The 57671-nt window shown below is 40.8% G+C and carries 42 protein-coding genes, 1 tRNA gene and 1 riboswitch (1 of these 44 running past the window's edge); of the genes, 29 read left to right on the top strand and 14 right to left on the bottom strand.

Features of this window, described 5'->3' with window-relative positions; translation table 11 throughout:
• The 12 genes from BP74_RS09115 to BP74_RS09060 form a co-directional block, all read left to right on the top strand.
• Positions 1-1562, top strand: partial view of a GDSL-type esterase/lipase family protein gene (locus BP74_RS09115; RefSeq protein ID WP_496373290.1) — the 3' portion only. 625 nt of this gene lie to the left of the window's left edge; 1562 of the gene's 2187 nt are visible here — the last part of the coding sequence; its start codon lies beyond the left edge, outside the window; it ends in the stop codon at positions 1560-1562.
• Positions 1559-2722, top strand: coding sequence for a sialidase family protein (locus tag BP74_RS09110; RefSeq protein ID WP_496373288.1), 1164 nt, complete (start codon positions 1559-1561; stop codon positions 2720-2722). The genes BP74_RS09115 and BP74_RS09110 overlap by 4 nt, the downstream gene beginning before the upstream one ends.
• A gap of 56 nt (positions 2723-2778) precedes the next feature.
• On the top strand, positions 2779-3999 hold the full coding sequence (locus tag BP74_RS09105) for an AGE family epimerase/isomerase (RefSeq protein WP_496373286.1): 1221 nt from the start codon (positions 2779-2781) through the stop codon (positions 3997-3999).
• Positions 3983-4885, top strand: a complete 903-nt coding sequence (locus BP74_RS09100; RefSeq protein WP_496373284.1) for a DMT family transporter — start codon at positions 3983-3985, stop codon at positions 4883-4885. The genes BP74_RS09105 and BP74_RS09100 overlap by 17 nt, the downstream gene beginning before the upstream one ends.
• 201 nt (positions 4886-5086) lie before the next feature.
• Entirely contained in the window at positions 5087-7642 is a 2556-nt protein-coding gene (locus tag BP74_RS09095) for a family 20 glycosylhydrolase (RefSeq protein ID WP_496373282.1), read from the top strand.
• A 77-nt stretch (positions 7643-7719) separates the two neighbouring features.
• Positions 7720-9774 (top strand): glycoside hydrolase family 2 protein, encoded by a 2055-nt coding sequence (locus BP74_RS09090; RefSeq protein WP_496373280.1) that lies wholly within the window; start codon positions 7720-7722, stop codon positions 9772-9774.
• 592 nt (positions 9775-10366) lie between these two features.
• Complete coding sequence (locus BP74_RS09085) at positions 10367-11572, top strand: ROK family protein (protein ID WP_496373278.1); 1206 nt, start codon at positions 10367-10369, stop codon at positions 11570-11572.
• Positions 11573-11629: 57 nt separating this feature from the next.
• Entirely contained in the window at positions 11630-14761 is a 3132-nt protein-coding gene (locus tag BP74_RS09080) for a SusC/RagA family TonB-linked outer membrane protein (RefSeq protein WP_496373276.1), read from the top strand.
• A gap of 26 nt (positions 14762-14787) precedes the next feature.
• Positions 14788-16749: a SusD/RagB family nutrient-binding outer membrane lipoprotein gene (locus BP74_RS09075; protein WP_496373274.1), complete on the top strand. Its 1962-nt coding sequence runs from the start codon at positions 14788-14790 to the stop codon at positions 16747-16749.
• A 201-nt stretch (positions 16750-16950) separates the two neighbouring features.
• A complete protein-coding gene (locus tag BP74_RS09070) occupies positions 16951-19878 on the top strand; it encodes a GH92 family glycosyl hydrolase (RefSeq protein WP_496373272.1) in 2928 nt (975 codons plus the stop codon).
• A 77-nt stretch (positions 19879-19955) separates the two neighbouring features.
• Positions 19956-21284 carry an alpha-L-fucosidase gene (locus BP74_RS09065; protein ID WP_496373270.1) on the top strand — a complete coding sequence of 443 codons (1329 nt, stop codon included), beginning with the start codon at positions 19956-19958 and terminating at the stop codon, positions 21282-21284.
• A 400-nt stretch (positions 21285-21684) separates the two neighbouring features.
• On the top strand, positions 21685-23121 hold the full coding sequence (locus tag BP74_RS09060; RefSeq protein WP_496373268.1) for a pyridoxal phosphate-dependent decarboxylase family protein: 1437 nt from the start codon (positions 21685-21687) through the stop codon (positions 23119-23121).
• 323 nt (positions 23122-23444) lie between these two features.
• Here BP74_RS09060 and BP74_RS09055 read toward each other — a convergent pair.
• From BP74_RS09055 to BP74_RS09040, 4 genes are all read right to left on the bottom strand, one after another.
• Positions 23445-23517, bottom strand: a tRNA-Lys gene (locus tag BP74_RS09055).
• Positions 23518-23585: 68 nt separating this feature from the next.
• Positions 23586-24521: a phosphate acyltransferase PlsX gene (gene plsX / locus BP74_RS09050; RefSeq protein WP_496373266.1), complete on the bottom strand. Its 936-nt coding sequence runs from the start codon at positions 24519-24521 to the stop codon at positions 23586-23588.
• A gap of 71 nt (positions 24522-24592) precedes the next feature.
• The gene (gene rpmF, locus BP74_RS09045) at positions 24593-24787 is read right to left on the bottom strand and encodes a 50S ribosomal protein L32 (protein ID WP_072835336.1); all 195 of its coding nucleotides are present in this window, start codon (positions 24785-24787) and stop codon (positions 24593-24595) included.
• A 177-nt stretch (positions 24788-24964) separates the two neighbouring features.
• Positions 24965-25534, bottom strand: coding sequence for a YceD family protein (locus BP74_RS09040; RefSeq protein ID WP_496373264.1), 570 nt, complete (start codon positions 25532-25534; stop codon positions 24965-24967).
• 123 nt (positions 25535-25657) lie between these two features.
• On the opposite strand from BP74_RS09040, the gene BP74_RS09035 reads away from it, so the two are divergent.
• Together BP74_RS09035 and BP74_RS09030 are read left to right on the top strand one after the other, a co-directional pair.
• Positions 25658-26749 carry a DUF3810 domain-containing protein gene (locus BP74_RS09035; protein ID WP_496373262.1) on the top strand — a complete coding sequence of 364 codons (1092 nt, stop codon included), beginning with the start codon at positions 25658-25660 and terminating at the stop codon, positions 26747-26749.
• Between the two features lie 561 nt (positions 26750-27310).
• The gene (locus BP74_RS09030; RefSeq protein ID WP_496373260.1) at positions 27311-27913 is read left to right on the top strand and encodes a hypothetical protein; all 603 of its coding nucleotides are present in this window, start codon (positions 27311-27313) and stop codon (positions 27911-27913) included.
• 254 nt (positions 27914-28167) lie between these two features.
• Here BP74_RS09030 and dcd read toward each other — a convergent pair whose 3' ends face one another.
• The gene (dcd, locus tag BP74_RS09025; RefSeq protein WP_496373258.1) at positions 28168-28704 is read right to left on the bottom strand and encodes a dCTP deaminase; all 537 of its coding nucleotides are present in this window, start codon (positions 28702-28704) and stop codon (positions 28168-28170) included.
• 70 nt (positions 28705-28774) lie between these two features.
• Here dcd and BP74_RS09020 point away from each other — a divergent pair, with 70 nt between their 5' ends.
• Positions 28775-29401, top strand: a complete 627-nt coding sequence (locus BP74_RS09020) for a 4'-phosphopantetheinyl transferase family protein (RefSeq protein WP_496373256.1) — start codon at positions 28775-28777, stop codon at positions 29399-29401.
• A gap of 56 nt (positions 29402-29457) precedes the next feature.
• Here the strand turns inward: BP74_RS09020 and BP74_RS09015 are convergent, their stop codons facing one another.
• Entirely contained in the window at positions 29458-30756 is a 1299-nt protein-coding gene (locus BP74_RS09015) for a DUF2130 domain-containing protein (RefSeq protein ID WP_496373254.1), read from the bottom strand.
• A 213-nt stretch (positions 30757-30969) separates the two neighbouring features.
• Positions 30970-31106, top strand: a riboswitch (SAM riboswitch).
• A 180-nt stretch (positions 31107-31286) separates the two neighbouring features.
• Between BP74_RS09015 and BP74_RS09010 the strand changes: the two genes are divergently transcribed.
• From BP74_RS09010 to BP74_RS08995, 4 genes are all read left to right on the top strand, one after another.
• Complete coding sequence (locus BP74_RS09010; RefSeq protein WP_496373252.1) at positions 31287-32480, top strand: trans-sulfuration enzyme family protein; 1194 nt, start codon at positions 31287-31289, stop codon at positions 32478-32480.
• A gap of 198 nt (positions 32481-32678) precedes the next feature.
• The gene (locus tag BP74_RS09005; RefSeq protein WP_496373250.1) at positions 32679-33998 is read left to right on the top strand and encodes an O-acetylhomoserine aminocarboxypropyltransferase/cysteine synthase family protein; all 1320 of its coding nucleotides are present in this window, start codon (positions 32679-32681) and stop codon (positions 33996-33998) included.
• 52 nt (positions 33999-34050) lie between these two features.
• The gene (locus tag BP74_RS09000) at positions 34051-35130 is read left to right on the top strand and encodes a homoserine O-acetyltransferase family protein (protein ID WP_496373248.1); all 1080 of its coding nucleotides are present in this window, start codon (positions 34051-34053) and stop codon (positions 35128-35130) included.
• Positions 35117-36379, top strand: a complete 1263-nt coding sequence (locus tag BP74_RS08995; RefSeq protein WP_496373246.1) for a homoserine dehydrogenase — start codon at positions 35117-35119, stop codon at positions 36377-36379. The genes BP74_RS09000 and BP74_RS08995 overlap by 14 nt, the downstream gene beginning before the upstream one ends.
• Before the next feature lie 71 nt (positions 36380-36450).
• On the opposite strand, the gene BP74_RS08990 is transcribed toward BP74_RS08995, so the two are convergent.
• A complete protein-coding gene (locus tag BP74_RS08990) occupies positions 36451-36951 on the bottom strand; it encodes a hypothetical protein (RefSeq protein ID WP_496373244.1) in 501 nt (166 codons plus the stop codon).
• A 361-nt stretch (positions 36952-37312) separates the two neighbouring features.
• The gene (locus tag BP74_RS08985) at positions 37313-37624 is read right to left on the bottom strand and encodes a hypothetical protein (RefSeq protein WP_496373242.1); all 312 of its coding nucleotides are present in this window, start codon (positions 37622-37624) and stop codon (positions 37313-37315) included.
• A 144-nt stretch (positions 37625-37768) separates the two neighbouring features.
• On the opposite strand from BP74_RS08985, the gene BP74_RS08980 reads away from it, so the two are divergent.
• The 3 genes from BP74_RS08980 to BP74_RS08970 all read left to right on the top strand — a co-directional run bounded on the left by BP74_RS08980 (position 37769) and on the right by BP74_RS08970 (position 41016).
• Positions 37769-38797, top strand: coding sequence for a phosphatase PAP2 family protein (locus BP74_RS08980; protein ID WP_496373241.1), 1029 nt, complete (start codon positions 37769-37771; stop codon positions 38795-38797).
• 66 nt (positions 38798-38863) lie between these two features.
• On the top strand, positions 38864-40243 hold the full coding sequence (gene dgt / locus BP74_RS08975) for a dGTP triphosphohydrolase (RefSeq protein ID WP_496373240.1): 1380 nt from the start codon (positions 38864-38866) through the stop codon (positions 40241-40243).
• 557 nt (positions 40244-40800) lie between these two features.
• On the top strand, positions 40801-41016 hold the full coding sequence (locus tag BP74_RS08970; RefSeq protein WP_496373238.1) for a hypothetical protein: 216 nt from the start codon (positions 40801-40803) through the stop codon (positions 41014-41016).
• A gap of 1 nt (position 41017) precedes the next feature.
• On the opposite strand, the gene BP74_RS08965 is transcribed toward BP74_RS08970, so the two are convergent.
• The 6 genes from BP74_RS08965 to BP74_RS08940 all read right to left on the bottom strand — a co-directional run bounded on the left by BP74_RS08965 (position 41018) and on the right by BP74_RS08940 (position 48038).
• Positions 41018-41893, bottom strand: a complete 876-nt coding sequence (locus tag BP74_RS08965) for a sugar phosphate isomerase/epimerase family protein (RefSeq protein WP_496373236.1) — start codon at positions 41891-41893, stop codon at positions 41018-41020.
• 23 nt (positions 41894-41916) lie between these two features.
• Positions 41917-42546 (bottom strand): gluconate 2-dehydrogenase subunit 3 family protein, encoded by a 630-nt coding sequence (locus BP74_RS08960; RefSeq protein WP_496373234.1) that lies wholly within the window; start codon positions 42544-42546, stop codon positions 41917-41919.
• Between the two features lie 57 nt (positions 42547-42603).
• On the bottom strand, positions 42604-44064 hold the full coding sequence (locus BP74_RS08955) for a Gfo/Idh/MocA family protein (RefSeq protein WP_496373232.1): 1461 nt from the start codon (positions 44062-44064) through the stop codon (positions 42604-42606).
• A 67-nt stretch (positions 44065-44131) separates the two neighbouring features.
• Positions 44132-45811, bottom strand: coding sequence for a GMC oxidoreductase (locus BP74_RS08950; protein ID WP_496373230.1), 1680 nt, complete (start codon positions 45809-45811; stop codon positions 44132-44134).
• A 78-nt stretch (positions 45812-45889) separates the two neighbouring features.
• Positions 45890-46783, bottom strand: coding sequence for a hydroxypyruvate isomerase family protein (locus BP74_RS08945; protein WP_496373228.1), 894 nt, complete (start codon positions 46781-46783; stop codon positions 45890-45892).
• A 4-nt stretch (positions 46784-46787) separates the two neighbouring features.
• Positions 46788-48038 (bottom strand): nucleoside permease, encoded by a 1251-nt coding sequence (locus tag BP74_RS08940; RefSeq protein ID WP_496373226.1) that lies wholly within the window; start codon positions 48036-48038, stop codon positions 46788-46790.
• Positions 48039-48362: 324 nt separating this feature from the next.
• Here BP74_RS08940 and BP74_RS08935 point away from each other — a divergent pair, with 324 nt between their 5' ends.
• The 7 genes from BP74_RS08935 to BP74_RS08905 form a co-directional block, all read left to right on the top strand.
• The gene (locus BP74_RS08935; protein WP_496373224.1) at positions 48363-49526 is read left to right on the top strand and encodes a Gfo/Idh/MocA family protein; all 1164 of its coding nucleotides are present in this window, start codon (positions 48363-48365) and stop codon (positions 49524-49526) included.
• A 105-nt stretch (positions 49527-49631) separates the two neighbouring features.
• Positions 49632-50687: a sugar phosphate isomerase/epimerase family protein gene (locus tag BP74_RS08930; RefSeq protein ID WP_496373222.1), complete on the top strand. Its 1056-nt coding sequence runs from the start codon at positions 49632-49634 to the stop codon at positions 50685-50687.
• Between the two features lie 23 nt (positions 50688-50710).
• Complete coding sequence (locus tag BP74_RS08925; protein WP_496373220.1) at positions 50711-51097, top strand: c-type cytochrome; 387 nt, start codon at positions 50711-50713, stop codon at positions 51095-51097.
• Between the two features lie 72 nt (positions 51098-51169).
• Positions 51170-51847 (top strand): 3-keto-disaccharide hydrolase, encoded by a 678-nt coding sequence (locus BP74_RS08920; RefSeq protein ID WP_496373218.1) that lies wholly within the window; start codon positions 51170-51172, stop codon positions 51845-51847.
• 585 nt (positions 51848-52432) lie between these two features.
• Positions 52433-55438, top strand: a complete 3006-nt coding sequence (locus tag BP74_RS08915) for a SusC/RagA family TonB-linked outer membrane protein (RefSeq protein WP_496373216.1) — start codon at positions 52433-52435, stop codon at positions 55436-55438.
• Positions 55439-55465: 27 nt separating this feature from the next.
• Positions 55466-57013: a RagB/SusD family nutrient uptake outer membrane protein gene (locus BP74_RS08910; RefSeq protein WP_496373214.1), complete on the top strand. Its 1548-nt coding sequence runs from the start codon at positions 55466-55468 to the stop codon at positions 57011-57013.
• A 184-nt stretch (positions 57014-57197) separates the two neighbouring features.
• The coding region (locus BP74_RS08905; RefSeq protein WP_496373212.1) for an FG-GAP repeat domain-containing protein at positions 57198-57671 on the top strand (474 nt) is incomplete at its 3' end.

Below are 57671 nucleotides of genomic sequence, written 5' to 3'. Positions count from 1 at the left end.
AAGTCAATAAAACAAGACTAATAGATTTTCACACGCCTTTGTACTCTCGTCCGGAATTATTACCTGACAATTTGCACCCAGATGAAGAAGGGGCTTCCATATTGGCTAAAACAGCATATCAACAACTAACAGGCAACTATGGAGGATTGCAATTACCAACTGTGTTTGCTTCGCATATGGTTCTGCAAAGAAATAAGCCCATTAGGTTTTATGGCACAGCCAATGCCCAGGAAAAGATTGAGGTGGTTTTCAATGGGAAAAAACAAAAAGTAATTGCAGATGAAAATGGCAAATGGGAAACAAACTTCCCTGCAATGGAAGCGGGGTCTTTGTTGAAGGCCACAATATCTTCTTTAAACAAAACCATAGTGCTGGATGATATTTTAATTGGTGAAGTTTGGTTCTGTTCCGGGCAAAGCAACATGGCTTTTCCCTTACGATCTGCCATCAATAAAAAAGATGAAATGCAGCAAGCCCAAAATAATACAACACTTCGTTTTTTGAATATGAAAGTTATTGCAGAAACTGATAACAATGCATGGGAACCTGCAATTCTAGATAGGATAAACAAACTCCAGTATTTTTCCGGCATCTGGGAAAAATGTGATTCAATTTCTGCTAAAAGTTTTTCTGCAGTGGCTTATTATTTTGCGAAAAGCTTACAGCAACAATTACATGTCCCGGTTGGATTGATTGAAGTGGCTGTAGGTGGCTCTGATACAGAATCATGGGTTGACCGCTACACTATGGAACAGGATCCGGAATTAGTGAATGAATTATACAACTGGCGTACATCAGATTTTTACCAGCAATGGGTGCGTGAGCGCGCCGAAATGAATGTAAAGAATGGCACCAATTTAAAGCAAAGGCATCCTTACGAACCTTGTTATAACTATGAAGCAGGTATTTCTCAATTTATAAATTTCCCCATCCAGGGGGTTATCTGGTACCAGGGTGAAAGTAACGCACATAATATTGAAATGCATGAAAAAGTATTTTCTAAACTGGTAGAAAGCTGGAGAAATAAATGGGGTTATGTGTTGCCCTTTTATTATGTGCAGTTGTCATCACTTAATCGCCCCTCCTGGCCTTCTTTTCGTTATAGCCAGTTGCATCTGCTAAATACTATTTCCAACAGTGGTATGGCGGTAACCAGCGATGCTGGTGATTCAATTGATGTACATCCCAGGAATAAAAGGATAGTGGGTGAAAGACTGGGCAGGTTAGCATTGCATTTTACATATAAACAAATGAAAATTGTGCCTTATGGTCCCATGCCAGTAAAAGCGCAAAGACTAAAAGGTGACATCGTGGTGTTATTTAGATACGCGGATCAATTAGGTACAGCAGATGGAAAGTTCTTACGTGGTTTTATGCTGAAGAACGAAAAAGGAGTAGCGATGGATGTAAAGGCTTTTATTCGAAACAATAAAGTTATTATACCGATTGGTAATAATGCAAAACCGGTTTCAGTGTTATATGGCTGGAAACCTTTTACAGATGCAAATCTTGTAAATGGAACACAATTACCTGCCTCCACTTTTAAAATTAATATTCAATGAAAAGATTGTTCGTCACTTTATTTTCTTTTATCCATTTCCTTATAGCTTTCAGCCAGGAAAAGGTTCCTGTTTTTATTTCCGGTACTGAAGGACATAAAAGTTATCGCATTCCCGCTATTGTAGGATTGCCTAATGGAGATCTTTTGGCATTTTGTGAAGGAAGGGTTAACGGCGCCGGCGATTTTGGAGATATTAATATAGTGATGAAAAGTAGTAAGAATGGGGGTAAAACCTGGAACTCCCTTATTACTATTGTAGATGCCGATTCTCTCCAGGCAGGAAACCCGGCCCCGGTTGTTGACCTGGCTGACCCATCTTTCCCCCAGGGTCGGATTTTTTTGTTTTATAATACTGGCAATAACCATGAAGGTGAGGTTCGAAAAGGAAATGGTTTGCGTGAAGTATGGTATAAAACATCAACGGATAATGGTAAAACATGGAGTGCCCCTGTAAATATTACTTTACAGGTTCACCGTCCTATGCAACCACGGGTTTATCCCGGTTACAATTTTGGCGAGGATTGGCGGAGTTATGCTAACACTCCGGGGCACGCCATGCAATTTCAAAATGGCAGGTACAAGGGAAGGATATTTATTCCTGCCAACCATTCTGCAGGTGCTCCAAAGGAACAATTTAGTGACTATGCTGCACATGGATTTTATACGGATGATCATGGCAAAACATTCCATTTGGGAGAAAGTGTTGCAATAGCAGGAAGTAATGAATCTATGGCTACTGAATTAAGCCATGGTCAACTTATGATGAATAGCCGGAATCAGAAAGGAGATGTACGTGCCAGGATAGTTTCCTTAAGCCGGGATGGAGGGATTACCTGGGATACCAGTTATTTTGATCAATCATTGATTGATCCTGTAAACCAGGGAAGTATATTAACTGTCGGAAAGAAAAAAGGGAGAAACATTATAGCTTTTTGCAATGCTGCTGATACTAAACGCAGGGATAATCTAACACTGAGGATCAGCTTCAATGATGGGAAAACCTGGTTACACCGATATGTGATTGATAAAAGCCCCGAAGGCAGTAAAGGAGATTATACAGCTTATTCCGATATGGTAAAAACCGGAAAGAATACCATTGGTGTGTTGTACGAAAAAAATGGATATAAAGAAATCGTTTTTACTAACATCAAATGGAAATAAATTTCAGGTACCTGTGGTAAATACTTAAAATAAGAACTAATAAAAATCTATTTAGAATGAGTTATACCTGGCAAGAACTGGTGGAGTTGCAGGAATTTTATTCCAATCAATTACTAAAAGATACCCTGCCTTTTTGGTTTCCCCGGTCATTTGATAAAGAACATGGTGGTTTTTTATTAATGAGAGATGCAGATGGAACATTAATGGATGACGATAAAGCTGTTTGGATCCAGGGCAGAGCTACCTGGTTATTGGCTACATTATACAATACGGTTGAAAGAAAGCAGGAATGGTTAGATGGTGCGAAGTTGGGTTATGATTTTTTAAACAAACATTGTTTCGACGAGGATGGACAGATGTTTTTTCATGTAACCCGCAATGGAAAGCCGATAAGAAAAAGAAGGTATTTTTTTTCTGAGACTTTTTATGTAATAGCCGCTGCAGCCTATGCCAGAGCCTGTGGTGATGAACAAGCTGCTCAGAATGCGCGAAATATTTTTACTCAATGTATTGCTTATGCCAACGGAGAAAAACAGCTTCCTTCAAAATTTACCCATACGCGTCCATCTAAGGGTATTGGTGTGCCAATGATCATGATCAACACGGCGCAACAGGTTAGGGAAACCATTGGTGATGATCGTTGTGATTCATGGATCAATAGGTGGATATCTGAGATCGAAAGGGATTTTGTCAAAGACGATATTCAATGCGTAATGGAACAGGTAGGGCCGGACGGCAGCATTATTGACCATATTGATGGACGTACGCTAAATCCCGGACATGCTATAGAGGGAGCCTGGTTTATTCTCCAGGAGGCTAAGTATCGAAACAACGACCCACAACTGGTGGCATTGGGTTGCAAAATGCTGGATTATATGTGGGAGAGGGGCTGGGACAAGGAATATGGAGGCATCTTGTATTATAAGGATGTTTTTGACTGGCCAGTTCAGGAATACTGGCAGGATATGAAATTCTGGTGGCCTCAAAATGAGGCGATCATTGCTACACTATTAGCCTTTTTAATGACAGGGAATGAAAAATATGCCAATTGGCATAAATTGATCCATGAATATGCCTATGCCCATTTTCACGACAAGCAAAATGGTGAATGGTTTGGATATTTACATAGGGATGGTAAAGTGGCTCAACCAGCAAAAGGAAATTTATTTAAGGGCCCCTTTCATTTACCCAGGCAGGAATGGATTTGCAGTCAAATTATTAAGGATCACGTGGAACGAAGTAATAATTACGTAAGCGCTGATGTTACACATAAATAAAAATCTCAGTTGGTTTATTGCGGGTATCATCTTCGCTGTGCTCTGGGCATCTGCTTCTACTGCAACTAAATTGGGCCTTACAGTTGCGCAACCTTTGATAATTGCTGAAGTACGTTTTGCATTGGCTTCCATTATTATGTTATTCATTGCTCACGTTATTTTAAGAAAGCGGTTGCCAATAAACGGCGAATGGAAGCAATTGGTGATGTACGGACTTTTGAACATCAGTATTTACCTGGGTCTTTACGTAGTGGCTATGCAAGACATAACAGCCGGGATTGGAGCATTGGCTGTTGCCACTAATCCCGTATTCATAAGTTTTCTTTCAGTTTTCTTTTTAAAAAAGAAATTGCATTATTCCCTCATTCTTGCGATCGTCGTATGTACACTAGGAGTAGTGTGTGCCTCCTGGCCTTTGTTGGGTAATGCTGCGGTAAGCGTAAAGGGGTTATTGATTTTGTTATTAAGCATGCTATCCTATTCTATTGGAGCTATTTATTTTTCGTCAAAGCAATGGAATGGATTGTCTCTGCTAACCATCAATGGATGGCAAACGTTGATCGGAGGATTGTTTTTATTGCCGGTAACATTTTTCTTTTATAACGGTTCTGGTAATCAATTTAACAACAGGTTTTGGTTATCAGTGGCATGGTTGGCCATTCCTGTTTCCATTTTTGCTGTGCAGTTGTGGTTATGGTTATTGCAGTTGAATGCCATACGCGCAGGCCTCTGGTTGTTTCTTTGTCCATTATTTGGCTTTATGATCGCAGCATTAATCATGCACGATTCTATAAATGCTTATACCATTGTTGGCGTTTTATTAGTGATAGTTGGATTGTTTTTATCTAAAATAAAAATTAAGACGAGTGAAGTTTTTCTTGACTGATAATGGCTTTGATCCCAGGACAAATAATTGTTGTTTGATTGTTGTTGTGGGTTAAAATGTTGTATTGTTCTTTTGGTGGGTAAGTAATAGGTGTGAAAGAATGAAAATGGAAAGGATGACAATATTCCCTTTTTATACATTATTGCAGGCATGCATCTTAAGATTGATCAACTGAAAATTTATTAAAAATTACTCCTTGAAATGCATAAATATTTCCTTTTCTTATTAATCCTGCTTGCTGGATTATTTTGTAAGGCACAACAAAAAACGGCCTATATAACCGGACCTTCAGTAACGCCGTATTACCAGCAGCGATACAGTTTGTTCAGTGCTTTGCCACAAACTTCCGGAGATATTATTTTTTTGGGTAACAGCATCACAGATGGAGGTGAATGGAGTGAATTGTTCCATGACCTGAGAATAAAAAACCGGGGTATCAGTGGTGACGTATCTGCAGGCGTATTGAACAGGTTGACTGAGATCGTAAATCGAAAACCAGGAAAGCTATTTGTCATGATAGGGATCAATGATCTTGCGAATGGAATATCAACTGATAGCCTTATTAAAAATATTTTGATCGTTGCAGATCAAATGCGTGAGCAGAGCCCAGGTACCAGGCTTTTTATACAGAGCTTATTGCCTGTAAATGACTTTTATGGCAAATTTGATGGTCACACCAAAAGGGGTAATGATATCCTGCTTGTAAATAAAAGCCTCCAGGAAAGTGCTTCATCGCATAATTATCAATTTATTGACCTGTTTCCTTATTTTAAAAATACCAAAGGAAAACTGGACACAGCTTATACTAATGATGGGTTGCATTTAACTGGTAAAGGCTACCAGTTATGGAAACATTTATTGTTTCCTTATGTATATGATGTGGAAGTTAATCCAGCTTTATTGCCATTGCCACAAAAATTACAATGGAATAAAGGGTTTTTTCCTTTGTATGCAAGCCAGACTATCAAAATCAATGATACAGCTATTTTAAGGCAAGGAGAGTGGTTGAAGGATCAGATTGAAAAATTGGGATATGTTATTCCCCTGAATAATGATGGTGGTAAAAATGTTATTGAATTAAAAATCGGGAAAGTTACGACTCCATTTTTTGAGGAAGAGGCCTATCGATTGAAGGTTATGCCTGAAAAAATTGAGCTGGTAGCTAATACTTCACATGGAATTTTCAATGGCATTCAAACACTGTTACAACTTGCTCGAACAGGAGTTTATCTGAATAGTTGTGAGATCACTGACTGGCCAGCTTTCAGTTGGAGAGGCTATATGATAGATGTTGGACGTAATTATATGTCAATCGATTGGTTGAAAGAGCAAATTGACCAGATGTCCCGCTATAAAATGAATGTATTTCATTTTCACCCGACAGAGGATATTGCCTGGCGTTTGGCTATTGAACAATATCCACAGCTTACAGCCCCTGAAAATATGTTAAGGGATAAGGGCATGTATTATACAGAAAATGAAATAAAAGAGTTGATTCATTACTGTAAGGAGAGATTTATCACCTTCATACCGGAGGTTGACATGCCCGGGCATAGTGCTGCTTTTAAAAGAGCTATGAAAACGGATATGCAAACTGATTCGGGATTAGTTATTGTAAAAAATATCCTTAAGGAGATCTGTGAAAAATATGATGTGCCATATATCCATATAGGTGCTGATGAAGTAAAGATTTCCAATTTAAATTTTATCCCGGAAGTCTCTGCTTACATCGAAAGCCTGGGCAAAAAGGTGATAGGATGGCAGCCTGGAGGAAATTTCACCGGTCAAACTGTTCGACAATTATGGATGGATGATGCAGGAAAGGTTATGGATAATTCAAAGATCCAATATCTTGATAGCAGGCATTTATATCTGAATCACATGGATCCTCTTGAAAGTGTTGTTACCATATATAACCGGCAGATAGCAGGAAAAGATCATGGTACTTCCAATGCCTTAGGTGGTATTATTTGTTTGTGGAATGACAGAGCGGTAGCTACAGGTGACGATATTTTAAAAATGAATCCTGTTTATCCTTCCCTATTGAGTTTTGCAGAAAGGAGTTGGAGAGGGGGTGGTCAGGCAGGATGGATATCAAATGTTAGTGATGGAGATAAAATTGGTTTTGCAGATTTCGAAAACAGGCTTTTGACCCATAAAGAACTTTATTTCAGAAACAAGCCATTTCCCTATGTAAGACAAACTTTATCGAATTGGCAATTGTTAGGTCCGTTTGAAAATAAAGGTAACCTGTCGGCTACCTTTTGGCCTGAAACAGAGATGGGTAAGGATTCGAACAGCCAGGGAATTTCTGTTACCGGGGGAACTATTGTACTGAGACATTGGTGGGCTCCCCTTATAAAAGGTGCAGTAAAAAAACCGAATGAAAATACAACCTGGTATGCGAGTTCCAGGATATGGAATGAAGTAGCAGGTGAAAAGGAGTTTTGGATTGGATTCTATAATCTATCCCGGTCAACAGCAACTGATTCACCACCACTAGGTGAATGGGATAATAAGAAGTCCGCAGTGTGGGTAAATGGAAACCTGGTGCCACCTCCTAAATGGAAGCACGGAGGGCAAAAAGGCAACCTTGAAATTCCTTTGGTGGATGAAGGTTATGATTACCGCGAAGCCACGAAGATCTATTTGGAAAAGGGATGGAATACTATATTGATTAAAGCCCCAATTGGAAGTTTTAAAGGGGAAAACTGGCAAAACCCTGTGAAGTGGATGTTCACTTTTGTTCCACTTTAGCAGAAAGAATAAGCAGGATGAAATCAAAACTTTAATTGTGGAGCCAGCCTGGTTATTTGCTCATAAAATAGTTGTGAATGAATATAAAAATAATGCTGAAACCTTTTTTTGTTCTCAACCTTGCCTTATTGATTGCTTTGGCGGCAATAGGACAGAGAGATACAATTCCTTTAAATAAAAACTGGCAATTTGCCATAGATAGCAATGCCTCTCTACCGGGAAATTTAGATTGGGAGAAAGCCCTTAAACATGTCAGTATAGTCCAACTACCCCATACATGGAATATTGCCCTGAAAACTCAAAATTATTATGGATGGGCATGGTACCAGAAAAAAATCAATATCCCGTCAAACTGGAAGAATAAAAATGTTGTGTTGAAATTTGATGGTGTTAACCACACGTCTATTATTTACATCAATAATAAAAAAGTAGCACAGAATTTAGGTGATGGTTTTAATAAAATTTCTATCCGCCTGGATAGTTCACTGAATTATGGAAAGGAAAATTGGCTCACACTGGCTGTGAATAATGATTATGGTAAGGAAAAAGTACCTTATGGAAGTTCTTTTGATTGGCCAAATGATGGTGGCCTTATTCGCCCTGCACGTTTGATTGTCAGCGATAAACCTGCTGCAACATATATGCATGTCACTCCTGAGTTAAACGTTTCCACCAACCAGGGGCATGTAAAGCTTAAGCTAGGATTCGACGAAAAAAACGATATTAATCTGAACATAGTTATAAGGGAGGAGAATCAACCTACTTCCAAAATTGTCTATAGCAAGGTAGTAAAGCCATTTTGGGTAGGAAAGGAAGCTATGGTTGAATTTTCACTACCTGATGTTCATCCCTGGCATTTTGACTTTCCCAATCTTTATCGTGTAGACGTTACCATAATGAAGGGAAGGGCCCGGGATAAGATCTCCGCTTGTATAGGGTTCAGGGAGTTAAAGTTTGTTGAGGATCAAACATTTCTCAATGGCGAAAGAATCAAGCTAATGGGTGTGGAATGGACAGCCGGATCTAATCCTGATTTTGGATTTGCAGAAACTGATACCCCTATTATCACTGCGATGGGAAAGCTCATGAAGGATGTGAATTGCATATTTAGTCGGCAGCATTTTCAACAAGGAAACGTGTTTTATGATTTTTGTGATCGCAACGGCATATTGGTGCAGCAGGAAGTTCCATTGTGGGGGCCAGAAACACCAGGTGGCGAAGGTATTCGTGATATTGCTACCAGGCAATTGGAAGCCATGATCAATAATTTGTATAATCATCCTTCCATTTTCTCCTGGGGTGTTGGTAATGAGCTGCGCGCCAGGGATGCGGATGTTAAACAAATGATCAGGGATCTCATGACAAAAGCACGAAACCTTGATCCTTCGAGGCATACAGCCTATGTCAACAATACTTTGACCCAGGGGTTTTATAATAGCCCAGGGTTTAGCCCTGATGCTGCTGATGATGGAGATTACCTGATGATGAATGAATATGGCGGAAGCTGGTGGCCAATTTCTGTTGGAAAGATTGGTATGTATCTGGATAGCGTGCATATGAGTTATCCTGAAAAGCCTTTCTTTATTTCCGAATTCGGCTTATGTGAACCCAATTTTAAAGGAGGTGATGAACGGAGAGTGGAAGATCTTATCTATCATATGGCTACCTATGAAAGTAAAACTTATATCGAAGGCGCTATATATTTTGATCTTACTGACTATCGTACGCATTACCCCGGTACACCGGAAAATAATAAATTCAGAAGAAGGGTGCATGGAGTGTATGATATGTATGGTCAGCCAAAACCATCTATGAAGGTATTGCGTGAGCTATCTTCTCCTGTAGAAGTGATGGGAGTTCATAATTCCAAAAAAGGAAAGATTGAAATTTCAGTGCAGGGAAGCATAGGCCTGCCGCAGCATATAGCCAGGGGTTATAAATTATACATTAGTGATAGTGCTGGAAATTATAAGAATACAAGAGCTTATGATATTCCAACCCTTCAACCAGGAGAGACAAAGCTTATTGAAGTTGATGATCTTTTTAACGGGGAAGGCATCGTTACCATCGTGAGACCCACTGGATTTATTGTGAGCCAAAAATCATTTTACCGGACTGCAGATGAGAAATAAGTTCTGCATCATACTATGTTAGAATACAAAATGGGTGATTTACTTTTTCACCTGGGCAAAGGTCAATACTCATTCAATAACAGAAGCAACGAATTGAATAAGGCGGGTAACTTCTTATTGGATTGTTGTTAGCACTTCATACAAAGTGACAATCCCTGACATCATAAAAAGTAAACGGGAGAGACACTGGCGGGAAACTGATTAATAAATGCCTGCTTCACTTGTGTTTACATCGCCAGCTAACTCTATAGATCTTATTAATGTTTCCGAATGGTGGAATTGGATTAAAAGGATAAACTGCAATACTCCGAAGGGCCAGGAAACAATTTAAGGCTTAATAAGCATGAAAAAGACTGCGCACAGAAGCTAAATGAAATATGCTATTAATACTCTTTTGCCTGATAGCCATTCTCGTAAAAAACAGTAGCCTTTTATAAATTTTAATTCTCTTTTGTCAAATCACACGGCTTTTTCCAGAGTCATTTTATCTCTTTCATTCTTTTTAAAATATTTTATAAGTTTTTAAATAATTTATTAAACTTTCCTATCTTCCATTAAATTTTACAATAGTTTTATCAATAATTACCCTGAAGTGACTAAACAAGATTCATATAAAAGAAACATAATCAAGCATTTATATTTTTCTGGACAATTATCATGTGCCGAATTAAGCCAATTAACGGATAAGAGTTTACCCCTGACCACTAAAATCTTAAATGAATTGATTGAGGAGGGTAGTGTTAAGGAATTGGGTTATGCTTTATCTACGGGAGGTCGGCGGCCCCAGATGTATTCTTTAAAGCCAGACCTGATGTATGTGGTGGGGGTTGCAATGGATCAATTAATAACCCGCATGGCCATCGTTGATATGCGAAACAATCTTGTCGGGAAGGTGGAGAAGTTTGAATTAACACTAAACAATAATCCCAATTCCCTGCAGGAGCTGCAGAGGAACATTTTAAACTTCATTAATCATTCAGGTATCCCGGTAAATAAAATAGCGGGCATTGGCATTGGTATGCCGGGTTTTGTAGATGTTAAAAAAGGGATCAACCATTCATTTTTGAAGGCAAATGAAGGAAGTATTGTTAGTTACATTGAATCGCAGGTCGGTCTACCCGTGTTGATAGATAATGATTCCAGCCTGATAGCATTGGCTGAGTTAAGACTGGGGGAAGCGCGCAACAGGCAAAACGTAATGGTGATCAATATCAACTGGGGAGTAGGTTTGGGAATGATCTTAAAAGGAGAACTATTCCGGGGCCATAATGGGTTTGCAGGTGAGTTTAGCCATATACCCTTGTTTACGAATAATAAAATGTGCAGTTGTGGTAAAAGTGGTTGTCTTGAGACCGAAACTTCATTGTTGGTTGTAGCTGAAAAAGCAATTGCAGGACTTAAAAATGGCAAGGTGTCTAGGTTGAAAAACCTGGTAATTGAAAATATTGAAGAAACAGCAGCTGCCATTATGGATGCTGCAGATAAGGGTGACAAATTTGCCGTTGAATTATTTTCTGAAGCTGGATATAATATTGGTCGTGGGGTCGCTATTTTGATCCATTTACTCAACCCGGAGTTAATAGTATTAAGTGGCAGGGGCGCCGGCGTGGGAAAATTATGGCTGGCACCTATCCAACAGGCAATCAATGAACACTGCATACCTAAGATTGCGGAAAACACAGAAATAAAAATTTCATCATTAGGCATCCAGGCTGAACTCATAGGTGCAGCTGCGTTGGTAATGGAAAACTTTGAAGTGCTGGAAACAGCAATAGAAAAAAATCCCGCAATGATGTGATAGCCTGATTCAATAATAAGATGTTCAATACCATAAAAATTTTAAAATCAAACTGCAATGAAAAGAATGACCTCAAAGCTTCTGCTTTGTTTGTTGCTGAATCTTTGTTTTGCTGTGGCAATGGCCCAGCAAAAACGGATTTCAGGAACCGTAAAGGATGGAATCGGTAATCCTATTGCCGGGGCAACCTATCATGTTAGGGGTACCAACATCAGTGGTGCAACGGATGAAAATGGAAATTTTAGTGTTGATGTAAAAGATGTTAACGCTGTAATTGAATTCACCTCCGTAAATTTTGCCAGTAAAGAGGTTACTGTTGGAACAAGCAATACATTAAATGTTGTATTGTCGGATAACAATAACAGTATGAATGAAGTAGTGGTAACAGCACTAGGTATCCGAAAACAGAAAAAATCTTTAGGGTATGCCGTACAGGAGGTAAAAGGGCAAACATTGGTGGAAGCAAGGGAGGTAAACCTGGTAAATGACCTTTCAGGAAAAGTTGCTGGTTTACAGGTGGTACGTTCTGGCAATGGCCCGGGAGGATCATCACAAATCGTTTTGCGTGGAAACAATTCATTAACGGGTACTTCCCAACCCCTTATTGTTGTAGATGGCGTACCTATGGATAATAACACAGGTCGTGTGGGCATTGGTTCTACCAATGATTTCTGGAACCCTTCTCTTGATATGGGTAATGGATTGAGTGATATTAATCCGGATGATATTGCGTCTGTTAGTATATTGAAAGGTCCTGCAGCAGCGGCCCTTTATGGATCGCTGGGTGGTAACGGTGTAATACTCATTACAACCAAAACTGGCAGAAAACAACCAGGCCTTGGTGTGACCGTTTCATCATCTGTAGGATTTGAAAGTATTTTTACCAGGCCTGAAATGCAGAACCTGTATGCACAGGGCAGCAATGGAATTTATGATTCACTTTCCACTGCAAGCTGGGGACCAAAAATAGCAGGCCAAACAGTTAATGATTGGGCAGGCAAACAGGTTATGTTGCAGGCCTATGATAATGCCAATAATTTTTTTAGTAACGGCATTGTTTCTAACCAGAATATTTCGATACAGCAACAGGTGAACAATACCTCTGTTTTTGCTTCTTATAATCGTTTCGATAATAAAAGCATGATTCCCGGCGCTAAACTTACACGTAATAATATTACGGCAAGGGCTGTTACCAAATTTGGGAACAATGATAACTGGACACTGGACACCAAAGTTCAATATATAAATGCTGTAGCTAAAAACAGGTCATTGGAAGGTCAAAACGGGAGCATTTTTGCAACTATATATGGGTTGCCCAGGTCTCTGAATATTCTCAATTTTGAAAATCCGCTTGACAGTAATGGAAATATGTTCTGGTGGCAAAAAGGGGCGGGCATGAACCCATATTGGGCTGCTAAATACAACCTGAATACGGATAACCGCGACCGCTATATTTTATATGCATCTTTAAAACACCAGTTTACCTCATGGTTAACAGGAGAATTGAATGGAGGTGCAGATATGTACACTACAAGTACAGAATCCAAAAGATATGGTGGAAGCCCGGGCAGTCAAAGTGGATCCTATGGTCTAGGCAAACAAACCTATCACCAAACCAATTATAGTGGCATGCTTACGGCCAAGAAGGATAATATTGTTGGCAGATTGGGTGGTTCAGTAATGGTAGGTGGCAACCTGATGGCATGGCAAAACAGCGCTATAGATATTAATGCAGGAACATTACGGGTGCCTAATTTGTTTTCAGTAAACAATTCTGTTGGTAATGCAGGTGTTAGCCAGGCATTTAGCCAGAAAAAAATCAATTCATTGTATGGCGCTGTGGAAGTGAACTATGATGGCTACTTGTTCCTGAATAGTACTTTTCGTAATGACTGGACTTCGGCACTTGCCCCAAAGAACAAATCTTATTTTTATCCATCGGTCAGCCTTTCTTATGTACTTACTGATATGATCAGTAATCATGGAGGCGATCTTCCTTCATGGCTAAGCTATACAAAACTAAGAGCTTCCTATGCTGCTGCAGGTAGCGATCTGGGCCCTTACGAACTTTACAATACGTATAGTGTGGGTACTGATCCAAATGGAAACACTACTGCATCAAGGAACGGTACACTATACGATTCCACCGTTAAAAGTCAACTGATCAAATCTTATGAAGCGGGTGTTGAAATGCGTTTCTTCCATAACAGGGTAGGATTTGATGTTTCAGTTTATAAATCTAATGCGATCCGTCAATTGATCAACCTTCCAATGGATCCGCTGAGTGGCTATAGTTCCATGAAAGTTAATTCCGGCAACGTTCAGAATAAGGGAATTGAAGTAACTGCTGATGCGCGCATTCTGGAAAGCCGGAACTCTTTGAACTGGACCCTGGGTGTCAATTTTTCCCACAACAAAAATACAGTGCCTTCCATTTATCCTAATATTGAACAGTACCAGTTAGGAGGTTTTGACAACATTAAGATCCTGGCCGTTGCCGGCCAGCCTTATGGTGAAATTTACGGAACTAAGCTTTTAAGAGTTACTGATGCTAAAGATCCAAACAATGGTCAACTGATTCTTACTTCAAATGGTCTTCCCAAAGCCACAACAGATATAACAAGGCTTGGTAACCAGCAGGCAGATGCTTTATTGGGAATATCCAACTCATTTTCTTATAAAGGCATAGGCCTTTCAGTATTACTAGATGCCAGGATTGGGGGCAGAATATTCTCTCAAACACTTGATAATATGCAACGCGCTGGTACGGCAGCAGTAACTGTAAATGGCGGAAACAGGGATTCCATGATTGTTCAGGGTGTGATTCCTGACCCGGGTGGTAGCGGGTTCATTGCAAATACAAAGAAAATTTCGACCCAGCAATATTGGGCAGCAATCGCGGGTACAGGAAATACCGGCATTACTGAAACCAATTTATATGATGCTTCCAATCTAAGAATAAGGAACATCCAATTGAGTTATACTTTACCCAAGACGGTGTTACAGAAGACATTTATTCAAAAAGCAATTGTATCTGTATCATGCAATAACGTATGGCTTATTAATAGTCACATGCATGGATTAGATCCCGAATCAGTATTTGCTACCGGGACAACAGCTGTAGGTTTTGAAAATGGAAGTGCACCAACCACCCGTACTTTTTACATCAACCTTTCTTTAGGGTTTTGATCATTAACTCTTTAATTCAAACAGTCATGAAACATATAGTTAGAAAAATAGCCTTACTAATCATACCTGCTCTGGTGTTTTCTTCATGCAAGAAAATAACAGACATCAATACAAACCCTGTAGCGGCCAGTAAAGACCAGGTGCAGGTGGAGTATTTTATTGATAACTCCATTATTCATGCGCAAATGAACCCGGATGCATCCGAACGAACGTTTGTGCTTTACTGGGTTCCGGCAGGCCACCAGATCAGCGATGCGGACGGTGCAACCTTTTCATGGGCCGATTATAACGATGGATGGATCTCAGCGTATTATAATAACCAATCCGGTGCTTTGAACTATATAAACAGCGCCATAGATGTTGCTAAACAGCAAATAGCTGCCGGTACCAATAAAAATTATACAAATAATTTAATGCAGGTTGCCCGGATATGGAGAGGATACCTGCTTAGCGAAATGAGTGATAATTTCGGTCCCATGCCCATCGAGGCATTCCAGGGTGTGAACCCTGAATTTAAGGATGTTAAGAATGTTTATTATTTCATCCTTTCTGAATTAAAAGATGCCACTGCAAAACTGGATCTTTCCATCACCTCTCTTCCCTCAGATGTTACAAAAGAAGATCCTGCCTATGAATTTAATTTTTCCAAATGGCAGGCCTATGGTAATTCTTTGAGGATGAGACTAGCCATGCGTTTATCGGAAGTGGATGCAACAAAAGCCCGGGCTGAATTTGAAGATGCCGCTAAAGGAAATCTGCTTACCAATGCATCACAGATCTTCCAGGTACAGGAGAAATCAGGTTGGGATGATCTTTCAGGAATGTATTCCCGTTGCTGGTATCAGTTACCTGAGGCCGTAACTTTCAATAACCTTGTGGTAAACCTTGGCAGCGTTACATCACAACAGCAAATTCCTACTGTGGTTAAAGACCCGCAGGGACAGGCTGCTGCTGTTGCTAATATTAAACCGGCAGACTATGCAGGTCAATATTATCCGGTACAATTAACCTCCAAAACAAACAATCCATTTGCAGCTTATTGGTTAGATGGCTTACCAAATACTATAGACCCCAGGTCTTACCAGATTTTTTATATGCCAGGAAATAGCAGTGATCCTTCCTTCCCTAATGGTACATGCGGCGCAGTTACTGCTAACACAACCGGTAAGGTAAAAGATGCAAGTGGAACAGTGATAAAAACCATTGACGGTAAATTCACCTGGAATCCTACACCGGATGGTAACTGGGGTATCAAGGGTGACTGGCATAATACACTTTTCCAGGGACAGGATATTGGTGCTTCTACCGGCATGTCTCCCTCGTTGAAAAATCAATTCAGAACGCAAAATGCAAAAAGGGTATTCTTTGGCCCCTGGGAAACGTATTTCCTGTTGGCTGAAGCTGCCGTAAGAGGTTGGACAACTCCTGTCGATGGGCAAACTTCGTATGAAACCGGTATTGCAAAAAGCTTTGAATATTGGGGAGTTTCATCCTACCTGGGTTCTTACATTGCCTCAACAGATTATAACAGGGTGGGTACTTCTGTCAGCTGGACCCATACTGCAGAACCTGGCGATAGCCATGTAATGAATTATGTTGATGGAATAACCGGGGCTCCCGGAACAGCCACCATTGCATATCCTGTAAACAATTTATATAAAAACGGAACAGTTAGAAATGACAAGCTTACAAAAATTATAACTCAAAAGTTTATAGCACAGACGCCCTGGCTGCCATTGGAAACATGGAATGACCATCGGCGCCTTGGGTTACCATTTTTTGAAAATGTGGTGTTGGAAGGTCCTATACAAACACTCCCTAAACTTAACAGCAGTAATTATATGACCAGCCAGGTTCAGTTCTTCCCGCAAAGAATGAAATATCCTTCTGGTTTGAAAAATAGTAATGTAAATGGTTATAACCAGGCGGTAGATGCATTGGGTGGTACAGATGAAGTGCTTACTCCATTATGGTGGGCTCAAAAATAGTAGTCAGTTTCTCATATAGCAGTGCTTGTATTTTCATAGCCCCTATTTCCATAGGGGCTATTTTCAAAATTCCCATATCTTTTTTAGAGCAATTGGATAGGATAATCGGGAAGTTTCCTGGAGGATATAATAGACTTTTAGGGCAGTAATTGAGATATAGTTTTCAATGCTAAATTTTATTAATAGGCAAATTGATTTTATATGATACGGTGTCGACTTTTTATTGTGGTATTTCTCTTATTTGCAACTAATGCCAAATCCCAAAAAAATTATGCTTTATTGGTCAATCCTTTTATTGGTACTGGTGGACATGGGCACACTTATCCGGGTGCAAGCATGCCATTTGGCATGATGCAACTAAGCCCTGATACAAGATTGGAAGGCTGGGATGGATGCAGCGGTTACCATTATTCCGATTCCCTGATCTATGGTTTTTCACATACACATCTGAGCGGCACTGGTATTGCCGATTATTGTGATATCCTGTTAATGCCTTTTGCAGGGGAAGTGAAATGGAAGAATAAGGAATATGCATCTCCGTTCTCTCATAAAACAGAAAAGGCGCATGCCGGTTATTACGAAGTTTTGTTGGAGAAGAACAAGATCAGGGCGGCTTTGACAACTGCTACACGTGCTGGCATCCATGAATACACCTTTCCTGTAGATAGTAAAGAAGGTAAAGTTTTATTGGACCTTCAACACCGTGATGAGGTATTGGAGTCATCAATTGAACTGGTTAACGCTTATGAAGTACGGGGCATGAGGCGAAGCAGGTCATGGGCTGCCGATCAATCTGTGTTCTTTTTTATGAAGTTTGAAAAGCCCGTCAAAGAATATGGCATTGCAGTAAATGATACTTTGCAAAAGGACCTGAAAACCGCAAATGGAAAAAACATCAAAGCTTATTTTGGATTTGACTTGCCTGTTGATAAAAAAATTCATGTGAAGATTGGCATCTCAGGTGTAAGCATGGAAAATGCAAAACTTAACCTCGAGGCTGAAATCATTAACTGGGATTTTCAGCAAATAAAAACTAACGCGGAAAAGGCCTGGAACAAAGAACTGGGGAAAATTGAAATAAAGGACAGGAACACAGATCAGCAAACTATATTTTATACAGCATTATACCATGCCTGTTTAGCACCCAATACTTATACTGATGTTAATGGCCAATACCGCGGCACTGATCAAAAGATCCACCAGGCAAATAATTTTACTAATTACAGTGTATTTTCTCTATGGGATACCCATCGTGCCTTGCACCCACTGATGACCATTATCAACCGCAGGCGCACGAATGACTGGATCAATACTTTTTTAGCACAATACCAGTATGGGGGTATGTTGCCTGTTTGGGAACTGAGTGGTAATGAGACCTTTTGCATGATTGGTTATCATTCAGTGCCTGTAATAGTTGATGCATATCAAAAAGGTATTCGGGATTTTGACCAGCAACTGGCATTAAAAGCAATGACTGATTACGCAGAAAGTAACCGCTTTGGTTTACATGAATACCAGGATTTTGGATTTGTAAGTAATGACAAAGACCATGAAAGTGCATCAAAGACCGTGGAATATGCTTATGATGATTGGTGCATTGCACAATTTGCTAAATGGTTGGGTAATGATTCAGTCTCTAGGAGATATTTATCAAGATCACAGAACTATAAAAATTTATTTGATCCTTCCACAGGTCACATCCGCGGCAAAGTGCAGGGTTTTTGGTATTCACCTTTCAATGCTACTGAGGTAAATAATTTTTATACCGAAGGGAACTCCTGGCATTACTCTTTTACTGCCCAGCAGGATATTGATGGATTGATCCAGCTGCATGGAGGAAGACAGCATTTTGCTGATAAGCTGGATGAATTATTTACCACATCAGAAAATCTTAGTGGTCGTGACCAGGCCGATGTTACAGGATTGATTGGCCAGTATGCCCAGGGCAATGAACCCAGTCACCATATGGCCTATCTTTTTAATTATGAGGGTAAGCCATGGCGCACACAACAGTTGATACACAAGATCTGTACAGAGTTTTACACCAATAGTCCTGATGGTTTAATTGGAAATGAGGACTGTGGCCAAATGAGTGCCTGGTATGTATTAAGTGCAATGGGAATATATGAAGTTACACCTGGCAGCGGTATCTATTCCCTGGGTACCCCATTGTTTGATGAGGTAAATATCCATATGGAAAATGGTAAAACCTTTTCCATAAAAGCAAAGAACAGAACTGCCACTAATTTTTATGTAAAAAATGTTTTGCTGAATGGCAAATCGCATCCTTCCACCTTTATCAATCATTCAGAAATTGCTAAAGGGGGCACCCTGGTTTTTGAAATGAACAACCAGCCAGATACCACAAGAGGAGTGAGGGTGCAGGACATGCCACATTCTTCTGTTAATGCTAAAGGATTTGTAGCTGTTCCCTTTTTCGATATGAGTACTAATAAATTCAAAACAACCCTGACGGTTGCAATGAAGGCATTGGATAAAGACGCCATTATTTATTACCGCATAAAAGATAAAAATATACAGCCAGCCAATTTCGTTCGGTATACAAAGACTTTTACAGTAAGTAATACCTGCAATGTTGATTTCTATGCAGAAAAAGATGGTGTGAGATCAGCTATAGTTACACAAACTTTTTACAAAGTTCCTTCCGATAGGACTGTAAGCGTTGAAAGTCAGGTTAATCCAATGTATACTGCTGGAGGAAAAGAAGCGTTGATTGATGGAATAACCGGGACAAGTAACTGGAAGACCGGTGAATGGCAAAGTTATTTTGCAAAGGATTTCGTAGCAGTCATCGATCTGCAAAAAATAAGACCGGTGAAGCATGTTGGAGTTCATGTCCTGCAGGATGTAAGTCCCTGGATCGTTTTTCCCAAAGAAGTGCAGTTCGAGATCAGTAATGATGGACAAACTTTTCAACCCTTGACAAGGATTGAGAATAAAATTTCTATGGATGAAAAAGGACCGGTGGTACAGGAATTGGGTGGGCCGGTAGATGCCGTAGGTCGCTTTGTAAAAGTAACAGCAAAAAATGGTGGTGTATTACCTTCCTGGCATGAAAGTGCAGGTCAGCCAACACATATATTCATTGATGAAGTGATCATAAAATAATCAATATAAAACTGTACGCCTTGGCTCTTTACAGTCAAACATGCCAATATTTTCATTCAATTTTTAGAAGAACAGTTATGAAGCGATATTTCTTTGTATGTTTCTTTCTCCTGTTATATGCAACTTCATTTTCTCAGGTAAACACTAACCCTGATGCTATTGAAAAGAAAATGCAATGGTTTCAGGATGCCAAACTTGGGATCTTCATTCATTGGGGCATCTATTCCGTAAAAGGTATTGGCGAAAGCTGGAGTTTTTATAATAAAGAGATCAGTTATGATGACTACATGAAACAATTAAAAGGCTTTACTGCAAACCATTATCAACCTGAAGAATGGGCAGCGCTGATCAAAGAAGCCGGGGCCAGGTATGCTGTGATTACTACCAAGCACCATGACGGGGTTGCATTGTGGCCAACAAAGCAAGATCATTTTAATATAGCTGACAATACTCCCGCAAAAAAAGATGTGTTACTGGCTTTTTATAAAGCGCTGGACAAACAGGGAATTAAACGTGGAGCCTACTTTTCATTGATTGACTGGAGCCATCCGGATTATACCGGATTTTTAAAAGATAGTAGTAGATACAAGATCGCTGAAGATCCAAATCGTTGGCATAGATTCAGAAATTTTGTGCAGGCACAGATCAACGAGGTCAATACTTCATTCAGGCCTGACCTGTGGTGGTTTGATGGCGACTGGGAGCACAGTGCTGAAGAATGGGAAAGTGCAAAGCTGCGAAGCAGCATTTTACAACAGAATCCCTCCGCAATCATTAACGGCCGCCTTCAGGGCTATGGTGACTATGAAACACCCGAACAAAATTTCCCGGTAAGTCGTCCAAAATACAGATGGTGGGAACTTTGTATGACCATCAATAATAGCTGGGGATACCAGCCGAAGGATTCAGCATGGAAAACGCCATTTGAAATTATTTCATTGTTCGCAGATGTTGTGAGTAACGGGGGCAATCTTTTATTAGATATAGGCCCAAAGGCCGATGGTACGATACCTGCACAGGAAGTTGCAGTTTTGAAAGAATTAGGAAACTGGAATAAGAAACATGAAGAAGCAATCTTTGGCACTTTGCCAGGGTTACCCCAGGGACATTTTTACGGACCTACTACTTTATCAAAAGATTCCGCCTCTTTGTATCTGTTCTTACCTGGTGGAACTACTGGCAATGTTATGATCAAAGGGCTAAGCAATAAGATTCAACATATCCAGGTGTTGGGCTCAGGGCAAACTCTATCACATAAAGTTGTTGGTAAGATTTCATGGAGTCCCGTGCCGGGCATTGTATTTATTAATGTGCCGGAAAAATATAAAGATCCTTATATGACGGTTCTGAAAATAAAATTGGAAGGACCGGTAAAATTATACAGGGGGCAGGGAGGCTTGAATTAAATATAGAGGAATAATGATAAATACAATTCCAGTTCCTGCATTTAAAAAATATACAATTATTCCCGTATTAGCCATGTCATTTTATTTATTTAAATGATTAGGGCTTGAAAAATTGCTTTTTATATAAGGCACAATATAAATTGCCAGGTAACTTTTATAATCTTAAAGATGATCAATCATTTCTCTACAGTCAGTAGCTGAAAATATCGATAGATGATTAAAATCAATTTGTAAAGATTCATTTATTTATCAAGAGACTTTATTTTCACTTTACATTACCAGGAAAAAGCTTCGGGGTTAAAGATTTACTGTCAATAAAATGAACCGAAAGCTTTTCATTAGATTTCCTGAGCGCCATTTTTTCTAAACTCATTTTTTAACTTTTGACAACCGGACAAGAATGAATTCAAATGAAGATTTGCAGGATGTAATCAGGCTTGAGAAAAATTCGCGCTCATTAGATCCAGAAGAGCAATTTCGCTTGGCAGCATGGAAACAGGCATTTGATTACGCCAATCAATTCCTGAATGAGCTACCGCAACTGCCTGGCTTTGGATATAGTGACTTTCAACGGCTCTCTTCCATAAAGATTGAAGAAAATGCAAAACCTATTGAAACTATCCTGGAGGTTTTACGAACAGAGGTTGATGTCTCAGGCATCTCTAGCGCTTCTGGAAAACATTTAGGCTTTATTCCCGGTGGTGGACTATGGGCCAGTGCACTGGCTGACTTGCTTGGAGACATTGCCAACAAATATTCAGGAATAGCATTCTCCGGCCCGGGATCAGTTAAAATCGAAAACCAGGTAATCCACTGGCTAACCAGCATTATCGGTTATACTGGGCAAGCCTTTGGTCACCTGACCTCAGGCGGTTCCATTGCTAACCTCATTGCAGTCAAAGCAGCCAGGGATTTTCATAATATCAATTCCACCAATGTTAGAACCTCTGTAATCTATTATGGCCAGCAAACACACCACAGCGTGTACAAGGCATTGCATATTACAGGACTCCACGAAGCAGTGCAGCGAATAATTCCACTCACTGATAATTACCGGGTTGACATAGTAAAGCTTGAACAACAACTAGCCAAAGACCAGGAAGCAGGGTTAAAGCCATTCCTGGTGGTAGCATCTGCAGGAACGACCGATACAGGTGCAATTGACCTCCTGGATGCAATGGCTAACCTAAGCGAACAATTTGGGACATGGTTTCATGTTGATGCGGCCTATGGCGGCTTTTTTATGCTGAATGATGAAATTAAGGATAAGCTAAAAGGCATTGAGCGAAGTGACTCAGTAGTGCTTGACCCACATAAAACCTTGTTCCTTCCATTTGGTTCTGGTGCGGTTTTGCTAAAAGATGGTAGCCGGTTGCTGGCATCCAATTCATCGAAGGCATCATATTTAACTGACACAGAAGGTATAGAAGATATAAGTCCTGCGGACACAGGGATTGAATTGACCCGGCCCAATCGCGGGTTACGCATGTGGCTTCCACTTCAGCTTCATGGCCTCGCACCTTTTAAAGCCTGCCTGCAGGAGAAACTACTGCTCATCCGCCATTTCTATACAGAAATTAAAAAGCTGGGATTTGAAACAGGACCATTCCCTGATCTAACGGTTGTCATTTTCCGCTATCCAGGTGACAACGATAACCAGCTTAACCAACGATTGATAGAAGCCATTCATGCAGATGGAAGGGTGTTTCTTTCTTCTACAAGAATTGAGGGGAAACTTTGGTTGCGTTGTGCTGTGGTCAGTCATCGTACACACCTTGAAGAAGTCAGTTTGACATTGCAAATGATCCGGGAAAACATTGAAAAAATTGTTCGTTAATCCGTTTCCCAATTTCTCAATTCTTTTTTTAAGAGCTGTTGTTATTATCTATTCATAAAATTGTATTACCTCACTTTCTATAAAGTTGGGAATAGCTTGCAATTCAAGGGAAGCATTATTGAGAAGGTATGTGCCAATACTTTATTCGCAGTGATAAATAAGGAGACAGTGATGTTAGGTATGCAATTTTAAAAACCTTAATGCTAACCTGGTTGACACTGAGAAATAGAAGATCTTGGTTATTCACCAATACTACTAAAAGCAAAAAAGCCGCTTAAAATTTTCATTCTAAGCGACTCTTTACAGATTTGATCTGTTGTTTGTGATCCCGCTGGGACTCGAACCCAGGGCCCATACATTAAAAGTGTATTGCTCTACCAACTGAGCTACGAGATCATTTCGTAATTGGGAGTGCAAAAATAAGGGGGTTGAGTATTGCTGCCAAAAAATCTTGCTTTTAATTTTTAATTAATTAACTCTGTTTGCAATTTCTGCATCACATCTTTCTCAATCATCTTTTGTGCCACAACGATCATATTTTTAAATGCCTTGCCCTTGCTGATGCCATGACCTATGATCACTGGTTTGGAAATTCCAAGTACAGGGGTGCCACCATAATTTTCAAAATTGAAACGGTCAAAATATTCATGGTGAATTTCCTTGCGACCTGTTATCTCAAATAAACTTTCTGCCAGCTTTAAAATGATATTACCGGAGAAACCATCACATACAATGATATCAGCTTTATCGATCAACACGTCACGCCCTTCCACATTGCCTATGAAATTGATGTGCTTGTTTTCCTTCAGCAGGGGATAGGTAGCCTGTGCCAGTAAATTGCCCTTGCCTTCTTCTTCACCAATATTCAATAATGCTACACGTGGATTTTCTATGCCTAAGATTTGCTGTGCATATACTGAGCCCATTACTGCAAACTGGTTCAGCTGCTCGGGTTTACAGTCGGAGTTTAATCCCACATCCAGCAAAAGGCCAGTGCTGCCATTCTCTTTAGGGATGATTGTAGAGATAGTAGGCCTTAATACACCTTCAATCGGTTTAAGGGAGTATAAGGATCCCACCAGCATGGCACCGGTATTACCTGCACTGATAAAAGCATCCATCTTGCCCGATGCCAGTAAATGAAATCCCACGGCTATGGATGACTGTTGTTTTTCTTTCAATGCCTTGGTAGGATGCTCATGCATACCAATCACCTGTGGTGCATGCACCACAGTATAATTTTTTTCAGGGATTGTATATTCAGTCAGCAGTGGATTGATCTTGTCTTCATCACCAATCAAAACCAGGTGCGCATTGCCTTCCTCTATATAGTATTGAATGCCCTTAATAGCTTCAAGAGGGGCGAAATCGCCACCCATCATGTCAATTCCTATCTTCATTCGTATCCAAAAATAAAAAATCCATGCTCCCGCCAATCAGCGGAAGATGGATTCTGTAAAAAAGATTTCGATTACTTCTTAATAGGGGAGGTTTCTGCAACTACTTGTCCTTTGTAGTACAATTTACCTTCACTTACATGTGCACGGTGACGTACATGTGTTTCGCCGGTAGCTTTATCTGTAGTAAGAGTAGCTGCTACAGCCTTATAATGTGTTCTACGCTTGGCACTTCTTTGCTGCGAATGTCTGCGTTTGGGATTTGGCATAACTAATAATTAAAAGCGTTCAAAAATTTTTTTAATACCAGCTTTTGTACTTTCCTCACAAGTCCTTGTCTCACTCACTTGTACTGCAACAAGTTTATTCAACCATTTGCTCTTTCGATTACTCCAGAGCCAATACTCTTTCATTTTTATCACATCCATCCGGTCACGGCTTCCAGGTCAATTCTCTTTTCCTGTGCCTTCACCTGTGGGTGGCGATTTGAATTTTTCCAATCCTTTCCATAAAGGATTTTCTTTGGGGGCTTCCCTGGGCTTTAGCCCGTTCAGCAGTTCCCTGGCAGCCGGGTTGCAATAAGGACCGTCCATATTCTCATATTCGCAGGTCTTTTGCATCGGTATGCTAAGGTTAATGAATTCATAGATCCAGTCTTTCACATATATATGGCTTTCGCCACGTGAAATGTAATAAACATCAGGATCTTCTTCCTGTTCATTCATCAATTCAGGTTCTTCCACCATTTTCACTGTAACTGTAAACTCATCAAACAACTGTAGCGGAAGCTCGTTGTTACAACGGTCGCAGGTCACATCAGCCTTACCGCCTATATCAAAGCGTAGGATCAAAAAGCTGTTATTCTTTTCCAGCTTTAATTTTACCTGGGCCTTCACCTGTAGGAAATCCTGAACCCCATAATCTTCAAAGAACCTGTCTGAAATTTCATAACTGAATTCATGAATGCCTGGTTTCAAACCCACAAAAGCAATCTCGTATTCCCTCCTGTTACTCATGTTCCAGATTTTATGACCACTCCCGCTAACTGCCGGGATTTATTTCAGGGTCGCAAAGGTAAAGGAAATAGGCTGAAAAGCAGTATTTTGCCCAAAGATTTTAACGAATCTGCCTATAAAAACATGCTGAAAAGTCTACTAAGGGACCGAAAATTACTATTACTTCTCTTTCTGGCCATTGCTATCAAGCTATTTTCTTTAAATGAGGCTTTTGTTGAACAATACTATACTTATGGATTTTATCCCTGGATTTCCCGCATATTAAGAACTGTGTTTGGCTGGATTCCGATAAGTATTGGTGACATACTTTACCTGGTAGCATTTATCTGGCTGGTTTGGAAGGCCTGGAAGTTCATTAGCCTGCTGGCCAAAAGAGAACTGAAAGAATATCTTTCAAGGGTGCTTTTCCGTAAATATGTCAGGCTGGTTTTATGGATCTATATCGTTTTTAATTTGTTCTGGGGTTTGAATTATAACCGGGAAGGCATTGCACACCAGTTAGGATTGCAGGTTCAAACCTATACAGCAAATGATGTTTATGAGCTGGCTGCTGCGTTGCAAACCAGGTTAAATGAGTATGCAGGGCAAGTAGACTCCCTGGAAAGGCTTCAACTGGATAATAATTCCATTTTGTTCAGGGAAGGAGTGGAGGTCTATAAAAAGGTCAGAATACAATATCCCTACTTAAGCTACCAGCCTTCTTCCATAAAAGGTTCACTCTATTCCCATGTAGGACAATTCTTTGGCTTTACAGGTTATTATAATCCTTTTTCCGGTGAAGCACAGGTTAAGACCACGGTGCCGGTATTTGTAAAACCCTTTATTCTTTGTCATGAAATAGCCCACCAATTAGGTTATGCTAAAGAAAATGAAGCCAATATGGTAGCTTTCCTTGCTGGCAGGGAATCAAACAATATTGAATTCCGCTATTCTGCCTATTACGATGTGTACACCTATGCCACCAGGGAACTGGTACGTTTTGACACTACCCGCTTTAAAGAGCTTCGCCTGGCTGTGCATCCTCAATTCAAAAAAGACTACAGGACCTACCTGGAATATATTTATAACAGCCGCAACGTTGTGGAGCCCTTTATGTCAGATTTTTATGATAGCTACCTGAAGATGAATAACCAGCCAAAAGGAAAGGCAACATACAACGAAGTGGTGGCCTGGTTAATCGCTTACATGAAAAAATATGGCAGCCAGGCACTATGATTTCATTCATTATAGCTCAATAACCCTATTTATTCCTCCCTGTTCACCAGATTAGATTTTAATGGGTATTTCCATTGAATATTCCTTGCCTTACTTCGGCTCTCAAATATATCTGCTCCCGGGCTGATGTATAGCTGCCCCCTATCTACTCCCTACCTGCGGTATAGATACTGCGTGGTGATCACGCAGTATCTATACCGTAGCTATACTGCAGCCAGGACGTTGGTATACTGTAGATAGGAAGAAGGGTGGGAATATCGAACAGATGAACAAGGAATAACGAATGATGAAGTGGGGTTAGATTGGAGAGGCATTGTTTATAGCGGTTCTGGCATAGGTTGAAGGAGGAAGAATGCTCAATGAGCAACGCTCAATGCTCAATGTTCAGGGAGGGAAAAAGAAGTAAGGATCAATTGATTAGAGAGGAAAACGGACAAAAACGGTCAATGCGGTCAAAAGCGGACATTACCGGTCAAATCGGTCAAAAACGGCCAAAACGGACATAGGGGTTTTGAACTGAGAGGGATTTTCAAAAACTTGCAGCTATAAAACCAATATCACATGGCAAAGCAAGTCGGATACATTACAGCAACAGGAACCGTGGATGGTGACACGAACTTTTATTATGACCCGGAATGGGGCTTTTTGGCAAGAATGCTTCCGGGTGTAAGCAGTAAGCGCTTCTGGAAGGATCCTGCCTTTGAAGGAAGCCGCAGAAGCGCTGAAAGGTTTGGTACAGGCAATATCATGTCCTCCATCATCTACCGTTTTGTACCGGTTAAAAGAAGGTACAGGCAGTTGTTTAAACAGGTAAGGACCATTGCCATTGTCTGTTTAAAGCAGGGAATGGATAAACCAGGGGTATTCACAGCCCTGCATACCTTCCTTACTGAACAAAAGCGTACTTCCTTAACCAATGAGCAGTTTATCCTTTTGCTCTCTTCCTTTGAACAGGAGCTGGCAGGAAGGCTCAAAGAGCCAAAGCCCCAAAAGGTAAAGAAGATGAAGAACAAGCTGGAGATAACAGTGAAAGCACCCCTGAGTGCAGAAGACACCGAGTACTTACAATTATACATGGATGATTATGACTGGACCATCAGGTTTGAGGGAGATTTTCCTCCCAACTACCAGATACCATTCTTTCTCCTTAAACATGCTGCTTAAGGAAGTTTGTAGTTTGTAATTTGTAGTTTGTAGTTTTTCAGGTCAAACAGAACTATTATTTGCAGTTATACTTGGGTCAAACGACTGGTTAGTTTGCAGGGTGTTATTGGTTGCAGGCTTTACATTCAAAACAAAACGGTCAGGGTTGTAGATTCTCCTTGTCAACTTTTTAACCTGTCAACCCTTTTGCTTGTCAACCTTTCAACTTGTTAACTTGTCAACTATGATTTTACTTTTTCTAATTAAGAATTACTTCAGAACTTATTCTTCCACATCATACTCTCCACGGGTGTATTAGGCTGGCCGCTGTATTTGGCGTTGGCTTTCTGGTTGTAGCTGACCAATATTTCACCATCAACAGGGAAGTAGATCAATTGACCTACAGGCATGCCGCGGTAAACCTTTACGGGTTGCTTTACAGATATCTCCAGTGTCCAGTGTCCACAGAAGCCTACATCGCCTTTACCTGCTGTGGCGTGTATATCGATTCCAAGGCGCCCGGTTGATGATTTGCCTTCCAGGAAGGGTACATGGGCATGTGTCTCTGTATATTCTTCGGTTACGCCCAGGTAAAAAATGTGAGGATATAAAACAAAGCCTTCTTCGGGTATTTCAAAATGCTCGATCTCATTGTGTTTTTTAGCATCTAAAATATGCTCCCTGTAGGTTGCGAGGTAGCGTCCAAGATGTACGTCATAACTGTTGCTGCCCAGGCAATCCCGGTGGTATGGTTCCAGCTTTATAGTTCCTTTTTCTATCTCTTCCAGGATGCGTGAATCAGAAAGGATCATGAATATTTTGAATTTTGGCTATTTATGTTTGAATTTTGGCTCAGGCAAAATACTTGCGATTTTTGAAACGATGCCCATTTTTTTTCAACAGGATATTGATAAATCCACCAGGCTGGCCATTTGGAAGTTAGAAGAACCGGAAGCGTTCTTTTTAAAAGCCGTGCCCCTCCAGCGTGAAATTACCCATCCACATAAGCGCTTGCAGCACCTGGCAGGCAGGTGGTTATTGAAATATTTATTTCCTGCATTTCCCCTGGAATTGATACGCATTGCCGATACCCGGAAACCATTTCTTGAAAATGAGGCCTTTCACTTTTCTATTTCGCATTGCGGAGATTTTGCTGCAGTCATTGTCAGTGAAAATTGCAGGGTAGGAGTTGACATTGAGATCCCTTCCCATAAAGTAGAACGCATCAAGCATAAGTTCCTTCACAGCGAGGAATTGGAATTGTTACAAGCCCAGGATATGGACCATATTATACCCCTGACCCTGATGTGGTCATGCAAAGAGGCAGTTTTTAAATGGTGGTCCTATGGTAATGTTGATTTTAGCGACCAGATCAGGTTATCGCCCCCCGGCCTCAGTGACGCGGGTTCTATAAATGCCTGTTTCATTGAAAAAGAAACGTTTGATCTCTCCCTTCAATATAGTTTATTCAAGGACCTTTGCCTTGCATGGGTCAGCACAGGGTTTTGAATGCAGCGGCCACCACAGGCATTTAGACACTAAGTTATTTCTCTGTACTACCCCAATTATTTCAAAATCAATTTCGGGTCTGTTTCCTCTTCTTCTTCAATTCCATCTTCCAATAATGGAATATTACCGATAGATGCACCTGCTATCCCTTTAATGGAGCCATACATGCCGGAAGTACTTAACAATACTCTTTCCAATTGTTTTTCGCGTTCCTTCCAGATCTTTTCCATTTGTATTCTTTCTTTGGTAATAGAATTTTTCATGGAAAGAAATCCCTCTACAATAGTTTCTATTTGCTGGCGAAATTCAATACCCGTAAGATAGCCATAGAGCATGTGCATTTTCTCGCCCTTATTTTCTTCAGCTTTCTTTGTTTCTGCAATCCGTATGATTGTATGTCGCAATGCATTCGTTAGCGCTAATACCTCGCTGAAGGAACAAATCCAAATACCATCTTTCTCCCCGAAGCAGGTCATTTCTTTGGGGTATGCCTGGGTAACGAGAATAGCTACATCGGCTTGTTTGTTGCGCATGTCAGCTTTTAGCTTTTCTATCCATCCCTGATTGAAAGACTTGGTGCGCTTGCTTTCAAAAATGATCTTACCGCAATCTTGTCCCAGCTGATTTCGAACCATCTGTATGCAGTCTGCCCCTTCAACGCCTTTGCCTACTTCACCAATACTATCAAAAGGAAAATGATCCTTCAATATTTCTTCCAGCAACAATTCCTGTACTTCTCCCTGTAATTGCATTGAACCCTGTTCTGCTTTACGCTTCATTTCATCTGCCAGCTTGCGCTGATCATCCAGTTGTTTTTCCAGCTCTTTTAGTTTAAGCTGGTACTCATGTTCTCTCACTTCATTTTTTTGCGCTTCCATTTTGCGGATCTCTTCGGAAAGACGTTCCCTTTCTTTTTGCATGGCGCGTTTGGCTTCCAGCTCAATCTCCTGCTCTTTTGTTTTCAGCGCTTCTTCCATTTGTAAATATTCCATCTCTTTCAGCCTGGCAGTTTTCAATTTCTCTTCGCTATCCCTGGCGCTTTGTTGAAGCAACCGTAGCTGGTTTTCAAAATCAGCGGCGATACTTTTGCGCAATTGCTGCTGGATCTCTGTTTCCAGTTTTTGTTTTTCTACCTGTAGTTTTTGCTGGAACAGTTCATTTTCTTTCTTTCGTTTTTCTTCAAACAATTTTTGATCTTCTTCCAGCTTTTTCTTTTCAAGACTTACCTGGTTTCGCGATTGTTGAAGCTGTTTTTCATATTCCTGCCTGATCTTTTGTTCGGCATCTGCAGAAAGCACTTCCTGTACGTCAAATTCATTCCCGCAATTAGGGCACTTTATATGATTGGCTGACATCCTGGTATTTTTTTACAAATTAACGGTAGTTCCTAAAACATTTAGCATTTTGGGGAAAAATCAAGGTAATTGAATGCAATGCAAATTGTCCATGCCCTGGTGCATTCAGGTAATCAGATTTCAAATTGAACCTCTTTACATAATGGCGCTTTTAAAAAAAATTTGCTTGTTAGAAATATTCACTATTATCTTTGCCGCAGTTCTTTTTTAATTTACTTATCAAGAAAGGCTGAGGGATATGGCCCTTTGAAGCCTTGACAACCTGTTCTGATTTTCATTCAACCTGTTTGAAAGAAAATAGAATAAGGTGCCAACTCCATCACGCAGGACGATTGCGTGACAGATAAGTCAGATAATAGCTTTAAAATTTACTACTGTAAAATATTGAAAGCTCTTCTGATCTATCGGGAGAGCTTTTTTTGTGCCCACAAGGCACTTAAAAGCTTTACCGATAAAAAATATTCCTCTCTTTCCTGGTAAGTCCTTCTTTACAAATTAACTAATCTCCCTGCGGGGACAAAACCAAAGAGATGAGTAATATAACAGACATCGTTCACAGCATTCCAGTAGACCCACTAACCGGAGCTATTTCTGTTCCGATCTACCAGACATCAACATTTATCCAGGAAGCTCCTGGCGTGAATAAAGGTTATGATTATGCACGAAGCGGTAATCCCACCCGCACCGCACTGGAAGACCTGATCGCACACCTGGAAGAAGGCCAGGTTGGTGCAGCTTTCGGAAGTGGGTTAGCTGCTATTGATGCCGTTGTAAAGTTGTTGCAAACCGGTGATGAGATTTTGGCGGTGGATGATATTTATGGAGGTGCTTTCAGGTTATTTACCCAGGTATATCAAAAATTTGGTATTACGGTAAATTATGTTGATGCTACAAAAGCTGAAAATGTTTTTGATGCCATTACACCAAAAACAAAATTGATATGGATAGAAACACCTACCAATCCCACACTAAAGATCGCTGATATTGCAGCCATCGCCAGCATAGCAAAATCTTCAGGGTGTTGGCTTTGCGTGGATAACACTTTTGCTTCACCCGCCTTACAAAAACCTCTTTCACTGGGAGCTGATATTGTAGTTCACTCAGCCACCAAATACCTTGGAGGCCACAGCGACCTTATTGCAGGATTAGTGGTTACAAAAGAAAAGGAGTTGGGAGAAAAGATCCGGTTCATTCAAAATGCCAGTGGTGCTATACTTTCCCCATTTGATAGCTGGCTGGTGATCCGCGGTATTGAAACTTTACCGCTGCGCATAAAGCAACATTGTGCCAATGCTCAACTAATAGCGGAGTACCTGGAACAACACCCATTAGTTGATAAAGTTTTTTATCCCGGGTTGCCTGGTCATGTTAACCATGAGATTGCCAAACAACAGGCAAAAGGATTCGGAGGAATTGTTTCTTTTAGTTTAAAAAATGATACGGATAAAGCTGCGGTGCAATTGGTAACCTCAACAAAATTATTCAAGCTGGCAGAAAGCCTGGGTGGGGTTAAAAGTCTTTTATGTCACCCGGCAAACATGACCCACAAATCCATTCCTGCAGAAAAAAGAAGAGCAGCTGGCGTATCAGATAGTTTGGTGCGGTTATCTGTGGGTCTCGAAGATGCAGAGGATCTTATTGCAGACCTGGAACAAGCTTTATCCCAGCTGAATGATACTGCAGAGATTCATTCTTTAACAGAAAAAAAGCAAATAGCCATTTAATTATCAAAAAACGTTTATTATAAATTTGTAGTGTCTACATGAACTCATTAACACATACCAGGATAAATGAAAGCAAGCTTACCCTAGCTTGTTGTATGTGTTGTATGCCGCAAGGCATACTATAATCTATGGCCTTTTGGCTTTACCCCCTGACGCTACTTATTTATTCATCACCTGCTTCACAAAAAACTTACAGTTATGAGCAACTTACGCTTCGAAACACTTCAACTTCATGCCGGCCAGGAAATTGATCCTACAACCAATTCAAGAGCTGTGCCTATTTACCAAACCACTTCTTATGGATTTAAAAATGCAGCACATGCAGCCAATCTTTTTGGACTGAAAGAATTTGGCAATATCTATACGCGTATAATGAACCCCACCACCGATGTATTTGAAAAGCGCATAGCTGCTTTAGAAGGCGGTGTAGCAGCACTGGCTACCAGTTCGGGACAAGCCGCGCAATTCCTGGCTCTTACAAATATTCTGCAATCGGGTGATAACTTCATTACCACAACTTATTTGTATGGAGGTACCTACAACCAGTTCAAGGTATCTTTCAAACGCCTGGGCATAGAAGCACGTTTTGCCAATGGTGATGATGTGGAAAGCTTTGTTCCGTTGATGGATAAAAATACCAAGGCCATTTACCTGGAGACGATTGGAAATCCCAGGTTGAACATTCCTGACTTTCAAAAATTTGCAGACCTGGCTAAAGAGTATGACCTGCCACTGATCGTTGATAACACGTTTGGAGCAGGAGGCTATTTATTCAAACCACTGGAATGGGGTGCCAATATTGTAGTGGAAAGTGCTACCAAATGGATTGGTGGTCATGGCACTTCCATTGGAGGTGTTATTGTTGATGGAGGTAATTATAACTGGGGCAATGGAAAATTTCCCCAATTCACTGAGCCATCGGAAGGTTATCATGGACTGAAATTCTGGGACATCTTTGGAGAAGGTAATCCTCTTGGTTTGCCGAATATTGCTTTTGCCATTCGGGCAAGGGTGGAAGGATTACGTGATTTTGGAACCAGCCAGAGCCCTTTTAACTCTTTCCTTCTGTTACAAGGCCTTGAAACACTATCTCTTCGTTTGGAAAGGCATATACAGAACACGCAGGCCCTGGCTGAATGGCTGGAACAACATCCACTGGTTGAATTTGTAGAATACCCGGGTTTGAAAAGTAGTCCGTATTACGAGCTGGCTAAAAAATACCTTCCAAATGGATACGGTGGTATTTTAAACTTTGGTGTGAAAGGCGAAAAGGAAAAAGCAAACCAATTCATCGACAGCCTGAAACTGGTAAGCCACCTGGCAAATGTGGGTGATGCTAAAACGTTGGCCATTCATCCGGCTTCTACCACACATGAACAATTAAGTGAAGAAGAGCAGAAAAGGGCAGGAGTGGCGCCCAACCAGGTGCGCATCAGTGTGGGCCTGGAACATATTGAAGATATCAAGGCCGACCTGGAGCAGGCATTTCAAAAAGTATTTTCAAAAGAACTGGCCTGATCATTCATTACAATCATAAGCAGGATGCAATAAAAGCATCCTGCTTTTTACAATGACAAAAACATTTTACTATACAAATCCCTTTGTTTTAGAATCTGGTGAAGTTCTTCCCGGTTTTCACCTTGGATACACTACACTTGGCATATTAAATGACAAGGCAGATAATGTTGTATGGATCTTTCATGCTCTTACAGCTAACAGTGATCCATCTGAATGGTGGTATGGCTTAGTGGGCGATCAATGCTTATTCGATCCGTCAGGTTATTTTATAGTTTGCGTGAATATGCCAGGGAGTTGTTATGGTAGTATATCTCCCTTGGATCACAATCCCCATAATAATGAACCCTATTATCATGACTTTCCTTTATTTACTACCAGGGATATGATCAGGGCATATAAGCATTTAAAAACAGAACTGGGAATTCACAAAATCAAAGTAGGCCTTGGAGGTTCTATGGGTGGTCAACAGTTGCTGGAATGGGCCATTGAAGAACCTGGATTATTTGATCATATCATTCCTATAGCCACCAATGCCAGTCATTCTCCATGGGGAATAGCCTTTAATGCCACGCAAAGGTTTTGTATTGAATCAGACCCCAGCTGGAGAAATAAATCAGGCATTGCGGGCATGGATGGCATGAAGGTAGCAAGAGCGGTGGCCTTATTATCTTACAGGAATTACCATACATATACTTCATCGCAAAAGGGATCACATTTTGTCACTGTGGATGGAACTGTTAAGGAAGTGTATAAAGCCGAGACTTACCAGCAACACCAGGGCGAGAAGCTTGCCAGGCGATTCAATGCATTCAGCTATTATTTCCTGAGTAAATCAATGGATTCACATGATGTCGGTAGGAGCAGAACGTCCATTGAAGATGCACTACAATCAATAATAGCGAAAACACTGGTGATCAGTATACACTCAGACATTTTGTTTCCGCAGGCCGAACAGGAGTTCCTGGCTGCAAATATCCCATCAGCAAAACTGGCCATTATTGATTCACATTATGGACATGATGGATTCTTACTGGAGTTTGAAAAGATAACAGAATTGATCATTCCTTTCCTGGGAATTACAAAACAATCAAAAGAATTAGAAACATTAAATATCAGGCATGAAACACGATAAAGTTTTACAGATAGGTTTATTTGGATTTGGAGTAGTAGGAGAAGGCATTTACAAAGTATTGCATCAGACCCCCTCCCTTAATGCATTGATCAAAAAAGTCTGTATCAAACATGCGGAAAAAGAAAGAAATGCACCTTCTGCATTATTTACCATCAGTTATGATGATATATTGAACGACCCGGGTATCGACATCGTTGTAGAATTGATCGATGATGCTAAAGAAGCCTTTATCATTGTAAGCACTGCGCTGAAGAATAAAAAATCGGTGGTTAGTGCTAATAAGAAAATGATAGCTGAGCACCTTCCGGAATTATTGCGCTTACAGGAAGAAAATGAGGTTTCATTTCTTTATGAAGCTGCTGTATGCGGTAGTATTCCTATTATACGTAACTTGGAAGAGTACTATGACAATGACCTGTTGCAAAGCCTCTGTGGTATTGTAAACGGGTCTACCAATTACATTCTGACCAAGATTATAGATGAAGGACTTTCTTATGCAGAAGCACTTCAGAAAGCCCAGCAACTGGGTTTTGCTGAAAGTAACCCGGCCCTTGACGTGGAAGGGATAGATGCCACCAATAAACTAACCATACTTTTGGCGCATGCTTATGGGATTATCTCAAGGCCTGAAGAATTATTACACCTGGGTATTACACGTCTTCATGCTACTGACACAAAGTATGCTGAAGAAAAGTCCTACCAGGTGAAATTAACGGCGCAAGCATATAAATTATCCAATGGGAAAGTGGCCGCATTTGTTCTTCCCCAGTTTGTAAGAGCTGAAAGCCAGTTGCACGGAGTAAAAAATGAATATAATGGTGTGATCATTGAAAGTAAACTGGCTGATAAGCAATTTTTATATGGCAAGGGAGCCGGCAGGTATCCTACATCATCAGCAGTGATCAGCGATATATCAGCCCTGAGCTATGATTACAAATACGAGTATAAAAAGCTGAACCGTAAAGAAAAGTATGCGCTTACTACAAACTATTATTTAAAAGTATTTGTGAGTTTCAATGACTGGACAGAAGTGAATAAATGGGATTTTGAACAGGTCTCAGAATTTCATAGTACTGCGGACAGGCAATATTTATTGGGACTGATACATGTGGAAAAGCTAAAAAATGCTTCATGGTTCAATGATGGCGCAGTCTCAGTGATCTTATTACCTGATAGCATCACGGAAAAAGATGCGATCATATCTAACTCTCTGAAGAAAGTAAGCCTTCAATTGGCGGGAGTAAATTAAACAAAAGTATTAGAGTGGTCTGATATGGTATATACTAGTAGTTCTAAGTAATACTTAAGGCTTCGGTAAATTCAGGAGTTAAAAAAATTGGTTAGGTTTAGGCTATCCTTGAGTTCGGTTTCACACAGAGCCAAAACAATAGTGCTGATACTATTGGCATGGAAAGCCAGGTGCGTTTTTTTGATCTCAAAGGCTGCCACTTCCAATGCCTTTTCGTGGTAATTGCGGATGATGCTTTTGCCTGCAAGAATGGAAGCAAATGATTGCAGGTAGGTATTGGAAGATTGGGCAATTTGTTCGGCCTTCATCTCCTGTAATTCATATGCAGCAGCATCCCTTACCCTGCTATTGGAACTTAAAAGATTTTCCTGGGCTAGTGTATGAAACTGGTCGCCAATACGTAATGCAAAAATGGAAAGTATCAGGCTATCCAGGAACTCGTAGTTAATAGCGTTAAGCTGAACATCTTTAAAAGTATATAAACCTTCAATTCCGGATAAAAGCAGGAGCGGATTAATATTCAGTTGCTTTGCTTTTGAAGTTACATTATGTAAGAAAAGCTGCTCGTTCATGAACAATAGTGTTTGAAGTTTTCAAGGGTTTCTGCCAAATCAGCCACAAGATATTGGATTGTTTTTGTATGTTCCTTCTGCTAAAAAGCATAATACCGAAAAGCCTCAGCGCCAGTTTCTTAAGAAATTTATAAACCTGTTTTTTTATAACGACACACCCGTTTTTTTATTGGATCATTGGTTGTATCTTCAATGCTCATCAAAGAAAAGGAGGTATTCATGATATCTACAGATTATTCATGGGAACCTTCGGTTAGTTTCGCCTAACCGGGTTGCGCCATTAAAATATCTGAGTGACGCTGAGGCGTTAAAAAGCCATTCTGAAATTCAGGATGGCTTTCTTATAATATAGAAATTGAAGTTAAACGTCAGTATCTCTTTCAACAGTTTTAGTCACTGTTACGCGATCTGTACTCGTGTCTGAAGAACGTCCTCTGCCTCCTCCTACGAGTGCTACCAGCAAAAGGATAAATACAGCAGCGCCTATGATCCATACCCAGGGTGAGGTATACCAGTCACCACTACTGTTTTCTACATTAATGTCAACTTTTTTGGATGAACTGGATGTGGTGGAACCACCACTGTCCTGCGCAAACAAAACAACCTGTACCAGCGTAAATACCATCAAGGTGAAGAACATTTTAATGTTCATGGGTTTTAATACATTTTTCATATGAACTGTTTTAAGTTTTTGTTTCATTTATTGATGAGAAACAAATAAGTACTTTCAACAATTGCGCCATGTGGTTATACCCCTTGTTTTTGTGGAATTGCTATTTGGGAACGAATGAATGGAGTTAAAATTATATCCCGTTATTTGAAGAATAATCAGCATTTTGGAAACCGATTGATCTATATGTATAGAAACCTGTCCTTACAAAAACTACATGTAAAGTCTGTTCTATTGCTTTTAGTAGTTTTTTCCTTCCACTACTCTAATGCCCAAAAAGCTGGCACCTGGTTCAAACAATTGGATAGCCTGGCCAGGATTTCCGATCCTGTAAATAAAGGCGGATATGATACAATTATGTATCAATCTACGAGCCCAATCAACCTACCCGGCTATTTTTTATTATTGGGCAGCAATTTGAAACAACAACTGACAGCCCCTTTTCATACCAGTAAGGCGGACTGGAAAAAACTGGGTGTATTTACAGTGGGAACAATAGCGCTTTCTTTTGCTGATGTACCGATTCAAAAACAAGCATTCCGGTTAAGAAACAATAGTGAAACAGTGAGAAAGGTGAGCAGGTTTATTACCAATTTTGGTGGTCCTTACGAGACGTATACACTTTTATCATTAGGCACCTATGGAATTTTATTCCATGATGAAAAACTAAAGAATGCAACATTGCTGGCTACCCAGGCTTATATCACTGGTGGGATGATAGAATCTATTGCCAAATACCTTACTGGTCGACAGCGTCCCAGTTATTATGGAGTGGACACTATGGGAAGGCCAACTTTTCATGGACCCTTCTCCATTGCGGGACGTGAGTATAAGGGACAAACTGTTAGCAGTTCTTTTCCATCAGGCCATACTACGGTGGCTTTTGCTGCCGCTACCGTATTTGCCATGGAATACAGGCATAAGCCCTGGGTGCCAATCCTGGCTTACAGTGCGGCTTCATTGATTGGCATTAGCCGGATCACGGAAAACAGGCATTGGGCAACCGATGTTTTAGTAGGTGCTGCTCTTGGTTATGTAAGTGGCAGGCAGGTGGTTAACAATTACCACCGTTATGCATTTTTAAAAGCAGCGGGTAAAAAACCTGCTCCATTGACATTTACCTTCAGCTATGATTATGGTCGCTTCATGCCTGGATTGGTTTATCATATTCATTAGTGTTTAGATCAGCCAATATTGCAACAAGTATTTTCCCTGTACATTTACGGCTTTATAATCCCGTAAATGGAATTCCAAAATATATATACTGAGAAGAGAGTAGGGTCAGATAAAATACCTACAGGTGCCCGGTCAGGTTTTCAAAGAGATTTTGACCGCCTTATTTTCTCTTCCGCTTTTCGAAGATTGCAGAATAAGACACAGGTTTTTCCACTCCCAGGAACAGCATTTGTTCACAATCGCCTTACACACTCCCTTGAGGTAGCAAGTGTAGGAAGGTCATTGGGTAAAATGATAGGGGAGCGCATCAGTATGGATTTTAAAAAGAGTAACGATGATGCCTATGAGTTCTATCGATATGAATTGGCCAATGTAATAGCAGCAGCCTGCCTTGCCCATGATATTGGTAATCCTGCATTTGGACATTCCGGGGAGAAAGCCATTTCGTCCTATTTTATTGAAAATGCCCATACACAAATAGAAGGGCAGGAGTTGATAGGTTTCTTTAGTGAAAAGGAATGGAAAGATCTGACTTCTTTTGAAGGTAATGCGAATGCTGTCCGGGTGTTAACACATAGTTTTAAAGGCCGTTTTCGCGGCGGTTTTGGACTGACATATACTACCATTGCTTCCATTTTGAAATATCCATGCGAGTCTTCTGCAGTAAATAAGAAGTTCAAGCACCGGAAAAAGTATGGGTTCTTTCAAACTGAAAAGCACACTATTGAAAATATCGCCTCTGAGTTGGGCATGATACCGGAAAACAGTGATCCCATTATTTTTAAGAGGCATCCGTTTGTATACCTAGTAGAAGCTGCAGATGATATCTGTTATAGCATTATTGATATGGAAGATGCACACCGTCTGGGTATTTTACCGGTTGAAACCGTCAGGGATGCTTTCATGCAATTGATGCGGGCTATTAATCCCAAAGGTGAGGAAGCTGATAAAACGCTTAAGTATTTCAAGGATATCAAGGATACCAATGAGGCCATTGCATTTGTACGTGCCCGGGTCATCAACCTGCTTGCCAATGCTGCGGTGGATGTATTTTATAACCATAGGGAAGACATCCTCAGCGGGACATTCAACGACACATTAATTGATAATATTGAAAGTAGGACCGGTGCTTTAAAAAGCATCCAGGAAATATCCCTGCAAAAGATATATGGACACGATACAGTTATACAGGTAGAAATAGCTGGTTATAATGTCATGTCAGGCCTGTTGCAATTATTTATTCCCGCTTTATTGAAAGAGCAACCATCACATAAGGAACAAAAGGTTTTAAAATTATTCCCCTACCAGTTCACAGAGTTTGAAGACACGGAAAGCAAGTATGAAAAGGTTATGAGTGCCCTGGATTATTTAAGCGGCATGACAGATGAATATGCCACAGAGATCTACCGCAGACTGCAGGGGATAAGTATTCCCAGGCATGGATAGTGACAAAGATTAATGAAAGGTGCTTATCTGTGTAAATCTTTGCTTGATCAAGAATATAAACTCAAGTCGTTCCCTGGATAAGTTATCCTCCTTTCTGTAATTCTTACTACAGCCAATTGTCCCTATGGGACATGAAATCTATTAAATAATTATATCGATTTCCTGATTTCGTGGTAAGGCTATAAAAAGAAAAAGCTTCTGATAAATCAGAAGCCTCTAAGGTTTTCAGATATTGGTGGCTAATTAGTTATTCAAAGACTTGGATAATGTTTTTAGTAGGATAAGGTTTGTACGTACAAGATAGTACGGTAATTGATATTGAAAAACAGGTGCGGGACTGTGAAAGCCTTTATTGCATTTATTCACATTCGGTTTTTTGCCCCATTTTAGCCGGTTTTAAGCCCGGCAATTTATTTATCAACATTTAGAAATAAATTTTCTGTACCGTATTTTCCACATCATAATTCCTTTCTTTTCTATAGAAGTGAATGGAATGGTTAAATGAAGTGGCTTGAGATTTGAATCAAATCCAAATGTTTGAAACCAAATACACTATCATGAAGAATTTTCTTTTCATTGGATTGATCGCCATAGTAGCTTCTTGCTCTAATGGTGGCGATACGCCCACAACAACCACAACCAATGAGGCTTCGCCCAGTACACCTGTGGAAAATGTCAATGGAAATGTACCGGATACTACCAATAGTATCTCTCCTGGCAGCAGGGATAAAACTAAGGTTGATTCTTCCTATGTAGATTCTACAAAGAAGTAACTCAGATCCTGAATGTTTTTAGGTAAGCTGCATCCGCTTTCGCAGCATCCAATGGTGTAGTGCCCTCATAGCGCTCCTGTTCTACAATAAAGTAGTCTAATCCCTTTTTTTGCCCTTCTTTCAGGATTTTGTGGAAGTCTATGCCTCCTTGTCCCAGGATCACTGAAGCGTCTTTTCCTGAAGCATTTTTTTCCCTGTCTTTAACGTGACTTAATTTAAAACGGCCAGGGTATTTATTAAACCAGGCTATAGGATCCTGGCCTGCAGTAACCACCCAGTAAATATCCATTTCAAAATCTACCAGGTCTTTACTGGTATTTTGCATTAAAACGTCTTGTGGCAATTGACCCTGCAAAGGAATGAAACCATAATCATGATTATGGTAGGCAAATCGCAACCCATTCTTTCTGCAGATCTCTGCTTTTTGATTAAAATTATCTGCCGCCTTTTTAAAATCCTCAATGCTTTTTTGCGGACCCAGGTAAGGGCAAATGAGGTACTTCATACCTATTGCTGCCGCTTCGGCTGCTTTTCGGTCAAAGTCTTTATTGATATCGCAATGACTGGAAATGATCTTCATGCCCAGGTCATCCATTAACTTTTTGAACTCTGTATGGGACATGCCCCAAAACATTCCTTTAGCTCCTTCATAACTTTCAATTTGCTTGTAACCATAGGAGGCTACTTTAGTGAGAACACCTTTAGGGTCGGAAGGCAGCACATCTCTCAATGTATATAATTGGAGCCCGAAGTTTTCATTGATACTTTGACTACTGTTGGCTGTTTTACATCCTAAAAGTCCAGAGTAGGAGCCCAGGACAATACCTGAACCGATCAAAGTAGCATTTTTAAGAAATTCCCTGCGTTGATATGGCATAGTGTATGGTTTAAAGTAAAAGATCAGGCCCAGGCTTTATCACCTTTTTTGTAAGGTATACATCCCTCAAATTTGCCGGGAACAGGGTTGTACCTTAATGCTTTTGTGGCACCGGGTTCTGAAGTAAAATAGCCAAGTAATGTCAACTGCTTCATTAAAGAAAAATAGTGAGGAGACATTTTCTGTTTTTGATATTTCATATTTCCTTTGGCCAATTCTTCCCTTTCTTTTTTATCTTCCTTGCCGTTGAAGTCGGAAACCTTCACCTGGTAATCTTTGGCTTCTTTATCCATGGCTATTAAAAGTTCCTTCCTTTGTTCAGGTGTTATGCTCATGAAGTTGTTGCTGAACTTTTTCTTACTGGCTTCATTCAACTTATCCATTCCGTCCCTGAATGTTTTCTGATCGCCTTCTTCATAGCAATCATTAACCATCACGGTCATGAACTGGCCCACTTTAGCGGCTTTAGCGCCAGGAGTAGTGGTTTGAGGAAGAATGGTTTCAGCTATTTCATCAAGGTAGGCCACATCATCCTGTGACCACTCACCAGGTTTTCCAGTGGATGATTTGCAACCAGTAAGGAAACTATCTGCGCCTACCAAGGTGGCACCTAAAAGAATGCTTATATATTTTACGGCTTCCCTGCGTTCCATATTGAAGATTTTAGTTTTAAGTTAAATTCTTTTCTTTAAAAACTATTGATATGTTCATTATACTTTCAAACTGTAACCCTGCCTGTATTCCCTTTTTACAAACTGGTTAACGGCATCAAAGTTGGTCACTTTCATATTATCATTATCCCATAGCAATTTGATGTAGCGGCCAGGGAAATTGAAACCCTTATTATCTGCTTTGGGAACCCTGATATCGAATGCCCTAATGGCCAAATTGGCCATTAATAGGGATTCCGTTAATGGTCCGGCGGATTCAAAAGGAGAGCTTACTTCATTCTTTCCTTTTCCTGCTATACAGGCTTCTACCCATTGCGCATAATGACCTTCGGCACCGCCTTTCACCCTTGGATATTTCTGTTTCACCTTGACGTGATCGGTACGGGATATAGGTAGAAGCTTCGGGTTTGCTCCATAAGTGCCACACATCATCTTACCTTTGGTACCTATGAAGAATGTACCATTGCCACCATCACCGAATATTTCATTAGCGCCCAGTTCTTCGGGACGCTCGGGTTGAATACCACCATCCATCCAGTGCAGCGTCACTTCACCTTTTGTTTTGTTTGTTTTGGGATAATTTAAGATTACATGGCTGGAAGGGGGACAGCTTTCCGGGAAATATCCACGTTTAAATTCATCAACATACACACTTCCCACTGAAGCCTGGACATCTGTAGCATAGCTCAGGTTTAATACCCTGAAGGCAGGTTCAATAATATGGCAACCCATATCACCGAGTGCTCCTGTACCATAATCCCACCAACCGCGCCAGTTAAAAGGCACAAGTTTATCTACGTAATCTTTATAAGGTGCAGTGCCCAACCACAGATCCCAATTCAATTCTTTAGGTATTTCCGCTTTTTGCGTAGGCCAGGGAATTCCCTGTGGCCATACAGGCCTGTCTGTCCAACAATAGACAGTATGAACATCGCCAATAAGGCCTGCATCATACCATTCCATCAATTGGCGAACACCATCACCCGAAGCACCCTGGTTACCCATTTGCGTTACTACATTGTAGCGCTTAGCGGCCTGCGTCAATACCCTGGCTTCATAGATATCATGCGTCAATGGCTTTTGCACATATACGTGTTTGCCCAGCTGCATGGCTGCCAGCGTGGGTGCGGCATGGTTATGATCGGGAGTGGAAACTGAAACGGCATCGAAATTCTTAGATTCTTTATCCAGCATTTCACGCCAGTCCTTATAATATTTGGCCTTTGGAAAGCTTTTAATGGAATTGGCTGCCCTGCGATCGTCTACATCACATAGAAAAGCAATATCAGCCTTTCCGGATTTGTAGAAATTCATTATGTCGCTTTCACCTTTTCCACCCACACCAATACCTGCAACAATGAGCCTGTCGCTTGGTGCTATAAAACCTTTACCACCCAACACAAATCTTGGTACAATAAAAAATCCTGCTGTTGCTAATGCCGTGTTCTTAATAAAATCTCTTCTTGAATTCTGTTCAGGTAGATCCTTGTTTTCAGCCATAGAGAAAAAATTATAGTCTACTAAAGGTTTATAATATGGTTATTGATTCTTTCAAATACGCAGGTGCTCAGATATTCATCTTCTTTAATTCCTTCACTGCATGGTCACAGGCTCTTGCTGTTAACGCCATATAGGTAAGAGAAGGATTCACACAAGAAGCAGATGTCATGCAGGCGCCATCAGTTACAAAAACATTCTGGGCATCCCATACCTGGTTCCATTCGTTGAGTACAGATGTTTTTGGATCTTTACCCATACGGGCCGTTCCCATTTCATGAATACCCATCCCTGGGTAATAATCATTGTCATAGATTGAAACATTCTTTACGCCTGCAGCCTCAAGCATTTCTTTGGCATCATTGCCCATGTCCACCCTCATCTTTCTTTCATTGTCCTTGATCTCGCAGTCAATGGCCAGAACAGGCATGCCCCATTTATCTTTTTTATCCTTGTCCAGTGTGATCTTGTTCTCGTGGTAGGGCAGCATTTCACCAAAGCCTGTCATACCCATGGTCCATGGTCCGGGCTCGGAAAGGGCATCTTTAAAGTCACCCCCAATATTTAACTCGGCTATCTCACGGGCCCAACCTGAACGACCGGCACTGCCCTGGTATCCAAAGCCACGAATGTAATCACGCTTTTCACCATCCAGGTTCCTGTACCGCACTACATAAATTCCATTGGGTCTTTTCCCATAATAATATTTGTCATCGTAACCTTCAACAGTTCCTGAAGCGCCCACCCTGAAATGGTGGTCCATTAAATTATGACCCAATTCTCCGCTGCTGCTTCCAAGGCCGCCAGGCCAGATGTCGGTAGCTGAATTCATTAACAACCAGGCAGAGTTCAAAGCAGATGCATTGACGAAAACGATCTTGGAGAAATAATCATAGGTCTTATTGTCCATCGCATCCAGGATCCTAACACCCTTTGCTTTTTTAGTATCCTTATCATAAATGATCTCTTTGGCAATAGAGAAGGGGCGAAGGGTTAGGTTGCCTGTTTTCATGGCAGCCGGCAAGGTTGCTGACTGTGTACTAAAATAGCCACCAAACGGGCATCCCAGCCAGCATTTATTCCTGTATTGGCAATTGGTCCTGTTTTCGTGGGGAACAGTGATATTGGCTGTCCGGCCAATGATCATATTGCGTTTACCTCCAAAGTTTTGCTTGATCTTTGCGGCAACATCCTTCTCAACGCAATTCATTTCCATTGCTGGCATGAATTTTCCATCAGGTAATTGAGGTAAGCCTTCTTTGGAACCGCTGATACCGGCAAAGGTTTCTGCGTAATCATACCATGGTGCTATGTCCTTGTAACGGATGGGCCAATCGATAGCAATGCCGTCTTTGGCATTGGCCTCAAAATCAAAGTCACTCCACCTGTAACATTGGCGTCCCCACATCAAAGAACGGCCACCTACATGATAGCCCCTGTACCAGTCAAAACGTTTAACCTCCGTATATGGACATTCCTTATCTTTCACCCACCAGTTTAGGTTCATTTCATTCAGGGGGTAATCTCTTTTCAGCACAGGGTAATCTTTGATCATTTCCTGTGTGCGCCCTCCACGGTGAGGAAACTCCCAGGGGGCTTTATTGGTACTTACGTAGTCTTTTATGTGTTCGATATTTTCTCCTCGTTCCAGCAATAAAACTTTAAGACCTTTTTCGGTCAGTTCTTTCGCGGCCCATCCGCCGCTGATCCCGGAACCTACTACAATGGCATCATACGTATTGTCAGGCATAAAATGTTATTAGGGTTTTCGTTTTAAGAATTGAGTGTATCGTAAAATAAAGGTTACAAGTTAGTCTACTTCTTCTTATTAAACATCACAGGTCATGATGGCTTGTTTTAATGATCTCAGTTTTTCATTTTTATCTTTTCCTGTGGGAATGAACTCCTGTGCCACATAATCTTTAAAACCTGTCAGGAGGATGGCTTTCATGATAGCAGGATAATACAATTCCTGGGTTTCATTGATCTCATGCCTGCCGGGAACCCCACCAGTGTGGTAATGCCCGAAATATTCATGGTGGTCTTTGATGGTCCTGATCACATCTCCTTCATCTATTTGCATATGATAGATATCATAAAGCAGCTTAAAGTTGGGAGAGCCCAGTCTTTTGCAAAGTTCTATACCCCAGTTGGATCTGTCACACATATAATCTTTATGGTCCACCTTGCTATTCAGTAGTTCCATTTGAATAACCACACCTTTTTTTTCTGCAAGTGATAGTATCTGCTGCAGACCTTCGACACAATTTTTTAATCCTGTTTCATCATCCATGCCTTTGCGGCTTCCACTAAAGCAGATGAGGTTTTTGTAACCTGAGGCAGCAACCAGGTTGATGTGTTCTGAATAATTTTTTACTAACGTAGCATGGTATTGTTTAGTATTCCAACCTTCTGTCAGGCTGATCTCTGCTCCATTGCACATGGAAGAAAAAATTCCATATTTCTTAAGTGTTGGCCAGTCTTTGGGGCCCACCAGGTCAATGGCAGCAAAGCCTAGTTTCTTTACCGCCTGGCATAATTCATCCAGGGGTAGAAAATCATAGGTCCACCGGCAAACGGAATGATTGATATTGCCTTTTAAGTGAGGATTGCCAGAAGGGCCATTACTTGCCAGGCTGGTCACAGGTGCCAGGGCTATGGCCGTGGATCCCATCACAATTTTTTTTACAAGATCTCTTCTTTGCATTTTATCTTTCGTCAAGGTCTCAGGTAAGAGGGGTTGCTGCCAACCCTTTTTCTGCTTCTGATTCTGTTATGACTTTCTTTTTAACCGGTTTAAAGAATAAAGCGAATAATACTAATATGGCAAAGGCAATGACGGCTGGAACCATCCAAATGCTTTTCCAGTCATGACCACCCCCGGGCAGTGAATATTTCTCTGCTACCAGACCTGCAACCCAGAACCCGATAAGCATTCCTACCCCGTAAGTTGCCAGGGTGATCATTCCCTGGGCTGATGAACGTATTCTTTCTCCCGCTCTCTCATCTGTATAGATCTGGCCTGTTACAAAAAAGAAATCATAACATACGCCATGAAGTATGATACCGAGATAAAGCATCCACATACCACTGCCTGTATCACCATATCCAAATAGGAAGTAACGTATAGCCCATGCAGCCATACCTACCAGCAACATTTTTTTTACACCCAGACGGCTGAAAAACCAGGGCATGGCAAAAAGAAAGAGCATTTCAGACATCTGGCCAAAGGTCATTTTACCTGCGGCACCTTTAACGTTGATCTCGTTGAGATAAATATTCGTCTCCTGGTAATAGAAAGCAAGGGGTATGCAGATCAGCAGGGAGGCCAGGAAGAAAATCAAAAAGTTCCTGTCTTTCAACAGACCAATGGATTCAAGTCCGATGATCTCACTGAAAGTGGTTTTCGTACCCGCCTTGGGTGGAGGAGTGTTGGGTAAGGAAAAGCTAAATAATCCCAGGACTACTGATAAAATAGCCGATAACCGGAATGTATTTACCAGGGTACTCTTTTGCTCCCAGGCCAACCATCCTATGATCAATCCTGCAACGATCCAGCCAATGGTACCCCATACACGTATGTTGGAAAATTCTTTTTCAGGGCTGTTCATTTGTTTAAAGGATACAGCATTCACAAGCGCAAGGGTTGGCATGTACAATATCATATACACAAGCAGAACCGGATAAAAGGAAGAAAAATTATCCAGGGTAGATATATAATACATTAATGCTGCACCAAGCAGGTGAAGTACCCCCAGTATTTTTTGTGCTGCAAAAAATTTGTCCGCAATAAGCCCAATGATAAATGGTGCTGCGATGGCTCCCAATGCTTGTGTGCCATAGGCTACACCCACATTAACATCCGAGGCATTCAATTGAGTTTTCAGGTAAGTACCCATGGTAACAAACCAGGCTCCCCACACAAAGAAGTTCAGAAACATCATAAGGGAAAGCTGGATCCGGGTTGACATTTTCATGCGCAAGTTGTTTTGTTGAATAAGTAATGAGACGAGAAAGCAGGACGCTGATCTGTTGAGTAAATAATTGATTATAAGTGTACGTATAACTTTCCTGCATCGTTAGTCCGTGTGCTTAAATGTACTATTTTTTGAAAACGGAGAAATAATTCTTTGCCACAAAAAGTTCACACGCACAAAAAATAAATATATACTAAGGAAATCTATGTAGAGAGGTATGCAATTCATTCATACATTTAGCAATCAGTGAAAAGTTGTGTTTTGTTTTCCTGTGAGCTACCTGGCATTGCCATATTTGATAATTTTATTTAAACAAGAGTCAATATGAGAAAATTAAGAATGGGAATGATAGGAGGCGGAAAAGATGCATTCATAGGAGCTGTGCATCGCATTGCCTTGAATATGGATGGTCTTGTGGAATTGGTTTGCGGGGCATTGAGCATTAATCCTGAAATAGCAGTGGATTCAGGAAAGTCATTATTTCTTGATGAAAGCAGGATCTACCTGAATTTTGAAGAAATGATCCGAAAGGAAAGTGAAATGCCTGCTGATAAAAGAATTGATTTCGTTACTATAGTCACTCCCAATTTTGCGCACTTCGCACCGGCCATGATGGCACTGGAACATGGTTTCAATGTGGTCATTGAAAAGCCCATGACATTTACACTGGAAGAAGCCAAACAATTACAACAAAAGGTGGATGAGACCGGTTTGCAATTATGTCTCACACATACTTATTCTGGTTACCCGATGGTGAAACAGGCGCGGGCAATGGTCAAAGAAGGAGCATTGGGAAAGATCCGAAAGATCTACGTGGAATATGCACAGGGATGGCTGAGTAAATTAAGCGAAAGGGAAGGAAATGCGCAGGCTGCCTGGAGAACTGACCCCAAAAAATCAGGTAAAGCAGGTTGTATGGGAGACATTGGTACACATGCAGCGCACCTGGCTGAATATGTTTCAGGTGCAAAGATCTCACAGCTTTGTGCAGACCTGAACATCGTAGTGGAAGGCAGGGGATTGGATGACGATGGTGGAGTGCTATTAAAATTTGATAATGGAGCCAGTGGGGTATTGGTGGCCACACAGGTAGCAGCAGGGGAAGAAAATGCATTAAGATTAAGAGTGTATGGAGAAAAAGGAGGGCTTGAATGGGCACAGCAGGAACCCAATACATTATTGGTAAAATGGTTGGACGCTCCAATGCAGGTGTTAAGAGCAGGTGCTGGTTACACCAATCATTTGTCTTCATTTGCCACTTCAAATTGCCGTACGCCTGGCGGACACCCGGAAGGATACCTTGAGGCTTTTGGAAATATCTACCGGAATTTTGCCCTTTCCCTGCTGGCGAAATTGGAAGGTAAAGTACCTGCCAAAGAAAATTTAGATTATCCGCATGTTGAAGAAGGGGTGCGCATGATGGCATTTATAGATAACGTTGTGGCATCATCGCAATCTGACAGGAAATGGTATGATTTTAAGGTTTGACAGGTTATCATCTGAATTCAAAAATTGTATTAAACCTCTTGATCATATCCAGATATATTTGGCAAATTAAAATCCTGGTGCATGTAATGGCATCTTCTTAGGAGTATGAAAAAAATTAAAGGTCCCGGTATTTTTCTAGCCCAGTTCCTGGGCAATGAGCCTCCCTTCAATGATCTCCGCACTATTTGCCAGTGGGCAAAGGAATTGGGATTTGTTGGTGTACAAATTCCAACCAATGATCCCAAGTGTATTGACTTGCAAAAGGCCGCAGAAAGTAAAACCTATTGTGATGAACTGAAAGGCCTGGTAAGAGACTGTGGGCTGGAAATTACAGAGCTGGCCACACATATCCAGGGGCAACTTGTAGCGGTACATCCTGCATATGATACCTTATTTGATGGATTTGCACCTGAGGCGTTTCGTGGAAATCCAAAGGCAAGGACGGAATGGGCTGTACAACAAATGAAATATGCAGCCAGGGCTTGCCAGAACCTGGGAATTACTGCCTGTCCTTCGTTCAGTGGTTCACTGCTATGGCCTTATTTTCATCCCTGGCCTCAACGCCCTGCAGGGCTGGTGCAGGAAGGTTTTAAAGAATTGGCAAGACGATGGACACCTATTTTAAATGCATTCGATGAATGCGGGGTTGATGTGTGTTACGAGATACATCCATCTGAAGACCTGTTTGATGGCATCACTTATGAAATGTTCCTGGAACAGGTCGGTCATCATCCCCGGGCCTGCTTATTATATGATCCGTCTCATTTTGTTTTACAACAACTGGATTACCTGCAATATATAGATCATTACCACGAACGCATACGCGCTTTTCATGTGAAGGATTCTGAGTTTCATGCTACGGGTAAACAAGGCAGTTTTGGTGGCTACCAGGACTGGATCAACCGTGCCGGTCGCTACAGGTCTCCTGGTGATGGACAAGTTGATTTTAAATCCATATTCAGCAAGCTAACTCAATACAATTATCCTGGCTGGGCGGTGCTGGAATGGGAATGTTGTATAAAACATCCTGAGCAGGGAGCCAGGGAAGGTGCTGTATTTATCAAAGATCACATCATCAATGTTACTGAAAAGGCATTCGATGACTTTGCCAAAACAGGGGAAGGTGAATCCTTCAACCGAAGCATACTTGGTTTAAACTAATTAGATAATCAATAATGAATAAAATGAAAAAAACGATCTTACTTCTTTCGTTGGTTGCACTAATCAGCAGTTGCGGTAATAATAAGGAAAGCAAATCTGATTCTGCTTCCAAACCTGCAGAAGAGACTTCGGCAAAGGCAGAAAACCCAGAAGTGGAAAAAGGATTGAACCTGGTGGCTAAGAGTGATTGCCTTACCTGTCACCAAATTGAAACAAAGGCAACAGGCCCGGCTTACATGGAAGTAGCTGCCAAATATCCATCGAACGATGCGGTGATCGATTCATTATCTGATAAGATCATCAAGGGTGGGAGTGGTAATTGGGGAACCATTCCAATGGTAGCTCACCCCCAAATAAGTAAAGATGATGCCAAAGCAATGGTCACGTATATACTATCACTTAAAAAATAATACATGAATAAACTACCGGTATGTTTGATGGCATTGGTTTTTTGTGCCTGTTCAAGTACTAAACAATCTACTATGAGTTCTACTACCTCCAGTGCTGCAAAAGATGAGAAAGATTTCATACCCCTATTTGATGGCAAGACAACCAGGGGATGGCATACCTATGGAAAGAATACTATTGGTAAGGCCTGGAAAGTGGAGGATGGTGCCTTGCGCCTTGATGCAGCGAGTAAAAAAGACTGGCAAACTGCAGAAGGAGGAGATATCATGTCGGATGAGGAATTTGACAATTTTGACCTGAAGCTTGACTGGAAAATATCACCTAAGGGTAATAGTGGGGTCATTTTTTATATTCACGAAGACCCGGCTAATTTTCAATATCCGTGGAATACCGGTCCTGAAATGCAGGTTTTAGATAATGGCTCACCTGTCCAGTTAGGCCATGACGATGCCAAACTATATACGCACAGAGCAGGAGACCTATACGATCTTTTAGCAGCCAAAGAAGCTGTAAAGCCGGCCGGAGAATGGAATGCCGTGGAGATCGTTGCCAACAGGGGAAAGCTGGATTTTTATATGAATGGAATTCATACACTTTCTACAACCATGTGGAATGATACCTGGAAACAGATGGTCCGTATAAGTAAATTTAAAGGGATGGAGGGTTTTGGTACCTATCAAAAGGGCAGAATAGGATTACAAGACCATGGAAATGATGTTTGGTTCCGAAACATCCGTATAAAAAAACTTTGATCGCTGCGAAATAATATTGCACCAGCTTAGCCATTGAATCATGACTACCGGGTGCATGAAACAAAAAAAGGGTCCTTTGGACCCTTTTTTTATACCTGTTTCCGACCAATCTTATTCTATACTATACTCTCTTATTATACTACACTCTCAGTTCCAGCTAAACTAAATAGGTTTCAACTTTACATATTTATACACCATGTATATCCAGACTTTGTGCCGCCTCTTAATAGAGATGGCTCACAGTCGGTTCAAAGGCGTTTCATACACGGCTCAAAGGCGGCTCATTAAAGGCGGAAGTATTTCGGTAGTCAAAAGCTTTACAATCTTTCGAATATTTTAATCCTGTGAAATAATTTTTAAAAGTGTCTATATAACTATATATAACAGGGTAAGAAATTGCTGGTTATTAGCCAGGATCCGCCATAGGGGCTTCATGTACAAAACACACAATTTGTTTAATGCCTTAGATCATTGAGTATAATTAAGTTGTACACACAGGTGGTGTGAAAAAAATATTTTATAAAAAAGATTGTAGTTTCTAAAAAAAAGTTAATTTAAGGCCTCAATCTTCTAATCGACACTGCTATGCGAAAATTGAAACTCGTCAAATTGACTACGTATGTAGTTGCCTTTCTATTGTATTTAACCCCCGTATTTGCCCAGAACCGAACGATTTCGGGAACCGTAACGGATCAAACCGGTAAAGGTATTCCCGGGGTTACTGTTTCTGTAAAGGGTACAAATACATCTACCCAGACAGATGCCAACGGGGCTTACCGCATTCTTGCAGCGGACAATGCAACCCTTGTATTTACTTCAGTAGGCTATGGTGCTTCCGAATTGAAAGTAGAAGGACGTTCAGCAATTGATGCCTCTTTAAGTCCTTCCAATGACAACCTTTCGGAGGTCGTTGTAATTGGTTATGGTACTGCCCGGAAAAAGGATCTTACAGGAGCTGTGTCAACAGTTACTGAAAAGAACTTTAATAAGGGTGTGTATACTTCTCCCGATCAATTAATTCAGGGTAAGGTATCCGGAGTACAGATAACTAATAACAGTGGTACTCCCGGAGGTGCTGCTACGATCAAGATCCGTGGTAACTCGGCTCTTACAGGTAGTGGTAATCCACTGTTTGTAGTTGATGGAGTTGCTCTGGATGGCAGATCAGCCAGGCCAGGACTTGGTGATCTTGGAGTTGGTGGTAGCAACCCCGGCTCTAATCCACTTAACTTTATGAATCCATCAGACATTGCTTCCATTGATGTATTGAAAGATGCATCTGCAACAGCAATTTATGGATCAAGAGCAGCGTATGGTGTTGTTCTCATCACTACTAAAAAAGGCCAGTCCGGCCAGCCAAAAATTGATTTTGGAACTTCTGTAGGATTTTCTAAAGTCATGAAGCAGATCGAAGTGCTGGATGCCAGCCAGTTCCGCCAGGCTCTTACTTATTATGGATTGACCAATTCCAATGATAAAGGTGGAAATGTCAATGCATTTGATGAAATCACACGCAGAGGTGTAGTTCAAAATTATAATGTTGGTATAAGTGGTGGAACTGAAAATGCCAGATTCCGCCTTTCTCTTGGAGCTTTAAACCAGGAGGGCATAGTAAGAAAAACTGGTATTAAAAAGTATACTGCCAATTTTAATGCACAGCTAAAGTTCCTGGAAAGCAGGAACCTGGGTTTGGATATTAATATCATTCCAAGCCAGTACCAGGAAGCAATCGCACCTATTTCCAATAATGCAGGTTCAAGAGGTAGCTTGATCGGAAATGCACTTCAGTGGAATCCTACTGAAGCATTAATTGTAAAAAATTCACGCGGCCAGGATTCATTGAATGTTGTCAGAGGTGGTGACCTGATTAACCCACTAGCTTTACAAAGAGCTTTCGATGATAATTCAAGAGTGACCACGATCCTCGCCAGTATTTCTCCTTATTTTAAATTTACTAACTGGCTGGAGTATCGTTTCCTCTATAGTATCAATTATGGTACTGGTACACGCCGCACATCACTTCAGAACTTTATCAATTTCAATGATGTTCTGGATATTGGTCGTGCACGTATTGCTGGTGCAGAATTGACCACACAACAAATAACGCATACGCTTAATTTCAACAGGGCACTTACATCTTCCCTTAATTTAAATGCTGTAATTGGTTATGAGTATACTAAGTATGGCAATAAGGGATATGAAATGGCTGGTTATGGTCAAAAAACTGACCCCGGCGGATTTGGTAATTATGGTTTGGATTATACTAATTATATCCAGTATTCAAATCCTTCAAACCGTACCATCAGTTCATTTGTAGATCCAAATTCTGAGTTGCAATCTTATTTTGCAAGGACCGTATTTAATTTACAGGATAAGTATTTATTAACTGCAACTATTCGTAGAGATGGATCATCCAAATTTGGTGCAAGCAGCCGCTATGGTAACTTCCCTTCCTTTGGAGCAGCTTGGATCATCAGCAAAGAAGATTTTTATCCACGTAATGATGTTTTAAATACATTGAAATTAAGAGGTGGATGGGGTAAAACTGGTAACCAGGAATTCCCTGCAGGATCTGCTGTTGCCCGTTGGTCATTTAATAATGGTGGTGGATTAAATCCTAATAATGCCTTTAATGATATTCTGGGATGGCAGACTGATAAGCAGTGGAACGTTGGTCTTGATTTGGGACTACTGAATGACAGGGTAAGTGTTGTGGTTGATTATTTTAATAAAAATACTTCCAAGCTTTTATTCCCAAGTGAACCTGCACAGCCAGCAGCTCCTGGTGGAACTGTTAAATGGGTAAATCTTGATGGTAATATTATCAATAAAGGATTAGAGGCAGCTGTGAATGCTTCCATAGTTCAGCAAAAAGATCTTGCATGGGACTTCGGTGTGAATGCCACCTTTATGAGTAATAATGTAACCGGTTTATCTTCTTCCATCAACACTGGTGGATTGAGTGGACAGGGAAGTAGCGGAACCACTGTAGAAGTGATCAGGAATAACCTTCCTATCAATGCATTTTTTACAAGGCAATACCTTGGAATTGATAAAACTACTGGTTTGGCCAGCTATACAGAAGGCGGAGACGTATTATATTATGTGGGTAATCCTAACCCTAAAACACTCTTAGGTTTAAGTACATCAGTTCGTTTTCAAAAGCTGACACTTTCTGCTAATGCCAATGGAGCTTTCGGCCACCAGATCTACAATGAGACATTGAACAATGTAATCAATGTAGGTAGTATCAATAATGGTAAGAACATAGCATTGAAGGTTTACCAGGATCCAATTAAAGAATCTTTTGCCAACCCGGTAACAGCATCTTCAAGGTTCCTTGAAAGTGGTAATTACCTGAAGCTGACCAATGCTACTTTAAGTTATGGTGTTGGTAATGTTGGCAAAATCTTCAAGGGAATTAATGTGTATGTAACTGGCCAGAATTTATTTGTTATAACAAAGTTCAGTGGATTTGACCCAGAGGTGAACGTTGATAAAAATGTGAACGGCGTTCCATCTGTAGGTATTGAATACATTCCTTATCCATCTGCACGTACAGTTACTTTTGGTGTAAACTTTTCACTGTAAACTCTGTTAAACTCTAAAAAAATACTTATGATACGTAAAAGTATATTTCTAATAACCTTTTTCTCCCTCGCCCTGGTCAATTGTACCAAGCTGGAGGAAAAGTTCCCGGGCCAGCTTACAGCCAGCCAAGTGGGTTCCAGTTCCGGCGGAGCTGCTGATGCCCTACTCAGAGGTGTTTATAATTCTTTAAGAACTACTTTCCAGGACCAGGCCGGTGTTTATGCCCTGGAGGAAATGACTACCGATGAACTGATAGGACCAACCCGTGGTGGTGACTGGGATGATAATGGGGCCTGGCGTGTTTTACACTCCCATAAATTTGATGCTGACCATATCCGCGTAAGAGAGGTATTTAATGCCTTGAATGGTGCTGTATATGCTGCTACAGATATGTTGCGTTTTAATCCTACAGCACAACAGGAAGCTGAAGCCAAATTGATCCGTGGTTTTTCACAGTTCATGATCCTTGATGGTTGGGACCAGGTTCCCTGGAGAGACAGGGGTGAAGGCCCGAATGTAGCTCCAAGAGTCAAAAAAGGAGTAGAAGCGCTAAAATGGATTACTGATACTGTTGAATCGGTTTTAAATAATCTTCCTGATGGACCAGCTGCTACTAAGGCTAATAAAGATGCGGCAAGGGCATTGCTCATGAAATGCTACCTGAATAAGGGAGTGTATGCCAACCGTGCTGCCCCAACTTTTGATGCTGCTGATATGCAAAAAGTAATCACTCTTGCTGATGCCATCATTAACAGTGGTCATTATTCTTTTGCTCCTAATTACTTTGATAATTTTGCACCTGCCAATACCACCATTGGAAAAGAAAATATATGGGTGCAGGAGAACGTAGGCGGTGTTGATCCCGGTGCTTCAACAGTGAGATCACGCTATCATAGCACAATGCACTACAATCAGCAACCTTCAGGTTGGAACGGATTTTCTACCTTATCTGATTTCTATAATAAATTTGAAGCTTCAGATAAAAGAAGAGGTGTTGCCTATCCTGCTAATGACCCAGCCTATTCCAACCCTGGCAATCATGTGAATGTGGGATTCCTTATCGGGCAGCAGTATGATATGAAAACAGGTGCTGCACTAAAAGACAGAACAGGTGCTCCATTGATCTTTACTCCTGAAGTTAATATCATTGAAAAAGGTAAAAACCTTGAGGTGACAGGTATCCGTGCTTATAAATATCCAATTGATTATGTGCATGCAGATAATGGATTTGTGGATAATGATTATCCTTATTTCCGTTATGCTGATGTATTATTAATGAAGGCTGAAGCTTTATTGCGCACCAATAATGCTGCAGCGGCTCTAACTATTGTAAATAATATTCGCGCAGACAGGGGTGCTACACCATTGGCTTCCTTAACGCTCGATAATTTACTGGACGAAAGAGGAAGAGAATTATACCTGGAAAGCTGGAGAAGGCAGGATCTTATCCGCTTTGGTAAATTCCTGAACGCATGGCAGGAAAAACCAGCCAGTGATCCAAAGTATTTATTATTCCCAATACCAAATGGCCAGTTGGCAGCAAATCCAAACCTGGTTCAGAATCCTGGTTATTAATAACAATACTATATTTCTTTTTAAAGGCCATTGAAAAATGGCCTTTTTCTTTTATGAAAACCTTTCGTGATCTTTTTATCTTCTATTAGATTAATTGAATAAATTGCTCTCACTGAAGAAGACTTTATAACCAATTTGATACAACTGCTTGGGACCATTTGCCGGACAGATGCTTTATGAAAAAATGAAAAACTTATTCTTTCTTCCCTTTATTTTATTCGTACTTATTTCTTGTAATAAGCCTGGTGAAAAGACATTGTTTCAATTACAGGAAAATACAGGCATCGATTTCAATAACAAAGTCGTAGATGGCCAGTTGGACAATGGCTTTTACTTCCGCAATTTTTATAATGGCGGGGGTGTAGCATTGGGAGATATCAATAATGATGGTTTGCCGGATGTTCTTTTTACTTCCAATATGGGAGAGAACAAGCTGTATCTGAACAAGGGCAATTTCAAGTTTGAGGATATTTCAGCAAAGGCAGGTTTAAGGCAGGATTCGATGTGGAGTACGGGAGTGGTAATGGTTGACATCAATGCGGATGGCTGGCTGGATATGTATATATGCAACTCCGGTCACATGAAAGACGGCAACCGCAGGAATAAGCTCTATATCAATAATCACAATAACACATTTACTGAAAGGTCCAGGGAGTAT

The organism is Flavisolibacter ginsengiterrae DSM 18136, assembly GCF_059568575.1.
The sequence above is the reverse complement of the archived record's forward strand: the minus strand, read 5'-3'. Positions and strand labels throughout refer to the sequence as shown.

Coding starts and splice junctions, on each gene's coding strand:
- BP74_RS09110 (WP_496373288.1), top strand. CDS start 1,559: ATGAAAAGATTGTTCGTCACTTTATTTTCTTTTATCCATTTCCTTATA.
- BP74_RS09105 (WP_496373286.1), top strand. CDS start 2,779: ATGAGTTATACCTGGCAAGAACTGGTGGAGTTGCAGGAATTTTATTCC.
- BP74_RS09100 (WP_496373284.1), top strand. CDS start 3,983: ATGTTACACATAAATAAAAATCTCAGTTGGTTTATTGCGGGTATCATC.
- BP74_RS09095 (WP_496373282.1), top strand. CDS start 5,087: ATGCATAAATATTTCCTTTTCTTATTAATCCTGCTTGCTGGATTATTT.
- BP74_RS09090 (WP_496373280.1), top strand. CDS start 7,720: ATGAATATAAAAATAATGCTGAAACCTTTTTTTGTTCTCAACCTTGCC.
- BP74_RS09080 (WP_496373276.1), top strand. CDS start 11,630: ATGAAAAGAATGACCTCAAAGCTTCTGCTTTGTTTGTTGCTGAATCTT.
- BP74_RS09075 (WP_496373274.1), top strand. CDS start 14,788: ATGAAACATATAGTTAGAAAAATAGCCTTACTAATCATACCTGCTCTG.
- BP74_RS09070 (WP_496373272.1), top strand. CDS start 16,951: ATGATACGGTGTCGACTTTTTATTGTGGTATTTCTCTTATTTGCAACT.
- BP74_RS09065 (WP_496373270.1), top strand. CDS start 19,956: ATGAAGCGATATTTCTTTGTATGTTTCTTTCTCCTGTTATATGCAACT.
- BP74_RS09060 (WP_496373268.1), top strand. CDS start 21,685: ATGAATTCAAATGAAGATTTGCAGGATGTAATCAGGCTTGAGAAAAAT.
- plsX (WP_496373266.1), bottom strand. CDS start 24,521: ATGAAGATAGGAATTGACATGATGGGTGGCGATTTCGCCCCTCTTGAA.
- rpmF (WP_072835336.1), bottom strand. CDS start 24,787: ATGCCAAATCCCAAACGCAGACATTCGCAGCAAAGAAGTGCCAAGCGT.
- BP74_RS09040 (WP_496373264.1), bottom strand. CDS start 25,534: ATGAGTAACAGGAGGGAATACGAGATTGCTTTTGTGGGTTTGAAACCA.
- BP74_RS09035 (WP_496373262.1), top strand. CDS start 25,658: ATGCTGAAAAGTCTACTAAGGGACCGAAAATTACTATTACTTCTCTTT.
- BP74_RS09030 (WP_496373260.1), top strand. CDS start 27,311: ATGGCAAAGCAAGTCGGATACATTACAGCAACAGGAACCGTGGATGGT.
- dcd (WP_496373258.1), bottom strand. CDS start 28,704: ATGATCCTTTCTGATTCACGCATCCTGGAAGAGATAGAAAAAGGAACT.
- BP74_RS09020 (WP_496373256.1), top strand. CDS start 28,775: ATGCCCATTTTTTTTCAACAGGATATTGATAAATCCACCAGGCTGGCC.
- BP74_RS09015 (WP_496373254.1), bottom strand. CDS start 30,756: ATGTCAGCCAATCATATAAAGTGCCCTAATTGCGGGAATGAATTTGAC.
- BP74_RS09010 (WP_496373252.1), top strand. CDS start 31,287: ATGAGTAATATAACAGACATCGTTCACAGCATTCCAGTAGACCCACTA.
- BP74_RS09005 (WP_496373250.1), top strand. CDS start 32,679: ATGAGCAACTTACGCTTCGAAACACTTCAACTTCATGCCGGCCAGGAA.
- BP74_RS09000 (WP_496373248.1), top strand. CDS start 34,051: ATGACAAAAACATTTTACTATACAAATCCCTTTGTTTTAGAATCTGGT.
- BP74_RS08995 (WP_496373246.1), top strand. CDS start 35,117: ATGAAACACGATAAAGTTTTACAGATAGGTTTATTTGGATTTGGAGTA.
- BP74_RS08990 (WP_496373244.1), bottom strand. CDS start 36,951: ATGAACGAGCAGCTTTTCTTACATAATGTAACTTCAAAAGCAAAGCAA.
- BP74_RS08985 (WP_496373242.1), bottom strand. CDS start 37,624: ATGAAAAATGTATTAAAACCCATGAACATTAAAATGTTCTTCACCTTG.
- dgt (WP_496373240.1), top strand. CDS start 38,864: ATGGAATTCCAAAATATATATACTGAGAAGAGAGTAGGGTCAGATAAA.
- BP74_RS08970 (WP_496373238.1), top strand. CDS start 40,801: ATGAAGAATTTTCTTTTCATTGGATTGATCGCCATAGTAGCTTCTTGC.
- BP74_RS08965 (WP_496373236.1), bottom strand. CDS start 41,893: ATGCCATATCAACGCAGGGAATTTCTTAAAAATGCTACTTTGATCGGT.
- BP74_RS08960 (WP_496373234.1), bottom strand. CDS start 42,546: ATGGAACGCAGGGAAGCCGTAAAATATATAAGCATTCTTTTAGGTGCC.
- BP74_RS08955 (WP_496373232.1), bottom strand. CDS start 44,064: ATGGCTGAAAACAAGGATCTACCTGAACAGAATTCAAGAAGAGATTTT.
- BP74_RS08950 (WP_496373230.1), bottom strand. CDS start 45,811: ATGCCTGACAATACGTATGATGCCATTGTAGTAGGTTCCGGGATCAGC.
- BP74_RS08940 (WP_496373226.1), bottom strand. CDS start 48,038: ATGAAAATGTCAACCCGGATCCAGCTTTCCCTTATGATGTTTCTGAAC.
- BP74_RS08935 (WP_496373224.1), top strand. CDS start 48,363: ATGAGAAAATTAAGAATGGGAATGATAGGAGGCGGAAAAGATGCATTC.
- BP74_RS08930 (WP_496373222.1), top strand. CDS start 49,632: ATGAAAAAAATTAAAGGTCCCGGTATTTTTCTAGCCCAGTTCCTGGGC.
- BP74_RS08925 (WP_496373220.1), top strand. CDS start 50,711: ATGAAAAAAACGATCTTACTTCTTTCGTTGGTTGCACTAATCAGCAGT.
- BP74_RS08920 (WP_496373218.1), top strand. CDS start 51,170: ATGAGTTCTACTACCTCCAGTGCTGCAAAAGATGAGAAAGATTTCATA.
- BP74_RS08915 (WP_496373216.1), top strand. CDS start 52,433: ATGCGAAAATTGAAACTCGTCAAATTGACTACGTATGTAGTTGCCTTT.
- BP74_RS08910 (WP_496373214.1), top strand. CDS start 55,466: ATGATACGTAAAAGTATATTTCTAATAACCTTTTTCTCCCTCGCCCTG.